Source organism: Staphylococcus lloydii (genome assembly GCF_015775975.1).
Taxonomy (GTDB): domain Bacteria; phylum Bacillota; class Bacilli; order Staphylococcales; family Staphylococcaceae; genus Staphylococcus; species Staphylococcus lloydii.
Genome location: NZ_CP064056.1, coordinates 2018500 through 2076170, shown reverse-complemented (window position 1 = coordinate 2076170; position 57671 = coordinate 2018500). Strand labels below are relative to the sequence as shown.

The window sequence follows — 57671 nt, the reverse complement described above, 5'->3', positions numbered from 1 at the left end:
ATAGTCAAGGGGATCAAGCTATAGTAGTGTCTATAGAGAAAAAGGTCTCAAAGGATTTAACTGAAGACTTATTAGCATTAAAGTCCTATCTTTTAGAACGCAATTTCCCATTTATAACAGAAATTGTGCCAACTGAATCAGATATGATGATTTGTTATGATGCGCGTAGTATGATTAAGCATCACCATATTCAATCACCTTTTCAATATATGAAAGATTTAGTTTATTCAATTAGGTTAGAAATTGTTCACGATGATACACCTGAAGGAATAACTAACATTCCAGTTGTTTATGGTGGTGAATATGGGCCTGATTTAGAACCACTATTGCAATACTATGGTATTGATTTAGAAACTTTTATTAGCCGACATACAAATTGTACATATTTTGTATCTACGATGGGATATTCTCCAGGGTTCCCTTATTTAACAGGCATGGATGAACGCTTATTTGTTAATCATACGGGGAAACAGAAATCCTTTATTCCAGCAGGCGCTGTTATTATTGAAGGGAAAAAGACTGGCATCAATACGACTGATACATATGGAGACTGGCTTGTTATTGGTTATACTCCAGAAACTTTATTTAATCCAGAGAAAGATGATTTTACTAAGCTTGCACTTGGCGATAATGTAAGATTTATACCTTGTAAGGAAGATGACATAGATTTAGGAGGCTTCAAACCATGTCAATCATAATAGAGGACGAAGGATTATTTTCAAGCTTTCAAGACTTTGGTAGACAAGGTTATGAAGACCGAGGTGTTATTCCGGGCGGTGCGCTAGACACATTGTCCCACGAAATTGCTAATCGACTTGTAGCAAATGATAAACATGAAGCAACGCTTGAAATGACTAATAGAATGGCACGCATACGTTTTACTGAACCTACACTTATAGCATTAAGCGGTGGGACATTTAAAGCGACGACTGATGATTTAACCGTGTTGCCAAATAAATTATACTTAATGTTAAAAGGCGATGTTTTACGTTTTGTTGAGACGCAACGTACATCGAGAGTTTATTTAGCTGTAGGTGGCGGATTTGAATTAGATGAATGGTTAGGTTCAACTGCCACAGATTTCAAAGCCAAAATTGGTGGATTCCACGGACGAAGCTTGAAAAAAGGTGACGAGATTAATATGAAACGTAATTATTCTAAACGTCATCACAAGTTGTTTGAGAATTTAGAACAAACGAGACAAACAAATTGGGGCATAGACGGTTATGCATTGTCATTTAATTATATGTCTGATGTTTTTCACGTTATAAAAAATAAAGGCACTGAAGATTTTGACCAAGATGCATTACATCGTTTCACGTTGAGTGAATACAAAGTTACAAGTAAAGCCAATAGGGTTGGCATGTTAGTTGAAGGACAATCTGTTAAAGCGTATTACGAAGATATGCCTTTGCATCAATCTGTTAAACGTGGCACGATACAAGTCAAAAGAGATGGCACACCCATCATTTTATTAAATGACCATTACACGTTAGGCAGCTATCCTCAAATAGGAACGATAGCAACTTATCATCTAACTAAATTAGGTCAAAAACATCAAAGCGAAAAATTAAAATTCCAATTTATCGATGTGGAAACGGCAGAAGAAAATTTAATTAAGTTTAATAATTGGTTGAATCAATTATTCCACGGTATAGAATATAGAATGCAACTTGAAATGCAAAAATAATCAGAGGTGGGGTTCTACAATAGAACTTCATCTCATTTTTTGTGCTGCAAAATATTGTCGTTTTGATTGCCCTATAATTTTGAGAAATTGTCATTTTATATGAACTAAGGGTGCGACAATGTTAAATCAAAAGGCATGATAAAAAATTTCTTATATACTTTGTAAATTTGAAACAATTAATTTTTCTTCTAAGTCTATGGTCTGATTAATTAGTGTAAAAAATTAAGTATAATGTACTGATAAATTTAATTTTGAACGCTTAGACCATGAACAAAGGTGATACGTATTTCATGTTTAATTCACCTTTACACTTGATATTTGTCGGTAATTACTATATATTTATTAATTGAACTATATGCGTTTTTTACAAAAACGTTACAAAACGCTATAATTGTAAAAGCGTTTTTACAATCACGATAATAAATTTATATCAATGAATAACTATTATAAAAATTTAGAAATTTAAATCAAATTATGAGTTTGAATTAAGCTTTGTTGCGATGTGTATTGTGCAACATTAAGTGTAATGTTAAACTCGACGAATGTAACTTTAGCCAACGGTAATACATAACTTTGCGATGAGTTAGCAGTTTTGCTTAATATTTATTAGAGCAATAGTTAAATGTATTAATATGGATAGGAAATTTTTATCTCCGTCCTGTAAATTGATAATATCGGGGGAAACGATCATGAGTTTACACAAGAAGAAATTAACGCTATTTGCGTTTTTTATTCTAACAGTGTTAACTGTAACTTTAAAAACGTATTTTTCTTATTATGTTGATTTTTCTTTAGGTGTTAAAGGATTAGTTCAAAACTTAATTCTTTTAATGAATCCATATAGTTTGATAGCACTAATATTAAGTGTGTTCTTATTCTTTAAAGGTAAAAAAGCATTTTGGTTTATCTTTATAGGTGGATTTGTACTTAGTTTCTTACTTTATGCGAATGTTGTTTATTTCAGATTCTTCTCTGACTTTTTAACATTTAGTACTTTAAACCAAGTAGGAAACGTTGATTCAATGGGTGGCGCAGTAACTGCATCATTCAAATGGTATGACTTTGTATACTTTATTGATACGATTATTTATTTATTTGTATTGATATTTAGACAAAAATGGTTAGATAAACGAGTATTTAGTAAAAAGTTTGTTCCGGTAGTAATGGCAGCATCAGTAGCACTATTTTTCTTAAATTTAGCATTTGCTGAATCTGATCGCCCTCAATTATTATCACGTACTTTTGACCACAAATACTTAGTTAAATATTTAGGACCTTACAACTTTACTGTTTATGACGGTGTTAAAACAATTCAAAACAGTCAACAAAAAGCATTGGCAAATGAAGATGATTTAACTAAAGTTTTAAACTATACGAAACAAAGACGTACAACACCAAATAAAGAATATTATGGCGTAGCTAAGAAGAAAAACATCATTAAAATTCACTTAGAAAGCTTCCAAACATTCTTAATTAATAAGAAAGTAAATGGACAAGAAGTGACACCATTCTTAAATAAACTATCGTCTGGTAAACAAGATTTTAGATACTATCCAAACTTCTTCCATCAAACTGGTCAAGGTAAAACGTCTGACTCAGAGTTTATGATGGATAACAGTTTATATGGTTTACCACAAGGTTCTGCTTATTCACTAAAAGGTAACAATACGTTCCAATCATTACCAGCTATTTTAGACCAACAACAAGGTTATACATCTAGCGTAATGCATGGTGACTACAAAACGTTCTGGAACCGTGACCAAATATATAGACACTTTGGTATAGATAAATTCTATGATGCAACTTACTATGATATGTCACAAAAGAATATCCAAAACTTAGGTCTTAAAGATAAAGAGTTCTTTAAAGAATCAGCTGATTACTTAGCGAAAGAAAAACAACCGTTCTATAATCACTTGATTACATTAACGAACCATTATCCATTCACTTTATCACCTCAAGATGCTTCAATTGAAAAACCACATACTGGTGATTCAACTGTAGATGGATATATCCAAACAGCAAATTATTTAGACCGCTCATTAGAAGAATTTATCGGCGAGCTTAAGAAAAAAGGTCTATACAAAGACTCTGTAATTATGATTTATGGTGACCATTATGGTATTTCTGAAAATCATAACAAAGCAATGGAAAAACTATTAGGCGAAAACATTGACGCAGCTAAATTTACAGACTTAAACCGTACTGGTTTCTGGCTGAAAATACCTGGCAAAAAAGGTACAATTGATAAAACTTACGCTGGTCAACAAGACGTTATGCCTACAGTATTACACTTATTAGGTATCGATTCTAAAAACTACTTAATGATGGGTACTGACTTATTATCTAAAGATCACAACGATACAGTACCATTCAGAAATGGTGACTTTGTGACTAAAGATTATAAATATGTAAATGGTAGAATCTACTCAAACAAAGATAACAAACCGATGACTACGAAACCGAAAGACTTTGAAAAACGTAAACAACAAACAGATAAAGACTTAGAAATGAGTGACGATGTCTTAAACGGTGATTTATTCAGATTCTACAAAAACCCAGACTTCAAAAAAGTAAATCCAGCAAAATACGAATATAAATCTGGTCCTAAAGGGCAAGAGAAAAAATAAAAAAAGTTTTTAACCAAGGCGACAATAGTTGTCTTGGTTTTTTTATATCCCAAAATAAATGATAGGGTTTTCAATAATTATGAACATAAAGATAGTAATGTAACCGGAAAATCTAATAGATATCATCGCAAGAGTATCATTTAGCTATCAAAAGGTGTATAATATATAGAACTGAAAATTAATTTAATAGAGATAATCAGAATATTCGATGTTAAAAGGATGTTGCATGTTGGAAGCATATAAAATTGAACATTTACATAAATCTTATGCCGACAAAATAATTTTTGATGACTTACAATTATCAATCTCTAGTGGTGAAAAGATTGGATTAGTTGGTATAAATGGTACAGGAAAGAGTACTTTATTGAAGGTAATGGCTGGGATGGATGAAGATTTTGAAGCAGATATCAATCATCCTAACGATTATCGCATTCGTTATTCCTCTCAGAAACAGTCGTTTGATGAAGATGTGACTGTTTTTGAAGCAGTCTTAAACTCCGACACTACAACATTAAAAGTAATTCAACGCTATGAATTGGCAGTAAAACAATATAGTGAAACCCAAAGCGATACGGATTTTCAACGTATGATGCAAGCACAAGAAGCTATGGATGCAAACGATGCCTGGGATTACAATGCTGAAATTAAAACGATTTTATCAAAATTAGGTATTGTAGATACGACCAAAAAAGTAAAAGAGTTATCTGGTGGCCAACAAAAGCGCGTAGGCTTAGCTAAGACATTAATAGAACAACCTGATTTGTTATTACTAGATGAACCGACGAACCATTTAGACTTTGAATCAATTAATTGGTTAATCAATTATGTAAAACAGTATCCGCATACTGTATTGTTTGTAACCCATGATCGTTATTTTTTAAATGAGGTTTCAACGCGAATTATTGAATTAGATCGTGGCCGACTCGCGTCATATCCAGGCAATTATGAAAGTTATATTGCGATGAGGGCTGAGAACGAACTTATAGAACAAAAGCAACAACAAAAGCAAAAGGCTTTATATAAGCAAGAATTAGCTTGGATGCGTGCAGGTGCAAAAGCAAGATCAACGAAACAACAAGCGCGCATTAATCGATTTAATGATTTAGAACAAGACGTAAAAGATCAACATCAACAAGAGAAAGGGTCTCTGAATTTAGCTTATTCTAGGTTAGGTAAACAAGTGTTTGAATTAGAACATGTGACTAAACAAATTAATCAACGTACATTATTTGCTGACGTTACAGAAATTATTCAAAATGGCCAACGAATAGGTATCGTAGGCGCTAACGGTGTAGGGAAAACAACACTGCTTAATATTTTAAATAATGAGGATCAACAATATGAAGGTACGTTGAAAATTGGTCAGACAGTTAAAGTGGCTTACTTCAAACAGACCGATGAGAGATTAGATAGAGACATCAGAATGATTGATTATTTACGAGAAGAAAGTGAAATGGCTCGTGAACAAGATGGTACAACAGTGTCAGTTACACAACTTTTAGAACGCTTTTTATTTCCAAGTGCTACGCATGGCAAAAAATTATTTAAACTTTCTGGTGGCGAACAGAAACGTTTGTATTTATTAAAATTACTCGTACATCAACCTAATGTCTTATTACTAGATGAACCGACAAACGATTTAGACACTGAAACATTAACAATTTTAGAGGATTACATTAGTTCCTTTGGGGGTACAGTAATCACTGTTAGTCATGATCGTTACTTTTTAAATAAGGTTGCACAAGAGTATTGGTATATTCATGACGGTGAGATAGAACGAATCATTGGTAGTTTTGAAGATTATGAAGCACATAAAAAGGCGCAAGATAAATCGACTGCCAATAATAACAAAGTGCAGCATAAACAAAAGTCACCACAACCTACGAAACGTAAAAAGGGTTTATCTTATAAAGAACAAAAAGAATTCGAAATGATTATCGGTAGAATAGAGCAAACAGAAGAACGATTAAATAATATTGAACAAGAAATGATAGATGCCAGTTCTGATTATGGTAAAATCAAAGAATTAAACGAGGAACAACAACAACTTCAGCAGCTATATGATGAAGATATTACTAGATGGGCCGAGCTTGAAGAATTAAAAGAACAATGAGGGATTTTATAACATGGAAGCAACTTTATCACATTATTTTGGTTACGACACCTTCCGTCCTGGCCAAAAAGAAATCATAAGTAAAATTATATCTCATCGTAATGTGTTAGGTGTATTACCTACAGGTGGGGGAAAATCAATTTGTTATCAAGTACCAGGTTTAATGCTGGGGGGGACGACGATTGTTATCAGTCCATTAATTTCATTAATGAAAGACCAAGTAGATCAATTAAAAGCGTCAGGCATTAGCGCTGCGTTTTTAAATAGTAGTTTGACTCAAAAACAACAAAAAGCTATTGAACAACAATTATTAAATGGTGAAATACAGTTTTTATATGTAGCACCAGAACGTTTTGATAATGATTACTTTATTAGCTTATTACATCAACTTCCAATTCGACTAGTCGCGTTTGATGAAGCACACTGTATATCAAAATGGGGACATGACTTTAGACCTAGTTATCAAGATGTCATCTACAAAGTCTTTGACTTACCGCAAGACTTTGCCATTGTAGCTTTAACGGCAACAGCGACGGCAGAAGTTCAAAAAGATATTATGTCACGCTTAAATATTAATAAGGCTGATGAAGTGAAGACAAGTACTAAACGAAGAAATTTAGTATTTAAAGTAAACCCTACCTATCAACGACAAAAGTTTGTGATTGATTACGTAAATCAGCATAAACAAGAGGCGGGTATTATTTATTGTTCGACGCGTAAACAAGTAGAAGAATTACATGAAGCGCTGGAGGATAATAATGTTAATAGCACGATTTATCATGCAGGTTTAACTAACAAAGAACGAGAACGAGCGCAAAATGATTTTGTCTATGACCGTGTGAGGGTCGTAGTAGCTACGAATGCCTTTGGTATGGGTATAGATAAATCTAACGTACGTTTCGTTATTCACTACAACATGCCGGGAGATATGGAGTCATATTATCAAGAAGCGGGCCGTGCAGGCCGTGACGGTTTGAAAAGTGATTGTATTTTACTCTTTAGTGAACGTGATATCGGATTACATCAATATTTTATTTCATCATCCAAAGCCGACGATGATTATAAAGACAAGATGGGCGAAAAATTAACTAAGATGATTCAATATACGAAGACTAAAAAATGTTTAGAAGCGACGTTAGTACATTATTTTGAACCAAACGAAAAGTTAGAAGAATGCCAACAATGTAGTAATTGTGTTCGTGAAAATAAAACATATGATATGACACATGAAGCGAAGATGATTATTAGCTGTATTGCGCGTATGAAGCAGCAAGAAAGCTATGGCGTGATTATTCAAGTGTTACGTGGCGAACTAACGGATTATATTCGTTATTGCGAATATGATAAGTTATCGACACATGGCATTATGAAAGATTATACGACGTCTGATTTAAGTCATCTTATCGACGAATTACGTTTTAAAGGTTATTTAAATGAAAACGATGAGATTCTTACTTGTGATAGTAACGTTAAGTCGTTATTAAATGCTGAAAAAGTCGTATTTACTACACCATTTAAACGTAAGTCGAAAGAGAAAGTAAGCATCAATACAGTTGAAGGTGTAGATAAAGCATTATTCGATGAATTAAAAGGTGTACGCCAAAAACTAAGTGAACAATTAGATATCGCGCCAGTTAGCGTATTTTCTGACTATACATTAGAAGAATTTGCTAAACGTAAACCAGAATCAAAGCAAGATATGATTTCTATTGATGGCGTAGGTAGTTATAAATTAAAGCATTATTGTCCGAAGTTTTTAGAAACCATTCAATCATATAAAGCTCAAATTTAATTTGACTTTACTTACTTTTGAAAAGTTAATATTAACGAATAAGCGTTTGCGTAGTTAGACAGAAAAGTATAGCTATGCAAACGTTTTTTATAAAAATAAATATGAAATTGTAAGTTTTTATATTTAATAATTTTTTATACGGGTATATGTAGAACGATATAATTAAAAATAATGTGGGATTGTACTTTAGGAAATAAAAATTGAAGGTGAAGATATGATTAAATTTAATAACGTGTCAAAACGTTATGGAGATAAATTAGCAGTTGAAGATGTAAGTTTTAATATAGAACAAGGGGAATTTTTTGTTTTAATAGGGCCTTCAGGCTGTGGGAAAACGACGACTTTAAAAATGATTAACCGCTTAATTGCCTTGACTGGTGGATATATATATTTTAATGACAAGCCAATTAGTGATTATCCAGTCTACGAGATGCGTTGGGATATAGGTTATGTATTGCAACAAATTGCGTTGTTTCCACATATGACAATAAAAGAAAACATAGCACAAGTGCCACAAATGAAAAAATGGAAACAACAAGATATCGATAAACGTGTAGATGAATTGTTGAATATGGTGAACATGGAACCTGAACAATTTAAAAACCGTAAACCTGATGAATTGTCAGGAGGACAGCGCCAAAGAATTGGCGTTATTCGTGCTTTAGCAGCAGATCCGCCTGTAATTTTAATGGACGAACCATTTAGTGCATTGGATCCGATTAGTCGTGAGAAATTGCAGGATGACTTGATAGAGTTACAACAAAAAATTAAGAAAACTATTGTGTTCGTTACACATGACATTGAGGAAGCGATGAAATTAGGGGATAGAATTTGTTTAATGAATGAAGGGAAAGTTGAACAAATAGATACGCCTGAAGGATTTATGTCAAATCCACAAAGTGATTTTGTTAAACAATTTATGGGTGACCATTTAAAACGCGATACACGCAATATAAAATTACGTGATGTTATTAACCATGACGCCGCACAAATAGATGAGTTGCAGCATGAATATCCAAAACTTGATGGAGAAGCTACGATAAAAGATGCCTATCCATATCTAGCACAACATGCTGCAGTCATTGTCACTGATAAACAAGATAATAAACAACATATTTTAAAACGAGAAGATATGTTTATTTACTTATCAGAAACTAAAGGAGGGAGCAACTAATGCATGAGTTTATTCAAACGCTCTCTGACCGTAAAGGGGAACTTGTAACGACAATATTTGAACATATACAACTGTCATTTATTGCATTACTCATTGCTGCCTTAATAGGTGTACCATTGGGTATATTATTAACAAAAACTAAAAAAATATCAGAAATTGTCATGAATATCGCTGCTGTGTTACAGACTATACCATCATTAGCATTATTAGGTTTGATGATTCCGTTATTTGGTATAGGCAAAGTACCTGCAGTCATTGCACTTGTCGTATATGCTTTATTACCAATATTACGTAATACATATACAGGTATAGAAGAGGTAGATCCTTCTTTAGTCGAAGCGGCAAAAGGTATAGGTATGAAGCCTGGACGTAGACTCGCTAAAGTTGAATTGCCAATCGCAATGCCTGTCATTATGGCAGGTATTAGAACTGCGATGGTGCTAATTATCGGTACAGCAACATTAGCAGCGCTAATTGGTGCAGGTGGTCTTGGTGACCTTATTTTACTAGGCATTGACCGTAACAATTCATCGTTAATATTAATTGGTGCAATTCCTGCAGCGTTACTTGCTATACTATTTGATTTAGTACTGCGTTACATGCAAAAGCTGTCATACAAAAAATTAATTATTTCGTTAGTTTCTATAGCGGTAATCTTATTACTTGTCATTATAGGTCCTATGTTAGCTAATAAAGGCGATAAAATAACTATTGCTGGTAAATTAGGTTCTGAGCCATCAGTAATTACAAATATGTATAAGATTCTTATAGAAGAAAATACGAATGATACTGTTGATGTAAAGGATGGTATGGGTAAAACATCATTCTTATTCAATGCTTTAAAATCAGATGATATAGATGGTTATTTAGAATTTACAGGTACGGTATTGGGTGAATTAACAAAAGAAAAATTAACATCTAAAGAAGAACCAAAAGTTTATAATCAGGCTAAAACGAGCTTAGAACATAAATACAACATGACGATGTTAAAACCAATGAAATATAATAATACTTATACATTGGCTGTGAAGGAAGACTTCGCGAAGAAAAATAATATTAAAACGATTGGTGATTTAAACAAAGTTAAAGATAAAATTAAACCTGGTTTTACTTTAGAATTTAATGACCGTGAAGATGGTTATCCAGCAGTCAAAAAAGCCTATGGTTTAAACCTAGGTAAAGTTAGAACGATGGAACCTAAATTGAGATATCAAGCCGTCCAAAAAGGGGACATTAATCTGATTGATGCATACTCTACCGATGCTGAATTAAAACAGTATCATATGGTTGCATTAAAGGATGATAAACATGTTTTCCCACCTTATCAAGGCGCGCCGATGTTTAAACAGTCATACTTGAAAAAGCATCCTGAAATAAAAGCACCATTGAATAAATTAGCTGGTAAAATTTCTGATGAAGACATGCAAGAAATGAATTATCAAGTGACTGTTAAAAACAAAGATCCATATACTGTGGCAAAAAATTATTTGAAAAAACATCATTTAATTAAATAACTAAAGATGAGTTGAACGATTTAAAAATGATCGTTCAGCTCATTTTTTATGTTTAGTAGCTGATGTTATTGCTTTTCATTCTGGTAAAGCGTTATAATAACGGATAAGTTTTTATTATCAAAAATCAATAGGGGGACCGACAAGAAGATGAAAAAACAAATAGAACAACTATCAGCTTATCAACCAGGTTTGTCGCCACGTGCGCTTAAAGAGGCTTATGGCATTGAAGGAGAATTGTATAAATTAGCTTCAAATGAAAACCTGCATGGACCTTCACCAAAAGTGAAAGAAGCGATTACTGCACACCTAGATGAATTATATTACTATCCTGAAACAGGGTCTCCGTTATTAAGAGAAGCAATAAGTAATGAATTAAATATCGATGAAAGCCGTATTTTATTTGGAGCAGGCTTAGATGAAGTTATTTTAATGATTTCAAGAGCTGTACTGACTCCTGGAGATAATATTGTAACGAGTGAAATGACATTCGGCCAATATACGCATAATGCAGTTGTCGAAGCGGCAGAAGTCAAACAAGTCCCTTTAAATAATGGTCATTTTGATTTAGAAGGTATTTTAAATGCAGTAGATGAACATACGAAATTAATATGGTTGTGTAATCCTAACAATCCCACAGGTACATATTTTACGCATGAAGAGTTGAAACATTTCTTGAATGAAGCACCTAGCAATATACCGGTACTCATTGATGAAGCATACGCAGAATTTGTAACCGCTGATGATTTCCCAAATTCATTAGCATTACAGCAAGAACATGCTAATGCCTTTTTACTTAGAACATTTTCAAAAGCTTACGGTTTAGCTGGCTTACGCGTAGGCTATGTCATTGCAGCTAAAGAAGCTATAGAAAAATGGAACATTATAAGACCACCATTTAATGTAGGTCGTTTATCAGAGTATGCAGCATTAGCCGCGTTTGAAGATCAAGCATATCTTAAATCTATAACTGACTATAATGCTAAAGAGAGAGAAAAGTTCTATGCTATTCCTCAGAGCGAGCATTTCTATCCAAGTCAAACGAATTTTGTATTTGTAAATACTAATCGTCCGGACGCTTTATATGAGGAACTTCTTAAAGTAGGATGTATCACAAGACCATTCCCAAATGGAGTTAGAATAACGATTGGTTTTCCTGAACAAAATGATAAAATGATAGAAGTATTAACATCTTTCGATTACTAAGTGTGATTGATACTAGTAATAATAACGGCACATAGAGAATAGCTTATAAAAGGGAGTAGAATGATCAATGACTAGAGAATCAATTGCAATTGATATGGATGAAGTATTAGCAGATACTGTAGGGTCACTTATTGAACATGTGAATGACCGTATGGATTTAAGTATCACTTATGATATGTTGGAAGGTAAGAAATTACGTCATGCTATGCCTGAACACGATGGATTATTAACTGAAATATTAAGAGAGCCAGGCTTTTTCAGACAGCTTGAAGTGATGTCTAACGCACAAGAAGTAGTTAAAAAGCTAACTGTCCATTATGATGTATATATTGCTACAGCAGCGATGGATGTACCAACGTCATTCCATGACAAGTATGAGTGGTTAAGACAATATTTTCCGTTTTTAGACCCACAACATTTTGTATTTTGTGGACGTAAAGACATAGTCAAAGCAGACTATTTAATTGACGATAATCCTAGACAATTAAGTATTTTTACAGGTAAACCTATTATGTACACAGCTTCTCATAATGTAGATGATAATAGATTTGCACGAGTTAATAGTTGGGAAGATGTAGAAGATTATTTCTTGGGAAATAAATAATAAAAGACTGAAGCGGTGTATAAACATCGCTTCAGTCTTTTTAATTATTGGCTGATTCCTCAATAAGTGTCAATATCTTAATGGCTTGTGGCAAGATTTGAATATTTAATGGTGTCGTTAATGCTATTTCACCATCGATATCTACTTTATGTGTCTTGTCAGTTTCTATAGTAATTTCTTTTGCAGGTAAATGCGTGATACCTTTTGTCATATTGTTCCAATTTAAACTATCACGTTGTTTAAATACGTCAGTAAAGATATTAAATTTTTGGTCATCAAAAATAAAAGTATTTAAATAGCCATCGTCTGGTGCTAAATCAGTTAGTGGAATACGATTACCGCCAATAAATGGTCCGTTTGCTACTAATATCATTGAAGATTCATCACTTAGTTCTTTACCATCTACTTTAAGTTTGTACTTAAATTTCACAGGATCCACGAGCGTTTTCATTGTCGAACTTACATAACTTAATTTGCCGAATAAGTCTTTGTTGCCATCTTGGACATTTAACGCGTTCTGTACGATTAAACCCAGACCTACGAAATTTAAGGCGTAACGGTCATTAACTTTCATAACATCATATGATTTTAATTCAGTTTTTGTTATTTGTTGACTAGCAATTCTAAAGTCATTATTTAAATTCAATGTTTTAGTAAAATCATTGAACGTGCCACCTGGGATAATGCCAATAGGGATGTTTAAGTCATGCTGCATCACACCGTTGATTAATTCATTAACGCTACCATCACCACCAAGAATGAAAATAATATCTACATCATCACTATATTGTTGTGATTTGATTGATTTACAAAATGTTATGATATTGCCTTCTTCTTCACTTAGCTGTATAGATAAGTGTTTACAAATAGTAGTTAAAGATTTAGCAACTTCTCCTAAGCCTTCGTATATATTTTTAATACCGGAATGTTCATGGTAAAATAATACGCCATGATTATATTTTTGAGTCATTGTCGTTCCTCCTAGGTAGTGCGTTACATTATTATACTATATATTAAAGTATATAAGAAAACACCACGGTTATTTAAAATAACCGTGGTGTTATGCCCAATTATTGTTAAGTGATATGTTGTTATTTAATGCCACGCATACCTTTAACAATTTTAGGTATAAAGGCAGTGATGATAATACTGATTACTACCGTGATAATCCCTAAGAATAAGAAGTAATTTGTATCGCCTAATGGTGCTCTTAATTTCACTAAAGTACCATTGATGGCTTGTGCAGTGGCATTAGTTAATAACCATAAACTCATCATTTGTGAGTTAAATGCTTTTGGTGCCAATTTAACTGCAGCACTGCTACCTGTTGGTGATAGGAATAATTCCCCAACTACACAAATTACATAAGATAAGATAACCCAGTTTACACTAAAGTGTGTTGCGCCTGAAGCGTGACCAATAGCGGCGACAAGTAAATAAGAAACACCCGCTAGTATTGCACCTAAAACGAATTTAGTAGGAAGGCTTGGTTGTTTAGTACCAAGTTTTTTCCATAAAATTGAAACAACAGGTGCCAACAGAATGATAAATAATGGGTTAATTGATTGGAAAATAGTTTTACCGAATGGTGTATGCCATCCAAAAATATTTAGTGACATATCAGACTGTTTGATTGCGTATAAATTTAACACGTTTGAACCTTGTTCTTGGATTGACCAAAATAGTACACCCAATATAAATAAAGGAATAAATGCGTAAACTCTTGAACGTTCGTCGTCGGTTACTTCTTTACTACGAATCATAATAACAAAATAAGCGATAGGTAAAGCGATACCTAATACGAGCACTGTATAACTTACTAAATTAAATGATAATGTATGTGTCAAAGCAGCAATTACAACTACGATAATAATAAGTGCGATTATTCCAGAGAATAGGCTTATGTATTTTTTTCGTTCATCTTGAGTCAATGGGTTTGTTGGTGACATGCCCACATGTCCTAAATTTTTACGGTTAAATAACATATACCAAATTAATCCTAAAAACATACCGAAAGCTGCGATTGAGAAACCAATATGGAAATTACCACCATGGATAAATTGGTTAAGAATGAATGGGGCAACTAAGGCACCACTATTTACAGCCATATAGAAAATTACAAATCCTGCATCCATTCTTTTATCATCTTCTGGGTATAGACGACCCACAATATTTGAAATATTTGGTTTCATAAGTCCAGAACCAACGATAATAAAGAACATAGATATGAATAAGCCAGTAAGTCCAATTGGTAAACTTAAACAAATATGACCGACGATGATGAGTACACCACCGAGGATGGTTGCCTGTCGAGTTCCGGTAATACGGTCGGCTACCCAACCACCCAGAACAGAAGTCATAAATATTAATGAACCATAGACAGCCATGATCGATTGAGCAGTTGTTTCATCGATACCTAGCCCACCATCTTTAAGACTATAGTACATATAAAAGATTAGTAACGCACGCATGCCGTAATAACTAAAGCGCTCCCAAAATTCGACGAAAAATAGTACGCCTAATCCTCTTGGATGTCCAAAGAAACCTTTCTGTGGAATCCCGTCAAGCTGTTGTTTGTATGTGCTATCGCTCTGCATAAACACTCAACCTTTCTTCTACAATTATGTATAAAAGGGATTTTACTCTTAAATAAAATTAATTGCAATAATATTCTAATAATAATAATATTCTAAAAATTCAGTTTATTTTAATAATAAGTTTTTTAACAATGAAAATAAAAATAGTTAATTATTGCACAATAAAAAACGGTTAACCCAAATGGTTAACCGCTTTTTTGTATTTTAGTATACGCCTTTCATAGCACGTTTCACGATTGGTGAAAGAATTAAAAGGATGACACCGATCGCTACTGCAAATGCACCTGAGTACATGAAGTAATCACTTTGATGCATCTTAGTATAAACGACAACAAGTTGTGCATTGATACCTTGAGCTGTCGCATTACTCAACAACCATAAACTCATCATACGCGCCGTAAAGCTTAATGGCGCTAGTTTTGTAGAAGTTGATAAGCCGACTGGTGAGATACAAAGTTCACCAATTGTAATAAGTAAGAAGCTTAATACTAACCATAATGGGTTAATTAATTCTACACCCGCTGCTAATGGTATGATCATTACTAAGTAAGATAAACCAGCGATAATCGTACCGTAAGCAAATTTATGTACTGTAGGCGGGTTACGTTTACCTAATTTTACCCAAAGCGTAGCGAATACAGGTGCTAACACTACGATAAATATAGGATTAAGCGATTGTGCCCAAGCTGCCGGTATAGAGAAATCAATCAAGCCGTTTGTCAGTGCTGACATTTCTAACTGTGTCTTTTTATCTGCAAAGCTAGCTAAAACAGTAGAACCTTGTTCTTGAATCATCCAAAATGCTACAGACGCAATATATAATGGTATGTAACTATATACACGAGATTTTTCTTCTTTAGTAACATCTTTACTTGCTATCATATTTATAAAAATAGCAATTGGTAATACGATACCAATAATAGTTACGAGTAAACTAAAGTTTTCTAATGTTAAAGCATTGTTTAATTTTAATACAAGTAAATAACCTAAAAATAGAATAATAACTAAACCACATAACATGCTGAAACGTTTGATTTCAGGTTTTGTTAATGGGTTAGGGACATTTAATCCGGCTAAGCCTAACGTGTTTTTACGTCGAAGTGCAAAGACAACTAAACCACAAAACATACCAATAGCTGCAATTAAAAATCCAGCATGGAAACCGATTCTTGATTGTAAATAACCAGTAATTAATGGTGCAAGTAAACCACCTAAGTTAATACCCATATAGAATATAGTAAATGCTGAATCTGTACGTACGTCGTTACGGTCATATAGTTCACCTACAGTAGTAGAAATATTAGGTTTTAATAAGCCGGTACCTAAAATGATAAAGAGTAGGGCGACCATTACGAACGTCAAATTGTTCGGTAACGACAAAATAATATGACCAATCATAATCAATATTCCGCCGTAGAAGAGGGCATGTTGGGTACCTGTGATACGGTCGGCAATCCATCCACCAATTACTCCCGACATATAAATCAAGGCGCCATAGATGGCAACAATTTGCAGTGCTACACCTTCATCTAGGCCAAATCCGCCTTTTGCAACGCTGTAGTATAAATAATAAACAAGTATTGCTTTCATTCCATAGTAACTGAATCTCTCCCAAAACTCAGTAAAGAATAAAGTACTTAGTCCTTTCGGATGTCCGAAAAATCCTGTTCTTGGCGTACTTTTCATTATTTCCTCATGTGAATAACTAATTTTCCTCATTTGTTCACTCCCCTTAAATATTTGAACTAATTTTATACTGTTTTTATATAAAAAACAAGTGTATTTTTTGTAGATACATATTAATGTTTAATTTTATTAAATTTGGCGAAAGTAAAAATCCGTAATAAACAAAGTTTATTACGGATTTTTTATATTAACGATTATCTATTTTTTCTGGATATAAGTCATGGTTCATTAAGCGATGCTCTGCCATTTGTTCATATTTACTATTAGGTCTGCCATAATTTGTGTAAGGATCAATTGAAATGCCTCCACGAGGAGTGAATTTCCCCCAAACTTCTATATAATGAGGGTCCATCAAATCAATTAAATCATTCATGATAATGTTCATACAATCTTCATGGAAATCACCGTGATTTCTAAAGCTAAACAAGTAAAGCTTTAAAGATTTAGACTCTACCATTTTAATATTAGGTATATATGAGATATAAATGGTAGCAAAATCAGGTTGTCCTGTGATAGGGCATAAAGACGTGAATTCAGGACAGTTAAATTTTACAAAATAATCTCGTCCTTGATGTTTGTTATCAAATGATTCTAATACTTCAGGGCTATAATCAAAGTCATATTTGTTATTTTGATTACCTAAAAGTGTTATATCTTGTAATTCTTCATTATTTCGGCCTTGTGCCATTTTGATTACCTCCTTTAAAATTATTTACTTACCTTGATTTTCTTTAGCGGCAGCACTGTTTTGTCGTCGTGCTTTTTCGAACATATAGTAACTTGCACCAATAATGATGATATAACCTAGCACCGCATATAAATCTGGAGATTCCCCAAAGATAATTAAACCGAAAAAGGCAGTAAAGATGATTGACGCATAAGTGAAGATTGAAATATCTTTTGCTGGTGCGTAACTATATGCCAATGTAATACCTATTTGACCTACAGCAGCAGATAAACCAGCGCCTACTAGATAAAGTACTTGTAACCAAGTCATAGGTTCATATGTGAAAATTGTAAATGGAATAAGTACTACTACTGAGAACAATGAAAAGTAGAATACAATCGTATATGGTGCTTCGCGCGTACTTAAAGCACGAACACATGTATAAGCACTTGCGGCAAAAATACCAGATAATAGGCCGCCGACTCCCGGAATCATAGCGGATGAGAATTCAGGTTTGACTACGAAAAGCATACCACCAATCGCAATAATCATCGCAATGATTTGATAATTTCGGACCTTTTCATTTAAGAAAATTAAACTAAGTAAAATCGTCCAGAATGGATTTAACTTCATTAATGTGTCGGCATCACTTAGTACCATATGGTCAATTGCAAAAATATTTAAAAGTACACCAATTAGACCAAGTGTCGAACGAGAAATTAACAACGGCTGACTACTTAATTTACCAAATAGAGGTTGCTTGTATTTAATTATGAAATATAAAGGTATAAATAATGATACTAAATTTCTGGCAAGTGATTTCTGGAAAACAGGAAGATCTCCGGCTAATCTAAAAAATACAGACATAAAACTGAAGCCAATTGCAGAAATTAATATAGCAATGATACCTTTTACTTTTGGATTCATTGTATATCGCCTCATTCTTAAATTTTTAACGTATTTATATTAGCACATATATTCTTGAAATGTATACATGAGCTTGCAATAAATATAAAAGTATACTATTATATTTATACGAACAAATGTTCTGTTTAACGTAAATGATTTTTAAAATTATTTAGTAATAAATTTATTTAATAAAATCGAAAAAATAAAGAGAAGCCTTAAAACCTTTGTGCACCAACGAGTTGCAAATATTTAAGAAAAATCAACTAAAATCACTTAAAATTTCAGAAAAAAATTTTTTTCGTTTTGTAACGTTGAAATGATGCCATTTCTGCTGTTTATTTAGAAATTAGTCATTTCTTGAGCCTTTAAAAGTAATTGTTTGTTATGTATAATTAAACACATAATATAGTGCTGATTAAAAAACAGTAATACTATATGTTGTGTTTTGAAACGGCACTAATAATTGTAAAAATACAAAATTACAAACTATTTATTATGAAAATTTAATGGAAACATGACAAATTAAGGTTTTTAATCGCCTTAATTGTTCCATATATAGACAGTTTTTAGTTAACAACACTATATATTGTGTTTACCACATAAATTTTGTGTTTGAAAAAGCGTTAGTGTGAATTAACGTTTTATTTTTAAATGTTCAATGTTGATTTAGAAAGAAGGTGTGCCAATGAAAGTCGTATTCTTTTCATTTTCGGGTAATGTCAAAAGATTTATCAACAAAGCAGAAATAACAAACACTATGGAGATTACACAAACGAATTGTTCAGAACGTATTGATGAACCTTTCATTTTGGTCACTGGGACAATAGGATTTGGCGAGGTTCCTCAACCAGTACAGTCATTTTTAGATATGAACGGCGACTTATTAAAAGCCGTAGCCGCAAGCGGAAATCGCAATTGGGGTCAAAATTTTGCCAAGGCCGGACGTAGTATAGCTGAAAGCTATCAAGTACCGTTATTAATAAAGTTTGAAGTACAAGGTACATCCAATGATGTAGAACAATTTAAGGATAAGGTGGGGCAATTCTATGAAGACTATAGACGAGAAGAAATACAATCATATTGAATTAAATAATGAAGTTACGAAACGTAAAGAGAATGGCTTTTTTAATTTAGAGAAAGATCAAGAAGCCTTAGCGGTATATTTAGAAGAAATACATGACAAAACAATTTACTTTGATACTGAAATTGAACGTCTTCATTATTTAGTAGATAATGATTTTTATTTTGATGTATTTGAAAAATATTCAGAAGCAGATCTAGAAGAAGTAACAGCATATGCACGTAGCTTCGATTTCAAATTTGCTAGTTACATGTCTGCAAGTAAATTTTTCAAAGACTATGCATTGAAAACAAACGACAAACAACAATATTTAGAAGACTACAACCAACACGTAGCCATTGTATCTTTATATTTAGCAAATGGTGACAAAAAGACTGCTAAACAATTCATCTCAGCAATGATTGAACAACGTTATCAACCTGCAACACCTACATTTTTAAATGCTGGTCGTGCGCGCCGTGGTGAACTTGTTTCTTGTTTCCTACTTGAAGTAGACGACAGTTTGAATTCTATTAATTTTATCGATGCTACAGCTAAACAGTTAAGTAAAATTGGCGGTGGCGTTGCAATTAACTTATCTAAATTACGTGCACGTGGAGAAGCGATTAAAGGCATCAAGGGTGTAGCTAAAGGTGTATTACCAGTCGCTAAGTCACTTGAAGGTGGTTTTAGTTATGCAGATCAGCTTGGACAACGTCCTGGTGCGGGTGCAGTATACTTAAATATTTTCCATTATGATGTGGAAGAATTTTTAGATACTAAAAAAGTAAATGCTGACGAAGACTTAAGATTATCTACAATTTCAACTGGCTTAATCGTACCTGCTAAATTCTTTGAATTAGCTAAAGAAGGTAAAGACTTCCATATGTTTGCACCACATACTATATATAATGAATACGGTGTAACTTTAGATGACATCGATTTAGATGCTTATTACGATGAACTTGTAGCTAACCCTAATGTAGACAAAAAGAAAAAAGACGCACGTGAAATGTTAAATACAATTGCTCAAACACAATTGCAATCAGGTTATCCTTATTTAATGTTTAAAGACAATGCGAATAAGGTCCACGCTAACTCTAATATTGGCCAAATTAAAATGAGTAACTTATGTACCGAAATTTTCCAATTACAAGAAACTTCTATAATTAATGATTATGGTACAGAAGACGAAATTAAACGTGACATTTCATGTAATTTAGGTTCATTAAACATTGTTAATGTGATGGAATCTGGTAAATTTAGAGATTCAGTACACACTGGTATGGACGCATTAACGGTTGTAAGTGACGAAGCAAATATAAAAAATGCGCCAGGCGTAAGAAAGGCTAATAGTGAATTACATTCAGTTGGTCTTGGTGTCATGAACTTACATGGTTATTTAGCGAAAAATAAAATTAATTACGAATCAGAAGAAGCAAAAGATTTTGCTAATACATTCTTTATGATTATGAACTATTATTCTCTTGAACGTTCAATGGAAATAGCAAAAGAACGTGGCGAGGTCTATAAAGATTTTGATCAATCAGATTACGCTAATGGAAAATATTTTGACTTTTATACATCTCAATCATTTGAACCAAAATATGACAAAGTTAGTAGATTATTTGATGGTTTAGAAATACCAACGCCTGAAGATTGGAAAGCTTTACAACAAAAAGTCGAAGCACATGGTTTATTCCATGCTTATCGTCTAGCTATTGCACCAACGCAAAGTATTTCTTATGTACAAAATGCGACAAGTTCTGTAATGCCAATCGTTGATCAAATTGAACGTCGTACTTACGGCAATGCCGAAACATTTTACCCTATGCCTTTCTTATCACCAGAAACAATGTGGTATTACAAATCAGCGTTCAATACTGATCAAATGAAGCTTATTGATTTAGTTTCTACTATACAAACTCACGTAGACCAAGGCATTTCTACAATTTTATATGTAAATTCTGAGATTTCTACACGTGAGCTGTCTAGATTATATGTGTATGCACACCATAAAGGTCTTAAATCGCTATATTATACGCGTAATAAATTATTAAGCGTTGAAGAGTGTACAAGCTGTGCAATTTAACTAAGCATTAAGAAAAGATAAAAAGCAATGTTGCAGGGATTAGACAGTATGCTAATCTCTGCATATCATTGTTTATTTTAAAAATAGATTGGAGCATTAAACTTATGAAAGCAGTCAATTGGAATACGCAAGAAGATATGACGAATATGTTTTGGCGCCAAAACATCTCACAAATGTGGGTTGAAACTGAATTTAAAGTATCAAAAGATATCGCAAGTTGGAAAACATTAACAGATGCCGAAAAAGACGCTTTTAAAAAAGCATTAGCTGGTTTGACGGGATTGGATACACATCAAGCTGATGATGGTATGCCTTTAATTATGTTACATACGACTGATTTACGAAAGAAAGCCGTTTATTCATTTATGGCGATGATGGAACAAATCCATGCTAAAAGTTATTCACATATATTTACGACATTACTACCGTCTAGCGAAACGAACTATTTATTAGATAAGTGGGTTATTGAAGAGCCACATTTAAAATTTAAATCAGATAAAATTATTGAGAACTATCACAAGTTATGGGGGAAAGAAGCCTCTATTTTCGATCAATATATGGCACGTGTTTCAAGTGTCTTTTTAGAAACATTTTTATTCTATTCAGGTTTCTATTATCCACTATATTTAGCTGGACAAGGACGTATGACAACATCTGGAGAAATCATTCGTAAAATTTTATTAGACGAATCTATTCATGGTGTGTTTACTGGTATGGATGCTCAAAGTTTACGCAATGAGTTGTCAGAAAGTGAAAAACAACAAGCAGATCAAGAAATGTATAAATTGCTTGATGAATTATATAAAAATGAAGTTTCATATACACATGACCTTTACGATGAAATCGGAATTGCAGAAGATGTATTAAATTATGTAAGATATAACGGTAATAAAGCATTATCAAATCTAGGTTTCGAACCATACTTTGAAGAACGTGAATTCAACCCAATTATTGAAAACGCGTTAGATACTTCAACGAAAAATCATGACTTCTTCTCAGTTAAAGGCGATGGCTATACTTTAGCGTTAAACGTTGAAGCTTTAAAAGATGAAGATTTTATCTTTGAAGACTAACTAAAATTATGAATAACTGTCAGAGACATCAAGACAACACGTTTGATGTCTCTTTTTTTTTAGTTAAGAAAAAAGGTTAGGTCATCCGTTTAAGGAAGCCTAACCTTTTTATATTTAGATGACAAAATAAACATGATAATGAAACTTACAACGGCTGTTAAAATGAGCGTTACAAGTGGGACATGTTTCAGTCATCATATACTCATTTATTGTAAGTTCGTGTTTACAAACACCACAGAGTATCGCACGCTGATCGAACTCATTTGCTCCCCAACGTACTATTTGATGTGATTCATGTTCATTATGACATTTATAGCAAGGGTAATATTTATCGCAACATTTAAATTTAATAGCAATAACATCTAATGGTGTTTGATAATGCGTACATCTTGTTTCATCGTCTACTGTGGAACCATATACTTTAACCATACAATGTCTCCTATTAATCTATTGGATGTTCACCAATTATTCTAACTTCAGGGTTGAGTTCAATATCGAAGTTAGCTTTGACGGTTTGTTGAACATAATGAATGAGATTTTCATAATCTGTTGCAGTTCCGTTATCAACATTAACCATGAAACCTGCATGCTTTGTAGAAACTTCAACACCACCGATGCGATGACCTTGTAAATCGGAATCTTGAATTAATTTTCCTGCAAAGTGACCGGGTGGTCTTTGGAAAACACTACCACAAGAAGGGTACTCTAATGGTTGTTTAGATTCACGACGTTCCGTTAAATCATCCATCTTACTTTGGATTTCTGTTTTGTCACCAGGTGTAAGCGAGAATGAAGCCTCAAGTACGACTAAATTTTGTTTCTGTACAATACTATTACGATAGTCTAATTCTAATTCATTAGTTGTTAACTTAATAAGATCGCCTTGTTCATTAACGCATAGCGCGTAATCAATACAATCTTTTACTTCGCCACCATAAGCGCCAGCATTCATAAATACAGCGCCTCCGATTGAACCAGGTATACCACATGCAAATTCTAAACCTGTAAGTGAATTATCTCTTGCTTTACGTGAAACATCAATGATAGCTGCACCACTACCAGTTATAATGACATTATCTGAAACTTCAATATGATCCAATGACAATAAACTAATAACGATGCCTCTAATTCCGCCTTCTCGAATAATAATATTAGAACCATTACCTAAATATGTAACAGGTATGTCATTTTTATATGCAAAACGTAATATTGCCTGTACATGTTCGTTAGAAGTTGGAGTTAAATAATAATCTGCATTACCTCCAGTTTCTGTATAGGTGTAGCGTTTAAGCGGTTCATCAACTTTTATAATATTGTCAGGAACAAGCGCTTGTAGTTCTTTTAAGATAGAATCCTTATGCACTACTAGAACATCCTTTCTGAATGAATTCATTTATTTATTATAGCAACTATTAACTAAATATGCTAAGTTGTAAGGCATTAATTTATAGTAATAATTAAATAGCCAGACTTAATTCTTTAAGTTAAAATTATTTTGTAGTTATTTGTTTATATAGCTTGGAGAAGACTTGTTGTTTTTGGTTTTCGTATGAACGTATTGTGTCTACATTATTTAGTATTTCTTGTTTACGTTGGGAAAATGACATCGCTACATTCGGGTCATTAGACAAGTAATCATTTACCGTCAAATATTGTTCAAACATATCACTATCTTGTTGTAGTATATGTAAACGAACAATTTGTTTTAAATCAATTAAATTATTAAATTTTGCCATCACGACTTTCTTTTTATAGGAGTGATGTAATCTGTAAAATCCTTCATAATTTAAACGCTTTTCATCTAAAGCAGTAATATCATGTAAGTTATTTACACCAACTAAAATATCTAAAACAGGTTCAGTTGCATAATTAAAATGACTCGTACCACCTATATGATATGTAGATTTAACGGGTGAATCTAGTAAATTAAATAACACAGCTTGAATCTCTTTATATTGTTGTTTAAAATCTGGATTGTTAGATGAAGTTATAAGTGGTTGAACAGTGCTATACATATGTAATCATAGCTCCTTTGTATACAGTTAAGGAATTAGTAAATTCTGCAATAATATATCACATATCATTTTCAAGTTAAATATGTTTATGTATAATACGAGTAATAAGGAGTGCGAAGATGAAAAAAATCATAAGTTTAATCTTATTTGCCTGTCTGATTTTTATACTAAGTGCCTGTGGGAATAAGCATGATGCTGAGTTTAAAGACTTTCAATCGTCACTGAGTGATTCAAAAAGTAAAGAACATGAAGTGAAAAAAACACTTAATAAAATACATATCGAAAAATTAGACTCATTAAGAAAGACTGATACTACAGATAAAAATAAAAAAGAAATAAATGATATACAAAATGAAATTAATAGTGATTTAGTACCAAAAATAAAAGCGTACGAAAAATCAACTAAAAATCTTAAAGCACAGACAAGTGAGTTAAAGGGATTAAAGCAAACGTATAAAAAAGATGTACAGAAACAAATAGATGCGTTGAATGAACTTAAAAGATTTGTTGATTTATGTAATCAATCAATTAAAGCTAACGAAGACATATTAGATTACACCAAACTATTTGAAAAAAATAGATCAATCGTTGAAAACAATATGAAAACTGCTGAAAAATCGGGTAATAGTAAAGATGTAGCAACGATTACCCAAAAAATTGAAGACAATAATAAAGAATTAAAACAGACAGCAGAAAAGAGTATACAAAGTTCAAATCCAAAAGAAATAAAGGCGTCAATTAATAATGACATCATGCCACTTATCAATAAACAAATTAAAGATTTGAATCAAACGAATATTAATGATGAGCACGTTAACGCAGCACGTAAACACACGATAGAAATGTATTATAGTTTACAAAATTACTATGAAACTAGAGAAGAGACTTTAGATATTGGTCAAAAATTATCGACTATTGAATACAAGCAATTACCTAAAGAAGGTAAAGACTTAGATAAATATCAAGATGATTTCGATAAAGAATTCCAAAAAATAAAGTCTAAATACAATTAAATAACTTTTAAATAGGTGGTTAACAATAAAAAGTTATTTGTGTATAATGGAAAGCACTGATATGAAAATATCTTATAACTTACACACTGTTATTGAGTAACAGTGCGTTAAATCATTTTAGAGGTGAATAGAATGGCTATAAAGCTGAGTTCGATTGACCAGTTTGAACAAGTCGTCAATGAAAATAAATATGTTTTTGTGTTTAAGCATAGTGAAACATGCCCAATATCAGCGAATGCATATGACCAATTTAATAAATTTTTATATGAAAGAGACATGGATGGATACTATTTAGTAGTCCAACAAGAGCGTAAATTATCTGATTATATTGAAGAACAAACACAAGTGAAACATGAATCGCCACAAGCGTTTTATTTCGTAAATGGAAAAGCAATATGGAATGCTAGTCATGAACAAATTAATGTTTCATCATTAGCTAAAGCAGAAGAATAAAAATCACATAATAATAAAACTTTGCTTGTTATGCCTTACTAAATAATTTAGTGGCTAACAAGCTTTTTCTTTTGATGTGAAATATTTTGAGACTACATGTATAATAAAACAATGAACTTATCAATATAGATAGCTGTTAACTTAATGCAAATAATAACCAATAATTGATAAATTAGTGGGTCAATAGATGGATAAGAAGTTAGAACAAATTAAAGCGTAACTATGTTAAATATGAGGTGACAAAATGAAAGTATTAGTAGCTATGGATGAATTTAATGGAATAATTTCAAGTTATCAAGCCAATAGATATGTGGAAGAAGCAATTGCTAATAAAATACCTAAAGCTGATATCGTTCAAGTACCATTGTTTAATGGACGACATGAGTTAATGGATTCAGTATTTTTATGGCAATCAGGGACGAAATATAGAGTGACGGCACACGATGCAGACATGAATAAAGTAGAAGCTGTTTATGGTATTACAGATAATAATATGACGGTTATAGAAGGGAATTTATTCCTGAAGGGTCATAAACCTACACGTGAACGTTCTAGTTATGGCATGGGAGAAGTGATTGCTGATGCTTTAGATAACCAATCAGAACATATCGTTATCTCTTTAGGTGGTATTGATAGTTTTGATGGCGGTGCTGGTATGTTACAAGCATTGGGCGTTAAATTTTATGATGATGAAGCAGTAGAAGTAGATACGCGTCAGGGTACACACATTTTAAAACAAATACGTAGTGTTGATTTTTCCAATATTCATCCGCGCTTAAAAGACGTAAATTTCCAATTAATGTCAGATTTTGAAAGTAAATTATATGGCAAGAAAAGTGAAATTATGCAGATATATGAAGCGAAAAACATGAGTCGCGAAGAAGCGGTTGAGATTGATAATTTAATTTGGTATTTTAGTGAAATTTTAAAAGGGGAGTTACATAGTGCTATTGGTTTAGTCGAACGTGGTGGCGCTGGTGGCGGTATCGCTTCTCTTTTAAGTCATTTGTATCAGGCAGAAATATTAACGAGTCATGAGTTAGTAGATCAACTGACACATTTAGAATCACTAATTGAACAAGCTGACTTAATTATTTTTGGTGAAGGTGTTAATGAAGACGATCAGTTGTTAGAAACAACAACAATTCGTATTGCTGAGTTAGCTACGAAACATCACAAACCGGCTATTGCCGTTTGTGCGACGAGCGATAAATTTGATCAGTTTGAAACGATGGGCGTTACGGCAATGTTTAATACATTCATCGAAATGCCAGAAAGTTACACTGATTTTAAAATGGGCATTCAAATTAGACATTATACTGTACAAGCTTTGAAATTATTGCAAACACCATTTAATGTTGAATAATAAAAATAAAACCTTTAAATGATTTCACACATGAGATTATTTAAAGGTTTTTTAGTACGCAATATAGATAACCATAGTAAAATCAGAAAAAAAGGTTTTGTCATAGTTATTTAGCTAAATTAAGGACATATAAAAAAGAAACGTCAAATGCTATATAAATGGGATAGCGATTGACGTTTCTTTTTGTATTAAAGTGCTTTACGGGACTGATTTTTATGATTGCTGCTCATCGTAATAATGAACTACTTCTTCAGCAATATTAACTATTACGGATACTGCTTGTTCCATAACATCGATAGAAGCATATTCAAAAGGACCGTGGAAGTTAGCACAACCTGTGAAAATATTTGGCGTAGGTAGTCCTTTATAAGATAATTGTGAACCATCTGTACCACCACGAATTGGCTCGGTGTTAGGCTCGATATTTAATTTTGCGAACACTCTTTTTGGAATGTCGATAACGTGTGGGTTTGGTTCGATTTTTTCGCCCATATTATAATATTGATCATTGATTGAAACTTGTATTGGATCATCTTCGTAATGCGCATTAATATTATCCGCAATTTCAAGCATTTGCTTTTTACGTATCTCAAATTGTTGGCGATCGTGATCACGGATAATGTATTGTAGGGTAGCTTGTTCAACATCCCCATTAAATTGCATTAAATGGTAAAATCCTTCATATCCTTCAGTTCTTTCTGGAACTTCATTTTGTGGTAACAAAGCATTAAATTGATTGCCGAGTAAGATGGCATTAATCATAGCGCCTTTAGCTGAACCAGGATGTACATTTACGCCGTGTGTTGTCACAACTGCCGAAGCAGCATTGAAACTTTCGTATTGTAATTCACCTAATTCGCTACCGTCCATTGTATAAGCAAAATTTGCATTGAATTTTTCGACATCGAATTTATGAGGACCACGACCAATTTCTTCATCAGGTGTAAATCCAACGCGTATACGACCATGTTTTACTTCAGGGTGTGTAATTAAATATTTTAATGCTTCCATAATTTCTACAACGCCTGCTTTATCATCAGCGCCTAATAGTGATGTGCCATCAGTAACCATTAATGTATGTCCTTCAACTTTGCGCATAGCAGGGAAGGTCTCTTGACTCAGCACTCTATTTGTATGACCTAGTTTAATCGGCTGGCCGTCATAATCTTCAATAATCTGAGGATTTACGTTCGTTGCGTTAAAGTCAGGTGACGTATCAACATGCGCTAAAAAACCAACTGTAGGTAAGTCATACGCAACGTTACTCTCTAACGTTGCAAATAGATAACCGTTAGCGTCTAATTCTGTAGTAAGACCGAAATCTTTTAATTCCTGTTCTAATAACTGTAATAAATCCCATTGTTTGTTAGTTGATGGCGTATTTTCTGATTCTGGATTGGATTGAGTGTCAATTTGGACGTATCGTTTTAATCTTTCAATTATTTCTGATTTCATTTTTTGCACCCCTTAAGCTCTGTTATTTATATCATAAGATTTTTTATATGTTTTGCCCTTAATTTTACCATAAGATTGCTTGATTCGCGTATATATGTAATACAATATTTCTGCACACAATATACCGAATGCAATGGCACCAGAAATGAGGGTTACTTCTAGAAAAGTATTTACAGCATGTGTATAGTCATTTGAAACAAGTAATCTTGTTGCCTCATAGGCTAAACCACCAGGCACAAGTGGAATAAGTCCGGGAACGATAAATATAATTACCGGTCGTTTATAGTGACGGCTCATCGTATGACTCATCACACCTAATATTAAACTTCCCATAAAAGCTGCCATAACTTTACCGAGGTCCGCATCAAGTGTAAATTTATAAATAATCCAACCCATGGCGCCAACAAATCCACATGCCAATAATAGGCGACGTGGCGCATTAAAGATAATGGAGAAGAGCGTCGTGGCTATGAAACTAACAACAAATTGACTTAAATAATATAACAAAACCATGATTTATTCCTCCTTAAAATAGCAATAATACGATTGCAACGCCAGCGCCAATAGCAAATGCTGTAAGTGCCGCTTCAACGCCACGTGACATACCGGCTAACAATTCACCAGCTAATAAATCACGAATTGCATTGGTAATTAAAATACCGGGAACTAACGGCATAACACCAGCAATGGTTATAGTATCTTGATTTAAAGCTAATCCCAATTTTGTACATACTGCACCAAATGTAATGACGACTGCGGCACTAATAAATTCAGAGAAGAATTTAATTTGAATAAATTTTTGTACGAAGCCAAAAGTTAAAAAGGCTAGTGCACCGGCTATAGCTGCAAAAATAAAATCATGTGCAACGCCACCAAACATAAATAAGAAAAAGCCACAAGCTATCATCGCTGCAAAAAATTGTGTGTAAAATGAATATTGTAAAGATGAACGATGTAATTCAGTAAGTTCATTTTTAGCTTCATCAATTGTTATTTCATTTTTTGAAATTTTACGAGAGAGACTGTTAGTAAGTGCAATTTTTTCCAAATCCGTAGTACGTTCTCTTATACGAATTAATCTTGTATTTGTACGATTATTTAACGAAAAAATAATTGCAGTGGAAGTTACAAAGCTATATGTATCTTCAAGGCCATAACTTGCGGCCATACGGTTCATTGTATCTTCGACGCGATAAGTTTCAGCGCCACTTTCAAGTAGTATTCTACCTGCAATAAGCACTACGTCAATCACTTTATTTTCATCAATAATGGTGATTGATTCGGACATTGATGCCACCTCCAAATTGGATAATAGAACAATTGAAAGTTTACAACCTCTTTCATCAACTTTCAATAGTCAACAACAAGGTTATAACCTTAATTAGTAGTTAAAAAACTCAATGCTTATATTGTACCCTAAAAAAACAGCAATCCATATCATAAATAATGAATTGCTGCTTCCTTAATTATAATTTAACGATAGGATTAAACATTACTTGGTTACGTCCTTCGTTTTTCGCTACATGTAACATATCATCTGCATCTTTAAATACTTTGCGCTGAGATTTATAATCGTCTTTTGTTAAAAATCCAACACCGATAGAAACGGATAATTTAATAACTGCTTTATCCGGTAAATGGAATGACGATTGTTCCACGCCAGTACGAATTGATTCACTTAATTTAACGCACTGATCTAAAGTATAATCCCTAAGGACAATTGAAAATTCTTCACCGCCATTACGGTAAATTTTAAAATGCTGCGGGACGTAGTTAATGAGCAATTGCGCCATTTGTCTGAGCACTGCGTCCCCGGCCATATGAGAGTATTGATCATTTACATCTTTGAAACCGTCTATATCGATAAGTAATAAACCTAAACTTTCGTTGTTTTGTTCTGCTATGCTTGAGACCTCATTTAAATGTCTATCAAACTCTTTAACGTTACCTAATCCAGTTAGATAGTCGATACTGTCTTCATGCTCATATCTGTTAACCAATGAGAAGAAGTGCCAAATATCAACAAAAGTAATAGACGAAGTTAACGTTAATACGAATGAAATCGGTATTAAGAACAATACTTCCATTAATTCAACATAAGGACTTATTAAAGCTAATATTAAATAGATAATTAAACTAATACCATTTAAAATTTGTACTGCCATGATGTCGCTTTGTTTTAAAAATGGACCTACAGTACTTACGATAATCGCGATTACCGTTAAAATGATGCCACTTATGATTGAATGGTCGAAAATGAAAATGTTCACTAATGACACGATAACCGCTGCGGCAACTGTATAGACAGCATTCGTATACCTTCCTATAAATAACAATGGCACGAAAGTTAATTCGAGATAATAGGTATTAAATAAAGGAATAGGATAAGCTGATAGTAATAACGCTAAAATGGTCATTAATACAGATACATATTCTTTTGAAAAAACCATGATTTTGTTTTCCGAGTATTGTAGCCGGTGGAATAAATAAATACCAGCCACTGTAACTGCAATATTATAAACAATAGCTTCAAACATTAATTTTTTACGCTCCTTTAAAAAGACACTTTGTTATTGTAAGTGAAAACTTACAATTTGTCATTAATATTCCTGTAATTTCATAACTTGAGCAATATTTTCGTGTTAAATGAACTTTGTGAATGATATAATATATTAAACTAAAAATAATTTGATAATAGACATTAAGAATATTTTTATTTTTCTAGTTACATAAGTATTTGTGTTCGTAAATACTTATAAGTTATATTAGTTAAGTGAGTATTAAGATACTACACGTACATATGACAATATTCAAACAGTATTAGTGACTTAAATATAAAATACTTAATAGGAAAGTATCTTAATAAATAAATCGGTAATAAGATTTGAAAATATTCAGAATTAAAATAATGAAGGTGAACTGATGTATACATTATTATTAATCATTTTCTCAATGATCGTCAGTTTAATACTTACACCAATAATTATAAAAATATCGCAAAAAATGGATATTGTAGATAAACCCAATTATAGAAAAGTACACACCAAACCAATATCTGTGCTAGGCGGTACTGTTATTTTGTTTTCTTTTCTATTGGGAATATGGTTAGGACATCCGATTGAAACGGAGGTTAAACCGCTAGTTATTGGCTCTGTATTAATCTATCTTGTCGGTTTAATTGATGATATATATGATTTGAAACCAATAATTAAATTGATTGGTCAGATTGTTGCAGCACTCATTGTTGTTTATTATGGTGTAACAATTGATTTTATTTCATTACCTATTGGTCCGACAATTCATTTTGGCATTTTAGGCGTACCAATTACAGTTATATGGATTGTAGCTATTACGAATGCCATTAATTTAATAGACGGCCTCGATGGTCTTGCTTCTGGCGTTTCGGCTATCGCATTAGCAACGATAGGTTTTATCGCCATTTTACAAGCTAACATTTTTATCATTATGATTTGTAGCGTATTAATTGGCGCATTGTTAGGATTTTTATGTTTCAACTTTCACCCCGCTAAAATTTTCTTAGGCGATAGTGGGGCATTACTTATCGGCTTTATAGTAGGCTTTTTATCATTACTTGGTTTTAAAAATATTACGTTTGTGTCACTGTTTTTCCCAATCGTTATCTTAGCAGTACCTTTTATAGATACACTTTTCGCTATGATAAGACGTGTGAAAAAAGGACAACATATTATGCAAGCTGATAAATCGCATTTACATCATAAATTATTAGAATTAGGCTACTCACATAGACAAACAGTTGTACTTATTTATTCAATAGCGATATTATTTAGTCTTTCAAGTATTATATTGTATTTGTCTCAATCATGGGGCGTAATTATGATGTTAATTTTAATTATCATCACTATCGAATTAATAGTAGAATTTACGGGTCTAATTGATGATGAATATCGCCCGTTATTAAAATTAATAGAGAAAAAAGAACACCAAGATTAACGAAAAATAAATTTTGAGATTAATTTGTGTAATAATAATCCCATTTACAGTGGGCAGTCTTACATATTAATCTCAAAATTTTTTTATGGCGTTTCGATGTCGAACGGCAGGCGTTTAACATCTTCCTCGATGATTTCGAAGTTACTCGCAGTCGTACGGTTTAAAAAGGCAATGAAATCATCATACTCTGTAGCTAAAACATCTATCAAATAGCTTACTTTATCTGTATATTCTGTGTCACGATGAATAAAAGTTGTAGAAGCAAGTTCATGTTCAAACTTACCAGTTAAATCGTAAGCGATTGTTACTTTAGTAGGTATCGCCGGTAATAACTGGACGCGTCCAAGATCATGAATGACATCTCTGACTGCACCACTGTAAGCGCGAATGAGGCCGCCACCACCTAATTTAATTCCACCAAAGTATCTCGTAACAACGACACATGCGTTATGTACATCTAACTTTTTCAATATTTCAAGCATAGGGACGCCAGCTGTACCACTAGGTTCACCGTCATCATTTGCCTTTTGTATATTCATATTATCTCCAACAGTATATGCTGAACAATTGTGAGTCGCTTCTTTGTGATGTTGTTTAACTTCTGCAATGAATTGCTTTGCCTCTTCTTCTGATTCGACAGGCTTAATTTGAGCAATAAAGCGTGATTTACTAATATCATTTTCTATGGTGTGTGCTTTTTTAATAGTAATAATTGATTGTTGTTCCATTGGTCGACCACCCGTAATTTATTTAAATTTAATATAATTATGTAGAGAAATATATAATGCTATATGACTTACAATAGGTGTAAGTGATAAACAATGCAAAGCATAGCTTTGCAAAGAAGTTTTTGTGTAATTATTATACACTGTTTGCAATATCAAAATAAATGTAAAATCGATTTTAAAATAAAAGAAAGTAAGGTATGATTGTGATAAGTATAATTCCATTGGGAGGTTTGACATGAAGATAGCTGTAATAACAGACTCTACAAGCTACTTGAGTGAGTCTATTTTAAAGAAACATAATATACCTATAGCTCCTCTAAGTGTTACATTTGATAACGGTGATAACTATATAGAAAATGAAACAATCTTTGCGCCAGAATTCCAAGAGCGCATGAAGAAATCTAAGACGATACCGACAACAAGTCAGCCTGCAATCGGTGAGTTTATAAAGAAATATGAACAATTGCGAGATCAAGGATATACAGATATTATCGGTGTTTTTCTGTCTTCAGGGATTAGCGGTAGTTATCAGACGGCGACACAAGCGGCCGAATTAGTTGAAGGCGTTAATGTACATACATTTGACTCAAAATTAGCCGCTATGGTGGAAGGTTCGTATGTACTAAGAGCAATCGAGCTTATTAACAAAGGTTTACAACCTAAAGAAATCATCGATGACTTAACTGATATGCGTGAAAACACAGGCGCCTTTTTAATGGTAGACGATTTGAAAAACCTACAAAAGAGTGGGCGAATCACTGGTGCACAGGCTTGGATTGGTACAATGTTAAAAATGAAACCCGTACTCAAATTTGATGACGGTAAAATTGTCCCAGAAGAAAAAGTACGAACAAAGAAAAAAGCATTGCTTGCACTTGAAAATAAAGTGATTGAGAAGGTTAAAGCGTTAGATACTTTCACTATTTATGTTATAGGCGGAGATAAGAAAGAGGACTCCGAATGGTTATATAATGATTTGAAACAAAAATATCCAGAATATAAAATCGTATATTCTGAGTTTGGACCTGTCATTCTTGCACATTTAGGTTCAGGTGGCATAGGTTTAGGTTATGTAAGTAGAGATATTATAGAAGAATAGAATCTAAGTTGATGACTGGCACAAAAGCTGATGAGTAATTTAATACTCATATAGTAAATACGTGCTAGTCTTTTTTTATAGGAGTGATAACTATAAAATTATACGGAAAATTAATTACTGACAGTCAGCAACTTACAACTGAAAATATCATTAAGAAATATAAGGGTGTTTATAAAAAAGAAGGTTTCTGGAAATGTGTGCAATGTGGTACTAATGATGCAGATGATTTTTATTCGTACCATTCAAAGTGTATTAACGAAACGATAACGTATTGTAGACGTTGTTTATTGTTAGGGCGCATGGATAATGTGAATTCAGTCATAATCACCGCAAGTACCAAACAAAAATCTACCGCGCAGTATCAATTGCAATTTCCTTTAACTGAACAACAGTTATACGCTTCAACTAAAATAGTGGAAGCAATTAAGGCACAAGATGATTTATTGCTTGATGCTGTTACTGGAGCGGGCAAAACAGAAATGATATTTAATGGTATTCAATATGCCAGACAGCACGGTTTGAATGTAGCAGTCGTGTCGCCCCGTGTAGATGTTGTGATTGAAGTAAGTCTGAGATTAATAGATGCATTTAAAAATGAAGATATCGATGTGATATATGAAGGGCATTCACAACAATTTAACGGTCATTTTGTAGTAGCGACAATACAACAGTTATTACGTTTCAAAAGGCATTTCGACGTGATATTTATCGATGAAGTTGATGCCTTTCCATTAGCGATGGACCCCATACTCATGAAAGCAATCGACCTAGCCTCTTGTCAAAAATATAGTCATATTTATATGACTGCCACACCTCCAAAACAACTGCTCAAAACAATCCCAATTCATAAGCAAATTAAATTACCTGCACGTTATCACCGACAGTTATTGCCAGTACCCACTTTTAAATATTTACAGATGCCTTCCCATAAAATACAACCAACGTTATTACAAATACTTAAACAACAAATCAAAGCAGATCGTATAACGCTTGTATTCGTTCATAACATTACAGATATGAAGAAAATGTACTCAATATATCGACGCTATATAGAGGGGATAACTTGTGTTTATAGTAATGATGGTGAACGTTTTGAAAAAATTGCTGACTTAAGGGCAGGAAGGTATAAGGTGATATTTACAACAACAATTTTAGAAAGAGGCTTTACGATGGCATGTCTAGACGTCATCGTATTGCGAAGTCAGTTGTTCCATACTTCTGCTTTAATACAAATTGCTGGTAGAGTAGGCAGAAAATTGCATTCATGTAATGGGCTAGTCTTATTTTGTCATCAAGGAGTTTCTTGGTCTATGATATGTGCGCGCAGAAAAATAAAACATATGAATCATTTGGCAATTAAAAAGGGGTGGGTCGATGCCTAAATGTTTGCAGTGTCGAGCACCTTTTATAGAGCAATTAGATATTACTAACTTATTTTGTAGCGGCAAGAATATTTGCGACAGTTGTAGAACTCAATGGACAGAAGTACAAATTAACGAAGCAAAGCATTGTAAAAGATGTTTGAAGCGTAAGAATAATAATGACTCAACATGTAAAGATTGCTCGTATCTAAGGCAACACTATAAGATGATGGAACAACTATATTGCCAATATAACTATAAAGGCATAGTTAAAAAAATATTACGTCAATATAAATTTATGAAGGATTATGCGTTAAAAGAAGTCATTGCACAAAACATAGCATTACCGCAAAACAACTATGATTATATTATTCCGATACCATCTCCTAGAGCAAGGGAGGAAGAACGAACTTTTAATGTTGTGACGACTGTGCTTGATGAGATGGATGTAAAATACTTACCATGTGTCAAAACTAAACATAAACTAACACAGTCATCGTTGACTAAAAAACAAAGAGAGGAACAAGTTAATTCATTCGAAATTATATCAACGCATGATTATACTGATAGATACATTTTACTCGTTGATGATATTTATACAACTGGAATTACAGTTCACCAAGTCGCGTGTAAATTTTTTGTAAGAAAAATCAGAAAATTCGATGTGTTTACGTTTGCACGGTAGGGTAAACGTGGTATTATAAAGTTAAGCAACATTACCAATATAGGGGTTTTAAAGGAGTCGATTACTATGATCAGATTTGAAATTCACGGAGAGAACCTCACTATTACTGATGCTATTCGTAACTATATTGAGGATAAGATTGGTAAATTAGAACGTTATTTTAACGATGTGCCAGATGCAACTGCACACGTCAAAGTGAAGACGTATACTAATTCAACTACTAAAATTGAAGTTACTATACCACTTAAAAATGTGACGTTAAGAGCAGAAGAACGAAATGATGATTTATACGCAGGTATCGATTTGATTAACAGTAAATTGGAACGACAAGTTAGAAAATATAAAACACGTGTTAATCGTAAGCATAGAGATCGCGGTGAACCTGACGTATTTGCTGAAATTACAGAACCAAATAATAATGACGTTAAAGAAGACAACGCTGAAGATACAGATTTTGAAATTATACGTTCTAAACAATTCAGCTTAAAACCAATGGATTCTGAAGAAGCCGTATTACAGATGGATTTATTAGGACATGATTTCTTTATTTTTACAGATCGCGAAACAGATGGTACAAGTATTGTTTACAAACGTAAAGATGGTAAGTATGGATTAATCGAAACATCTGAATAACAGTTTAAATTTATAGTTCTAGCTAGCGTCCAAGATGTGTTAAATCTTGGACGCTTAATTTTTGTTATGTTAATATATAATAATTTGAAAGTGCAAATAGCTTTCATAGAGATTAATGATAATAACTTTGAAAAGCAATTTTAGAAATATAAAAATAAGAAAAAACTATTTTTAACTAACGGTGATATAAGTGTAAATTTATGCTTATAAGTGGTAATATAAATTGTTGTAAGGGAAAGAGTTAATAAGCTAAAGGAGCGAACATAATGGGTTTTTTATCAAAGATTGCTGATGGCAATAATAAAGAAATAAAACGCCTTGGTAAATTAGCAGACAAAGTGCTCTCATTAGAAGAGGATATTGCAATACTAACTGATGAAGAGATTCGAAATAAAACTGCAGAATTTCAAGAGAAACTGCAAGCAGAAGAGGATATTAAAAAACAAGAAAAAATATTGGAAGATATTTTACCGGAAGCCTTTGCTTTAGTGCGCGAAGGGTCTAAACGTGTGTTCAACATGATTCCTTATCGTGTCCAAGTAATGGGTGGTATAGCTATCCATAAAGGTGACATTGCAGAAATGCGTACTGGTGAAGGTAAGACGTTAACGGCTACTATGCCGACTTATTTAAATGCCTTAGGTGGACGAGGCGTCCACGTCATTACGGTCAACGAATATTTAGCTAGTTCACAAAGTGAAGAGATGGCTGAACTATACAACTTTTTAGGTTTATCTGTAGGCCTAAATTTAAACAGTAAATCAACTGAAGAGAAACGCGCAGCATATGCTGATGATATAACATACAGCACGAACAACGAATTAGGTTTCGATTACTTGCGCGATAACATGGTGAACTATGCCGAAGAACGCGTAATGCGCCCGTTGAACTTTGCAATTATTGACGAAGTTGACTCAATTTTAATTGATGAGGCCCGCACGCCATTGATTATTTCAGGAGAAGCTGAAAAATCTACTTCTTTATATACTCAAGCAAATGTTTTTGCCAAAATGTTAAAAAATGAAGATGACTATAACTATGATGAAAAAACGAAAGCTGTTCAGTTAACTGAACAAGGTATTGATAAAGCAGAACGTATGTTTAAAATCGATAATTTATATGACGTAAAAAACGTTGAAATCATTAGTCATATCAACACAGCACTACGTGCACACGTAACTTTACAACGTGACGTAGACTATATGATTAATGATGGCGAAATTTTAATTGTAGACCAATTTACGGGTCGTACAATGCCAGGCCGTCGTTTCTCTGAAGGTTTACACCAAGCAATTGAAGCTAAAGAGGGCGTAAAAATTCAAAACGAATCTAAAACAATGGCTTCTATAACATTCCAAAACTTCTTTAGAATGTACAACAAACTGTCTGGTATGACTGGTACAGCTAAAACTGAAGAAGAAGAATTTAGAAACATTTATAATATGACGGTTACACAAATACCTACAAACAAACCGGTACAACGTAAAGATAAGCCAGACTTAATTTACATTAGTCAAAAAGGCAAATTTGATGCGGTAGTCGAAGATGTTATTGAAAAACATAAAGAAGGTCAACCTGTCCTTTTAGGTACAGTAGCTGTTGAAACAAGTGAATATATTTCAAATTTACTTAAAAAACGTGGTATCCGTCACGATGTATTAAATGCTAAAAACCATGAACGCGAAGCGGACATCGTTGCAAACGCTGGTCAACGTGGTGCGGTTACAATCGCGACAAACATGGCCGGCCGTGGTACAGACATCAAACTTGGCGATGGCGTAGAAGAATTAGGTGGCTTAGCAGTTATTGGTACTGAACGTCACGAATCGAGACGTATTGATGACCAACTAAGAGGACGTTCAGGTCGTCAAGGTGACCGCGGGGACAGCCGTTTTTACTTATCATTACAAGACGAATTAATGGTACGCTTTGGTTCTGAAAGATTACAAAAAATGATGGACCGTCTAGGTATGGACGATTCAACACCGATAGAATCTAAAATGGTATCTCGTGCTGTCGAATCTGCACAGAAACGTGTTGAAGGTAATAACTTTGATGCACGTAAACGTATTCTTGAATATGATGATGTATTACGTAAACAACGTGAAATCATATACAGTGAACGTAACAGTATTATCGATAGCGAAAATAGTAGTGAACTTGTAAATTCAATGCTTCAATCGACATTAGAACGTAGCGTTGCACACTATATAAATGATGACGAAGAAGAACCAGACTACGAACCGTTCGTAAATTACGTCGACGATGTATTTTTAAATGAAAATGAATTAAACGTATCTGAAATAAAAGGTAAAGATAGCGAAGACATCTATCAACTTGTATGGGAAAAAATCGAAAAGGCGTTGGCTCAACAAAAAGAAGAAATTGGTGAGCAATTTGATGAATTTGAACGTATGATTTTATTACGTTCTATCGATACACATTGGACTGACCATATTGATACAATGGATCAACTTAGAGAAGGTATTCACTTACGTTCTTATGGTCAACAAAATCCATTACGTGACTATCAAAACGAAGGTCATCAACTATTTGATACAATGATGCAACAAATTGAAGAAGATGTTAGTAAATATATCTTGAAATCTGTCGTTACGGTAGAAGATGACATAGAAAGAGATAAATCTACTGATTTTGGTAAAGCCGAACATGTCTCAGCAGAAGATGGCAAAGAAAAAGCCAAAGCACAACCTTACGTTAAAGACGAACATATTGGCAGAAATGATCCATGCCCTTGCGGTAGCGGTAAAAAATACAAAAACTGTCATGGCGCATAAAATGACTCGACTGGAGTATGTTAATGTTTTTAACATACTCCAGTCTTTTTCAATACTCAGCCAACGTTTTGAAAATTTATATATAATGATATACTTTTAAAGAGCAAGTTTATTAAATAGTGAACGTTAATTAAACGCTAATAGGAGCGATGTACAATGGAATTATCAGAAATGAAAAGAAACTTAGATAGTTACGAAGCTAAATTAGAACAACTTAGGGGGTCTCTTTGACTTAGAGGAAAAAGAGACAAATATTCAAGAATACGAAGAAATGATGGCAGACCCTACATTTTGGGATGATCAAAATAAAGCGCAAGATATTATCGATAAAAATAATGCGTTAAAATCTGTTGTTAATGATTTTACTGCTTTAACTGATGAATTAGATGATATGTCAGCTACTCATGAGTTATTATTAGATGAAAACGATGAAGATATGAAAGAAGCTTTAGAAAGCCAAATAAATGAATTTAACGGTAAAATTGAACGCTTTGAATTACAACTATTACTAGATGGACCATATGATGCAAATAATGCGATATTAGAGTTACATCCTGGAGCAGGCGGTACAGAGTCTCAAGATTGGACGAGCATGCTTTTAAGAATGTACCAGCGTTATTGTGAACAACAAGGCTATAAAGTAGAAACTGCTGATTATCAACCGGGTGATGAAGCAGGTGTGAAGAGTGTGACAATCATCGTTAAAGGCCACAATGCCTATGGTTATTTGAAAGCTGAAAAAGGTGTTCATAGATTAGTGCGTATCTCACCATTTGATTCTTCTGGTAGACGTCACACTTCATTTGCTTCTTGTGACGTTATCCCTGAATTTAATAACAACGAGATAGAAATTGAAATCAATCCAGACGACATTACAGTGGATACGTTCAGAGCTTCAGGTGCAGGTGGTCAGCACATAAACAAAACGGAATCTGCAATTCGTATAACCCACCATCCAACTGGTATCGTTGTGAATAACCAAAACGAACGCTCACAAATTAAAAACCGTGAAGCAGCTATGAAAATGTTAAAAGCCAAATTGTATCAATTAGAATTAGAAGAACAAGAAAAACAAATGGCTGAAATTCGCGGTGAACAAAAAGAGATTGGCTGGGGTAGCCAAATTAGATCATATGTTTTCCATCCATATTCAATGGTCAAAGATCATAGAACTAATGAAGAAACCGGTAAGGTTGATGCAGTGATGGACGGAGATATCGGTCCATTCATGGAAGCATATTTACGTAATCAAATGGCAAATGCTGAAAAATAATAAATAAATTGCTACAAAGTATAAAGTCGTAACCACATTGCTATCATTAGGCTATTAAACATGGCACTAAGGCGATAAGTAATTGAGGTGCGACTTTTTTATCGATTTGCTTCGTAATGAAATGTATGAATTATATCTTTTTTAGTTTGAAAACTTTGTGGTTTCATATGTAATTTTCCATTAGATTTATTAACCAATTGACATAATAGATTTCTAAAAACGTTGATTTAAAGCATGGTTGCATCATTTATTATTTATAAAATTAACGCTTTTATTACAGCTTGATAACAGTGCCATGCGGTTAAAAAAAGTATGCTATATTAAAATCACAAAATCGGTTAAAAAGGATTGAATAACACCATGAAAAAAACGATCACGAGTTCTGTTTTTTCTTTATCATTAATTGGTTTAATAGATCATACAGCTTCGGCCAGTCAGAATCACCAAGTTGCTGAAGGAGAAACACAACTGAGTACATTAGCAGAAAAATACGCTTCAACAACGTCAGACATTATTAAATTGAATGGTCTCGCAGAAAGTACATCACATGTTGCAATAGGTACTACTATCTTATTACCTGACCAAGATATTGTAGAGGTGAAAACGGGGGACACCTTATATAAAATCAGTGAAAAATATAACGTTTCCTTAGCAGAAATTTATAAGTTAAACCCTAACGTATCTGAAGTGCTGCAAGTAGGACAACTTATTGCAATTACGGAAAAAGGTTCCGCACACTTATCGCCATATAATTTGCCATATAATCGTAATTTAAGTACTTCCGCGCCATCATCTCCACCTACTATGACTTTGTCTCCAATTAACACGACTGATTCTAGTGAGCAATATGTAAATTCATATCAAACACAATATACAAAAAACGACCATGTAAATACACATCCTTATCAATATGAGGTAAGTCAATCTAACGAATATCAACAGCCATCGTACAATAAGGAAAATAATGATTTGGCAGGAGATAATAATTATTACGATTGGGGCCAATGTACATATTATGCATTTGACCGTCGTCAACAATTAGGTAAATCAATTAGTTCGTTATGGGGTAATGCTAATAATTGGGCTTCAGCAGCGCAAAATCAAGGATTTAAAGTAAATAATAAACCTGAGGTAGGTGCAGTTTTTCAAACAACTGCTGGACCGCTTGGTCATGTAGGTGTAGTTGAAAAAACGAATAAAGATGGTTCTATTGTCGTTTCTGAAATGAATTGGCAAGGTTTCGGACAAAAATCATACCGTACAATTAAAAATACTGCAGCTTATCAATATATTCATTAATACAAAATGATGACTATAACTATGATATGTCCACATTTATTCTTATTGCTTGATAATTATGTTTTGTAATAAGAAGGCGCGTGAATATTTTAGTTATAGTCATTTTATTTTTGAAAATTACACCTAAACACTGCATAATTTAAGTTAAGCAAACCCGATAATGTTGTATTGGGATATTAATCACATTTGCTTCAATTAATAGAAACAAGTATAATCTTTATTTAAATATACGAGGAGGCATGTGTCATGGGTGTACATCAATATTTTAAACGTTTATCCGACTTAGAGACGTTAATTAGACTGCCAGGGAAGTTTAAATACTTTGAACATAATGTAGCGGCGCACTCGTTTAAAGTTACGAAAATTGCGCAATATTTAGGTACTGTTGAAGAGTACCAAGGTAATACAGTAAATTGGAAGAGTTTATATGAAAAAGCACTAAACCATGACTTTGCTGAAATATTTACCGGGGATATCAAAACACCTGTGAAATATGCGAGTGGTGAATTAAAAAAATTATTCTCGCAAGTTGAAGAAGAAATGGTCGAAACGTTTATTAGTGAAGAAATACCAGACCATTTTCAAAATATTTATCGTGAAAGACTACAAGAAGGTAAAGATGACTCGTTAGAGGGTCAAATCCTATCAGTAGCAGATAAGATTGATTTATTATATGAAACATTAGGTGAAATACAGAAACGAAATCCAGAGCCGTTGTTTTATGAAATTTATGAAATGTCTCTAGAAACGATTACACAATTTGACCACCTTTATTCAGTTCAAGATTTTATAGACAATATCGTTCCAGAAATGTTGCAAGAAAAATATATTCCAAAGTCAGAATTATATGATACAACGATGAGTATTATCAATAAAAGAAATGAGTGAATAATATGATATGGTACATACTCGCTGCATTTTTCCCTTGTGTATTAGTCATTTTATTTAGCGTATTGACTAGAAGTAAATGGGTCGGAACAATTTTAACGTTAGTGTTAATAGGTGTATCCGTTCAAAAGGGATTCTTTCACGATGAATGGATCATTTTTATCGATGTAGTATCCATTTTGGCAGGGTATATCATTATAGATAATTTACAGTTTCATAAAAAAGATGACGATTATGATTAATCGATACAACAAACAGTAAAATTGATTGTTATGTCCAAATACCTTTATAATATATACATTCGCAAACAAACATAGTGCACAACCTATGTTTGTTTTTTATTTGAGCAAAAGTAAGTTCACAACAACGAACAAATGTTTGTATTAAAAGTAGCAAATCTGTTAAAATAGTGTATAACTAATGTAGAATTATGGAAAATAACATGTTAAATACGAACAAGTTTAAATAAATAAAGACAGTAATGCGATAATAAATAGGAGGCATGTGTCACATATGGAACATTACCCATTTAAATTAGCTTCTGATTTTAAACCTGAAGGCGATCAACCTCAAGCTATACAAAAAATTGTCGATGGCATCAATGAAGGCAAAAGACATCAAACATTGCTAGGTGCTACAGGTACTGGTAAAACGTTTACGATGAGTAACGTTATTAAAGAGGTTGGTAAACCAACACTCATTATCGCTCACAACAAAACATTGGCTGGTCAATTGTACAGTGAGTTTAAAGAATTTTTCCCTGAAAACAGAGTGGAATACTTTGTTAGTTATTATGATTATTATCAACCTGAAGCTTATGTGCCTTCTACAGATACTTTTATTGAAAAGGATGCATCTATTAACGATGAAATAGATCAATTACGACACTCAGCAACAAGTGCTCTGTTTGAACGCGATGACGTTATCATTATTGCTAGTGTAAGTTGTATTTATGGTTTAGGTAATCCAGATGAATATCGAGATTTAGTCGTTAGTGTAAGAGTTGGTATGGAAATGGATAGAAGTGAATTGTTACGTCAATTAGTAGATGTGCAATATACGCGTAATGATATTGATTTCCGCCGTGGTACATTTAGAGTACGTGGCGATGTCGTTGAAATTTTCCCGGCGTCTCGTGAAGAAATGTGTATCCGAGTTGAATTTTTCGGTGATGAAATAGATAGAATTAGAGAAGTGAATTACTTAACTGGAGAAGTCATACGCGAACGCGAACACTTTGCTATTTTCCCAGCATCTCACTTCGTAACCCGTGAAGAAAAAATGAAATCAGCTATCCAACGTATAGAAGATGAATTGGCTGAACGCTTAGAAGAATTAAGATCTGAAAATAAATTATTAGAAGCTCAAAGACTTGAACAACGTACAAACTATGATTTAGAGATGATGCGTGAGATGGGCTTCTGTTCTGGTATTGAAAACTATTCAGTCCATCTAACTTTAAGACCATTAGGTTCAACACCATATACATTATTAGATTACTTTGGTGATGATTGGCTTATCATGGTCGATGAATCACATGTTACATTGCCACAGGTACGAGGGATGTATAACGGAGATAGAGCACGTAAACAAGTGCTCGTCGATCATGGCTTTAGACTACCTAGTGCCTTAGACAATAGACCGTTAAAATTTGAAGAGTTTGAAGAAAAAACAAATCAACTGGTATATGTGTCTGCAACGCCTGGTCCTTATGAATTAGAACATACAGACGAAATGGTAGAACAAATTATTCGTCCAACTGGATTGCTAGACCCTAAAATTGAAGTACGTCCTACTGAAAATCAAATCGATGACTTATTGGGTGAAATTCAGGAACGTATCGACAAAAATGAACGTGTCCTCGTTACCACTTTAACGAAAAAAATGAGTGAAGATTTGACAACTTATATGAAAGAAGCAGGTATTAAAGTCAATTATCTTCATTCCGAAATTAAAACATTAGAGCGTATTGAAATTATAAGAGATTTACGTATGGGAACTTATGATGTCGTTGTCGGAATTAACTTGTTAAGAGAGGGTATAGATATTCCAGAAGTTTCATTAGTGGTTATTTTAGATGCTGATAAAGAAGGCTTTTTACGTTCAGAACGCTCATTAGTACAAACTATTGGTCGTGCAGCACGTAATAGTGAAGGTGAAGTAATTATGTACGGCGATAAAATAACTGACTCTATGCGTTTTGCTATTGATGAGACAGAACGTCGTCGTGAAATACAAACAGCATATAACGAAAAATATGGTATTACACCAACTACAATTAACAAGAAAATTCACGATGTTATTAGTGCCACTGTTGAAAGTGATGATACTAATGAACAACAGCAAAAAGAACTTCCTAAGAAAATGACTAAGAAAGAACGCGAAAAAACAATTCAAAATATAGAAAAAGAAATGAAACAGGCAGCAAAAGACTTAGACTTTGAAAAAGCTACTGAACTCAGAGATATGTTATTTGAATTAAAAGCAGAAGGGTGACATTAATATATGAAAGAACCATCTATTGTAGTTAAAGGGGCGCGTGCCCATAATTTAAAAAGTGTAGATATTGAGATTCCTAAAAATAAATTGATTGTCATGACTGGTCTTTCTGGGTCAGGTAAATCCTCACTTGCCTTTGATACGATTTATGCAGAAGGTCAACGACGTTATGTTGAATCTTTAAGTGCGTACGCACGTCAATTTTTAGGCCAAATGGATAAACCAGATGTAGATACGATTGAAGGTTTGTCACCTGCAATATCAATCGATCAAAAGACTACAAGTAAAAACCCTAGATCTATCGTAGCAACAGTAACGGAGATATATGATTATATTCGTTTGTTATACGCACGTGTTGGAAAGGCATATTGCCCTAATCATCATATTGAAATTGAATCACAAACCGTGCAACAAATGACAGATAGAATACTGAATTTAGAAGAACGTACTAAAATTCAATTACTTGCGCCTGTAGTATCACATCGAAAGGGATCACACGAAAAATTAATCGACGATATTATCAAAAAGGGCTATGTTCGTGTTCGTGTCGATGGTGAAATTACAGATGTTAATGAAGTACCTGAGCTCGATAAAAACAAAAATCATACAATTGAAGTCGTTGTTGATAGACTGGTTGTTAAAGAAGGTATTGAAACTCGTTTAGCGGACTCTATAGAAACTGCTTTACGTTTAGCAGAAGGGAATCTCGTTGTCGATGTTATCGGTGACGAAGAATTAAAATTCTCGGAAAACCATGCATGTCCAATTTGTGGTTTTTCAATTGGTGAGTTAGAACCAAGAATGTTTAGTTTTAATAGTCCATTCGGTGCGTGTCCAACGTGTGATGGTCTAGGTCAAAAACTGACTGTTGATATGGATTTAGTTGTGCCTGATAAGAATTTAACGCTTAATGAAGGTGCTATCGTCCCATGGGAACCAACAAGTTCAGATTTTTATCCAACGCTATTAAAACGTGTATGTGAAGTATATAAAATAAATATGGATAAACCATACAAAAAATTAACTGACAGACAAAAAGATATTATAATGCATGGCTCACAAGGCAAAGAAATAGAATTTACTTTTAAACAGCGTAACGGTCAAACTAGAACACGTACGATGGAATTTGAAGGTGTCATTAATAATATCAATCGACGTTATCATGATTCTCCTTCTGAATATGTTCGTGAAATGATGAGTAAATATATGACAGAATTACCTTGTGAAACTTGTCATGGACAACGTTTAAGTAGAGAGGCATTATCTGTTTATGTATCAGGCCTTAATATTGGAGAAGTCATTAATAAATCTATTAAAGAAGCACTTGATTACTATGAAAACATTGAGTTATCTAATCAAGATAGAACGATCGCAAATCAAATATTAAAAGAAATTATTTCACGTTTGAAATTTTTATTTAATGTAGGTTTAGAATATCTAACGTTAAATCGTTCATCTGGCACACTATCAGGTGGGGAAGCGCAGCGTATTAGATTAGCCACACAAATAGGATCAAGATTATCTGGTGTACTTTATGTTTTAGATGAGCCTTCTATCGGCTTACATCAACGCGATAATGATCGTCTAATCGAAACGTTAAAAGAAATGAGAGATTTAGGTAATACACTAATAGTAGTTGAACATGATGACGACACGATGCGTGCTGCGGACTATTTAGTCGATGTTGGTCCTGGCGCTGGCGACCACGGTGGCGAAATAGTTGCTAGTGGTACGCCAAAACAAGTTATGAAGAGTAAAGATTCGTTGACAGGCCAATATTTAAGTGGCAAAAAGCGTATTGATGTACCTGAACACAGACGAGAAATTACAGATAGAAAAATAAGCGTTAAAGGCGCTCGTAGCAATAACTTGAAAAATGTCGATGTTGATTTTCCATTATCAACGATGACCGTTGTAACAGGCGTTTCTGGTTCTGGTAAAAGTTCTCTTGTAAACCAAGTGTTATATAAATCCTTAGCAAAAGAAATAAATAAATCTAAAGTGAAGCCCGGAGATTGTGATGCGGTCGAAGGTATTGACCAATTGGAACGTATCATCGATATTGATCAATCACCAATAGGGCGTACACCACGTTCAAACCCTGCCACTTATACAGGTGTTTTTGACGATATTCGAGACATATTCGCGCAAACTAATGAAGCGAAAGTACGTGGTTATTCCAAAGGTAGATTTAGTTTCAATGTGAAAGGTGGACGTTGTGAAGCATGTAAAGGTGATGGCATTATTAAAATTGAAATGCACTTCTTACCCGATGTCTATGTGCCTTGTGAAGTATGTGATGGTTCACGTTACAATCGTGAGACGCTTGAAGTGACGTATAAAGGTAAAAATATTGCAGATGTGCTTAGAATGACTGCTGAAGAAGCAACATACTTTTTCGAAAACGTGCCGAAAATACATCGCAAATTAAAAACGTTAGTCGATGTTGGGCTAGGTTACGTGACATTAGGCCAACCTGCCACTACTTTATCTGGCGGGGAAGCGCAACGTGTTAAATTAGCATCCGAATTACACAAACGTTCAACTGGTAAATCTATTTATATTTTAGATGAACCAACAACGGGACTACATGTTGATGATATTGGTCGATTGTTAAGCGTCCTAAATACTTTGGTTGAAAATGGAGATACGGTCGTTATTATCGAACATAATTTAGATGTTATTAAAACGGCAGATCACATTATTGATTTAGGTCCTGAAGGTGGCGACGGTGGTGGTACGATTATTGCTACTGGTACGCCTGAAGAAATTGCACAAGTTGATTCTAGTTATACGGGACAATATTTAAAACACGTCTTAGAACGTGATAGTGTTCATAATTAATAGAATAGGTTATAGCAAAATGGCTGACACATATTATCGTGTTTCAGCCATTTTTTATTTATATTTGTGTTTATTGCGTATTATTAAAATGACTAAAAAATTATAGTATAAAAGTTCAATATATTTAGACGTAAATGTGACTAATCGTATATAATTAATAAATAGATGATTTAAATACGTATGCAGTCATACAAAATACACATATTTAAATTATGTTTAATAGTAACTTTTTGATATGATATGAACATAATACGTATAGGAAAAATATTATTGAGGTGAACCTATGTTAACTACTAAAGATCTAGTGGAACGGTTTGAACTTGAACTGATAGCTGGCGAGGCCGGTTTAAATAAACAAATTAAAAATACAGATATTTCTAGACCAGGATTAGAAATGGCAGGTTACTTTTCTCACTATGCATCTGACCGTATTCAATTATTAGGTACTACTGAATTATCTTTTTATAATTTACTTCCAGATGAAGAACGCCAAGGTAGAATGAGAAAGTTATGTCGCCCCGAAACACCGGCTATAATTGTGACGAGAGATTTAGAACCCCCTGAAGAATTAATAGAGGCTGCAAAAGAATTAGAGACGCCACTCATTATGTCTACGGTTGCTACCACACAATTGATGAGTCGTTTAACAACATTTTTAGAACATGAACTTGCGCGCACAACTTCATTACATGGGGTACTTGTAGACGTATATGGTGTGGGCGTTATGATTACAGGCGATTCAGGTATTGGTAAAAGTGAAACAGCTTTAGAACTCGTTAAAAGAGGACATAGACTTGTAGCTGATGATAATGTTGAGATTCGAGAAGTGAGTAAAGACGAATTAATTGGTAAGCCTCCTAAATTAATCGAGCACCTTTTAGAAATTCGTGGATTAGGTATTATCAATGTTATGACATTATTTGGTGCAGGTTCAATCCTGACTGAAAAAAGAATTCGCTTAAATATACATTTAGAAAATTGGCATAAAGATAAACTTTATGATCGTGTAGGGCTAAATGAAGAAACATTACGTATTTTAGATAATGAAATTACGAAAAAAACAATTCCAGTAAGACCAGGTCGTAACGTTGCAGTTATTTTAGAAGTGGCGGCAATGAACTATCGACTTAATATTATGGGCATTAATACTGCAGAAGAGTTTAACGATAGACTAAACGCTGAAATATTGCGCAATAGTAATAAAAACAACGAAGGAGATTTACCTCAATGATGTTAAGTTATATTGATCCAGTCGCCATAGAATTAGGCCCGCTTTCAATAAGATGGTATGGCATTATTATTGCGGCAGGTATTTTACTTGGGTATTTTATTGCACAGGCTGGTGTCAAACGCATCGGCTATGATAAAGATACACTTGTGGATATTATTTTTTGGAGTGCGATTTTTGGCTTTATCGTAGCACGTATTTATTTTGTCATCTTTCAATTACCTTACTACATACAAAATCCGATTGAGATTCCGATGATTTGGCACGGCGGTATTGCTATTCATGGTGGACTGATTGGTGGTTTTGCTACAGGCGTTATCCTTTGTAAAATGAAAAACTATAACCCGTTTCAAATTGGAGACGTTATCGCACCGAGTATTATTTTAGGTCAAGGTATTGGTAGATGGGGAAACTTTATGAACCATGAGGCCCATGGTGGTCCTGTGTCTCGCGCTGCGTTAGAACATTTACATATTCCAGAATTTATAATAAAAAATATGTATATTGATGGACAATATTATCAACCTACTTTCTTATATGAGTCTGTTTGGGATATTTTAGGTTTCATTATTTTGATTACTGTACGTAAACATTTGAAAATTGGAGAAACATTCTGTTTATATTTAATTTGGTATTCTATTGGCAGATTTTTTGTCGAGGGTATGCGTACAGACAGCCTAATGCTGACTGAGCATATTAGAGTAGCACAAGTGATGTCTGTCATACTCGTTATAATTGGTATAGCGATTATAATTTATAGAAGAGTAAAATATAACCCATTGCAATATAAAGAAGCAGGTCCATTGACTTGGCCGAAAACAAAAGTGAAGTGATTGTAGTGAGAAATATTAACAAACAACGTGTCGCAAATATCAACCCGCTATGGTCTATGTATCGGCACGTAAATAGATTTAAAGTTTTAAAGCAGACAATTGTCATAGAGATTTGTCGTTATTTACCTAGTTTAAAGTTAAAAAGATGGATGTATCGGCATCTTTTAAAGATGACTGTTGGTGAGCATACTGCTTTTGCATATAAAGTCGTGCCTGATATTATGTATCCTGAGTACATTTATATAGGTCATAACAGTATTGTTGGCTATAATACAGTATTGTTAACGCATGAGTTTTTAGTTGATGAATTTCGCACTGGAAAGATTTGCATTGGTAATAATACGATGATAGGTGCGAATGTAACGATTTTACCGGGTGTTACTATAGGTTCCAACGTTAAAGTCGGCGCAGGTTGTATCGTCACTAAAGATATACCCAATAATGCATTAGCATATGGTAATCCATTACAAATTGTTAGGCAAAGAGATAAATAAAAAGGAGGTGTACATGGATGGCACAAAATGACAACATAATCCCAATGAACTTTGATGAGGATTTTTATAAAAAAATGGGAAATCAAAAATTACAGCAGCAAGAATATAAAAAAGCTGCTGAATACTTCGGTAAAGTGCTAGAAATGTCACCTCAAGATTTTGAAGTAACAGTCAGTTATGCATTATGTTTATCAGAAATGGGTGCTGGTCAACGAGCCGAAACGCTTTTTTATGAATACATCATCAAAGACGAGTTTGTTGCGCAAAGTTTCTTTCAATTAAGTCAGTTAAACATCGAACTGAATGAACCAAACAAGGCTTTCTTGTTTGGTATTAATTATGTATTAATATCCGAAGATGAAGCTTACCATGAAGAGTTAGAGAACATGTTTGAAGTATCTTATGATTCTGGTCATGACATAAATTTAGAAAGTCAATTATTTGCAGTGCAATTAATCTTTCAGTATTTATTCTCGCAAGGTAGATTACCAGAAGCGAAAGATTATATTAAGCGCCAACAGGACGAAGTTCAACAACATAGAATCGTACGTAACTTGTTAGCAATGTGTTATTTATATTTAAGTGAATATGATATTGCTAAAGAGATGTTTGAAACGTTGCTTGCTGAAGATAAATCAGATATGCATGCTTTATGTCATTATACTTTATTGCTATATAATATTAATGAAACAGAAAAGTATCAGAAGTACATTCAGTTGTTAAGTAAAGTGATGCCAATGAATGAAGACGAAACGTTTAAACTTGGTATCGTATTAAGTTATTTAAAAGAATACAACGCATCACAAAGATTACTCGTGCCACTATACAAAAAAGGTAAATTTTTATCTTTGCAAATGTATAATGCATTAAGTTTTAATTATTACTATTTGGGTCAGAGAGAAGAAAGTGAATTCTTCTGGTCAAAACTACAAGAAATTTCAAAAGTTGATGTAGGTTATGCGCCATGGAAGATTGAAGAAAGCAAAAACTTTTTTAATCAACATATCTTACCTTTGCTATTGAATGATGATAGTCATCGTCGTATTTACGGTATATTTTTACTCAATCAATTAAAAGGAAGAGAAGTGCTATTAACCGAAGAAATTTGGTCGATTTTAGAAGGTATGAATGATTACGAAAAACTTTATTTAACTTATCTTATTCAAGATCTAAAATTAAATAAGTTAGATTTCGTGCATAGAGGCTTAGTGCAACTTTATAATATCGAAAGCTTGAAAGATGACGAAGAAATGTTTATTGTATGGATTGATCAAGCAGAAGCAATTATCGCAGAAAATGTAGATTTAACTGCTGTGAATCATTACGTTGCAGCTTTTGTTTATAACTATTATCAAAATAGCAATAACAAAGTTTCGAAACAACAAGTAATGGATTGGTTTGATGTTTCACGTTATCGATTAAATCAAGCGATAGATTATCTGTTAAGCATATAGTTTTGAGGAATATAATAATTACTATATAATTCGTATAATGAATTAATAACTAGGAGGCTATGAAATGACTGAACAAGTGGATTATGACGTTGCGATTATAGGTGCTGGACCTGCAGGTATGACGGCTGCTGTTTACGCATCTAGAGCAAATTTAAGCACTGTTATGATTGAGAGAGGTATGCCAGGCGGACAAATGGCAAATACTGAAGAAGTAGAAAATTTCCCAGGATTTGAAATGGTAACAGGTCCGGATTTATCTACAAAAATGTTTGAGCACGCGAAAAAATTTGGTGCAAAATATCAGTATGGTGATATTAAATCAGTCGAAGACAAAGGCGATTATAAAATTGTTGATTTAGGCAATAGTCAAATTACTGCACGTGCAGTGATTATTACAACAGGCGCAGAATATAAAAAAATCGGCGTACCAGGTGAACAAGAGCTAGGCGGTAGAGGCGTTAGTTATTGTGCGGTATGTGACGGTGCATTCTTTAAAGGTAAAAAATTATTCGTCATAGGTGGCGGTGATTCAGCGGTTGAAGAAGGTACTTTCTTAACTAAATTTGCCGACAGCGTAACAGTAGTTCACAGAAGAGATGAGCTACGTGCTCAAAAAATATTACAAGATCGTGCTTTCAAAAATGATAAAATTGATTTTATCTGGAATCATACACTTAAAACAATCAACGACAAAGACGGTAAAGTTGGTTCAATTACTTTAGCTTCTACTATTGATGGTACGGAACAAACTTTAGATGCTGATGGTGTATTCATCTATATTGGTATGAAACCATTAACTGCACCATTTGAAAATCTTGGAATCACTAATGAAGTAGGTTACATTTTAACTGATGATGATATGAAAACTTCAGTTCCAGGTATTTATGCAGCTGGCGATGTAAGAGAAAAAGGATTACGCCAAATTGTTACAGCAACTGGCGATGGTAGTATCGCAGCACAAAGTGTACAGGCTTATATCGAAGAATTAGAAGATAAAATGGAAGTTTAATCTAATATCAATAAAATAACAGCTAGGATAATTGACCTATAAGTTGGTAGGTTAATTTGTCTTAGCTGTTTTTGTAATTATAAGACTATGACGAAACCGGTATTTAATGTAAAATGTTTCATGATAGAGCATATTAATTTTTATCTTGTAATATACAAAAAATAAAACTTAAGTGGATGGTGTAGTAGAAGATGCAAAAAAGCGAAAAAGAAAGTGTTAAAAGTGAATTATTATTAATTACTGGGATGTCAGGTGCCGGGAAATCACTTGTTATTCAAAGTTTAGAAGACATTGATTACTTTTGTGTTGATAACCTACCACCTATCTTATTACCAAAATTTGTCGAGTTAATGGAACAAGGTAATCCTTCGTTAAAAAAAGTGGCAATTGCTATTGATTTGCGAGGTAAAGAGTTATTTAAATCTTTCGTTAAAGAAGTAGATGAGATAAAAAGTAAAAATGACGTGATAGTAGATCTTATCTTTTTAGAAGCAAGTGAAGAACGTCTAATTTCAAGGTATAAAGAAACGCGTCGAGCACACCCATTAAATGAAAATGGACAACGTTCTTTAATAGAATCAATTGAAGAAGAACGACATTTATTAACAGAAATTAGAAGTTGCGCAAATTATATTATCGATACGTCTTATTTCACATCTAAAGAATTAAAAAAGCGCATCAATGATTACTTTAATAGTAGAAATTATGAACCGTTTAGCGTCAATGTGACGAGCTTTGGTTTTAAATATGGTATTCAAATGGACGCAGATTTAGTGTTTGATGTTAGATTTTTACCTAACCCATACTATGTAGAAGAATTACGACCATTAACCGGTGAAGATAAGCCAGTTTACGATTACGTAATGAAATGGCAAGAGACCGAAACGTTTTACGAAAAATTAATCGATTTATTAAAATACATGATACCCGGTTACAAAAAAGAAGGTAAAACGCAGCTGGTTATTGCTATGGGTTGTACAGGAGGCCAACATCGTTCTGTAGCTTTGGCTAAAAGAATTGGTGAAGAATTAAGAGAAAGCTTTGACTATAATGTATATGTACATCACCGTGATGCACATATTGAAAGTGGCGAGAAAAATGGAAAAAATTAAACTTGTACTCATCGGCGGCGGCACTGGCTTATCAGTTTTAGCACGTGGATTAAGAGACTATAATATTGACATAACTACAATCGTTACTGTTGCGGATGATGGTGGTAGTACTGGAAAGATACGTAACGAAATGAATATTCCGGCTCCCGGAGATATTCGTAATGTAATATCAGCTTTAAGTGAAGCAGAACCTATGTTGGAAGAGTTATTTAAATATCGATTTCAAGAGAACCAAATTGAAGGGCATTCATTAGGGAATTTACTTATTGCCGCGTTGACTAATATTACAGATGATTTTGGACATGCGGTGAAAGAGTTAAGTAAAATATTAAATATTAAAGGTAGGGTTATACCATCTACCAATGCGAGTGTACAATTAAACGCTGTTATGGAAGACGGTGAAATTGTATATGGAGAATCAAATATACCTAAACAAAACAAAAAGATTAAACATGTCTTTTTAGAACCCAAACATGTAAAGCCAATGGCAGAAGCATTAGAAGCTTTATCAGAAGCTGATTTAATTGTACTAGGTCCAGGTTCTCTATATACTAGTGTAATATCAAATTTATGCGTAGAAGGTATCGCCGAAGCGGTTATTAATAGTGCGGCACCTAAACTATATGTAACGAACGTTATGACCCAACCAGGAGAAACAAATAATTATACGGCACATGATCATATTAAAGCTATTCATGACCATGTAGGTAAAAAATTTATTGATTATGCGATATGTAATGAGGAAACATTTAATCAAGATGTGTTAGACAGATATGAAAAAGAAAACGCTAGCCCAGTTCAAAATGATAAAGAAGAATTAGATAAAGCCGGTATTAGAGTGTTTTCACATGATAATTTAGTAGAAATTTCATCTGAACATTACGTGCGGCATAATAACAAAGTGTTATCAAAAATGATTTATGAAATTGCATTAGATACTACGGAAACAATTAAGTTTAAACGTAAATGATGCGTAGCATAAGAAATAATTTGTAGTAAAGAAAAGGAATGAGTACATATGAGCTTTGCATCAGACATGAAAAATGAATTAACGAGAATTGAAGTTGATATAGACAACGCAAAAGCAGAGCTCAGTGCCTTGATAAGAATGAATGGTGCACTTAGTTTGGCTAATCAACAATTTGTAATTAATGTACAAACAGAGAATGCCACAACAGCTAGAAGAATCTATTCATTAATCAAAAAGATATTTAATGTTGAAGTTGAAATTTTAGTGCGTAAAAAAATGAAATTAAAGAAAAATAATATCTATATATGTAGAGTTAAGATGAAATCTAAAGAAATTTTAGATGACTTAGGCATTTTAAAAAATGGTATTTTTACGCATGAAATTGACGAAGCTATCATTGAAGATGATGAAATGCGTCGTAGCTACTTAAGAGGTGCATTCCTAGCTGGAGGTTCAGTCAATAATCCAGAAACTTCATCCTATCATTTAGAAATTTTTTCATTATATGAAAGTCATTCAGAAGGTCTAACAAAATTAATGAATGGCTATGAATTAAATGCTAAACATTTAGAGCGTAAAAAAGGAAGCATTGTCTATTTGAAAGAGGCTGAAAAAATATCTGATTTTTTAAGTTTAATCGGAGGTTATCAAGCACTTCTTAAATTTGAAGACGTCAGAATTGTCCGCGATATGAGAAATTCAGTTAACAGACTTGTTAACTGTGAGACTGCGAACTTAAATAAAACTGTAAGTGCAGCAATGAAACAAGTTGAAAGCATCCGATTGATAGATCAAGAGATAGGCCTAGATAACTTGCCAGACCGCTTAAGAGAAATTGCGAAATTACGTGTAGAACATCAAGAAATTTCTTTGAAAGAATTAGGGGAAATGGTATCAACAGGCACAATATCGAAATCTGGTGTTAATCATCGTCTTCGAAAGTTAAATGAAATGGCTGACAAAATAAGAAATGGCGAAGATATAGATTCATTGTAGAATAATACTGATGATAGGATATCTGGCTATAAAGCAATTGTGCCTAACTCATTTTTTACTTAATATTAAAAGAAAATAAGTTGCATAAAATTGTAAAACTTTATATTGCGATATTTAATTTTGCGGAGCATAATAAGTTATGCTTTAAATTAATTAATCGAACGAAGGAAGTAAGAATATGGGTACTTTATTTATGTATTTAGCATTTATGCTATTCATTGTTATGCTATTTTTACTAATATTAAGTGGTGCAATGAATTTTGGAAATAAGAAAAACGTGTTGTTTTTAGTCACTATAGTAGTATTAATTATTGGAGTCGTAACGCTCTATGAAAAAGGATCAAATATGCGTAAACATGAAATAGATGCATTAGAATATAAAGGTTAATA

Annotated in this window: 49 protein-coding genes (1 of these 49 running past the window's edge); 36 read left to right on the top strand and 13 right to left on the bottom strand. The window is 33.3% G+C overall.

All coding sequences use genetic code 11. The features are described from left to right. The 9 genes from ISP08_RS10180 to ISP08_RS10140 all read left to right on the top strand — a co-directional run. On the top strand, positions 1-698 hold the 3' portion of the coding sequence (locus tag ISP08_RS10180) for a 5-oxoprolinase subunit B family protein (protein WP_048792551.1). 10 nt of this gene lie to the left of the window's left edge; 698 of the gene's 708 nt are visible here — the last part of the coding sequence; its start codon lies beyond the left edge, outside the window; the stop codon is at positions 696-698. Next, on the top strand, positions 686-1690 hold the full coding sequence (locus ISP08_RS10175) for a 5-oxoprolinase subunit C family protein (protein ID WP_048792552.1): 1005 nt from the start codon (positions 686-688) through the stop codon (positions 1688-1690). The genes ISP08_RS10180 and ISP08_RS10175 overlap by 13 nt, the downstream gene beginning before the upstream one ends. A gap of 689 nt (positions 1691-2379) precedes the next feature. Beyond that, positions 2380-4320 (top strand): polyglycerol-phosphate lipoteichoic acid synthase LtaS, encoded by a 1941-nt coding sequence (gene ltaS, locus ISP08_RS10170; protein WP_195718556.1) that lies wholly within the window; start codon positions 2380-2382, stop codon positions 4318-4320. A gap of 226 nt (positions 4321-4546) precedes the next feature. Beyond that, complete coding sequence (locus tag ISP08_RS10165; RefSeq protein WP_195718555.1) at positions 4547-6433, top strand: ABC-F family ATP-binding cassette domain-containing protein; 1887 nt, start codon at positions 4547-4549, stop codon at positions 6431-6433. A 13-nt stretch (positions 6434-6446) separates the two neighbouring features. Continuing rightward, positions 6447-8225 (top strand): DNA helicase RecQ, encoded by a 1779-nt coding sequence (gene recQ, locus ISP08_RS10160; RefSeq protein WP_195718554.1) that lies wholly within the window; start codon positions 6447-6449, stop codon positions 8223-8225. Positions 8226-8439: 214 nt separating this feature from the next. After that, complete coding sequence (locus tag ISP08_RS10155) at positions 8440-9399, top strand: ABC transporter ATP-binding protein (RefSeq protein ID WP_048792556.1); 960 nt, start codon at positions 8440-8442, stop codon at positions 9397-9399. Beyond that, on the top strand, positions 9399-10913 hold the full coding sequence (locus ISP08_RS10150) for an ABC transporter permease/substrate-binding protein (protein ID WP_195718553.1): 1515 nt from the start codon (positions 9399-9401) through the stop codon (positions 10911-10913). The genes ISP08_RS10155 and ISP08_RS10150 overlap by 1 nt, the downstream gene beginning before the upstream one ends. Before the next feature lie 147 nt (positions 10914-11060). Further along, complete coding sequence (gene hisC, locus ISP08_RS10145) at positions 11061-12116, top strand: histidinol-phosphate transaminase (protein WP_195718552.1); 1056 nt, start codon at positions 11061-11063, stop codon at positions 12114-12116. Positions 12117-12183: 67 nt separating this feature from the next. After that, on the top strand, positions 12184-12720 hold the full coding sequence (locus tag ISP08_RS10140) for a 5' nucleotidase, NT5C type (protein ID WP_048792559.1): 537 nt from the start codon (positions 12184-12186) through the stop codon (positions 12718-12720). 40 nt (positions 12721-12760) lie between these two features. Here ISP08_RS10140 and ISP08_RS10135 read toward each other — a convergent pair whose 3' ends face one another. The 5 genes from ISP08_RS10135 to ISP08_RS10115 form a co-directional block, all read right to left on the bottom strand. Further along, positions 12761-13690, bottom strand: coding sequence for a diacylglycerol/lipid kinase family protein (locus ISP08_RS10135; RefSeq protein WP_195718551.1), 930 nt, complete (start codon positions 13688-13690; stop codon positions 12761-12763). A gap of 121 nt (positions 13691-13811) precedes the next feature. Then, positions 13812-15317 (bottom strand): peptide MFS transporter, encoded by a 1506-nt coding sequence (locus ISP08_RS10130; protein ID WP_195718550.1) that lies wholly within the window; start codon positions 15315-15317, stop codon positions 13812-13814. Positions 15318-15521: 204 nt separating this feature from the next. Then, entirely contained in the window at positions 15522-17036 is a 1515-nt protein-coding gene (locus ISP08_RS10125) for a peptide MFS transporter (RefSeq protein WP_048792562.1), read from the bottom strand. A gap of 154 nt (positions 17037-17190) precedes the next feature. Then, entirely contained in the window at positions 17191-17691 is a 501-nt protein-coding gene (queF, locus tag ISP08_RS10120) for a preQ(1) synthase (protein ID WP_195718549.1), read from the bottom strand. 24 nt (positions 17692-17715) lie between these two features. Beyond that, positions 17716-18597: a DMT family transporter gene (locus tag ISP08_RS10115; protein ID WP_048792564.1), complete on the bottom strand. Its 882-nt coding sequence runs from the start codon at positions 18595-18597 to the stop codon at positions 17716-17718. Between the two features lie 667 nt (positions 18598-19264). On the opposite strand from ISP08_RS10115, the gene nrdI reads away from it, so the two are divergent. From nrdI to nrdF, 3 genes are all read left to right on the top strand, one after another. Continuing rightward, a complete protein-coding gene (gene nrdI, locus ISP08_RS10110) occupies positions 19265-19663 on the top strand; it encodes a class Ib ribonucleoside-diphosphate reductase assembly flavoprotein NrdI (protein ID WP_048792565.1) in 399 nt (132 codons plus the stop codon). Next, the gene (gene nrdE / locus ISP08_RS10105; protein ID WP_195718548.1) at positions 19626-21731 is read left to right on the top strand and encodes a class 1b ribonucleoside-diphosphate reductase subunit alpha; all 2106 of its coding nucleotides are present in this window, start codon (positions 19626-19628) and stop codon (positions 21729-21731) included. The genes nrdI and nrdE overlap by 38 nt, the downstream gene beginning before the upstream one ends. A gap of 104 nt (positions 21732-21835) precedes the next feature. Beyond that, entirely contained in the window at positions 21836-22804 is a 969-nt protein-coding gene (gene nrdF / locus ISP08_RS10100; protein WP_048792567.1) for a class 1b ribonucleoside-diphosphate reductase subunit beta, read from the top strand. A gap of 114 nt (positions 22805-22918) precedes the next feature. Here the strand turns inward: nrdF and ISP08_RS10095 are convergent, their stop codons facing one another. From ISP08_RS10095 to ISP08_RS10085, 3 genes are all read right to left on the bottom strand, one after another. Further along, positions 22919-23233, bottom strand: coding sequence for a CHY zinc finger protein (locus tag ISP08_RS10095; protein ID WP_195718547.1), 315 nt, complete (start codon positions 23231-23233; stop codon positions 22919-22921). Between the two features lie 13 nt (positions 23234-23246). Then, positions 23247-24197 (bottom strand): UDP-N-acetylmuramate dehydrogenase, encoded by a 951-nt coding sequence (murB, locus tag ISP08_RS10090; protein ID WP_048792569.1) that lies wholly within the window; start codon positions 24195-24197, stop codon positions 23247-23249. A gap of 97 nt (positions 24198-24294) precedes the next feature. Continuing rightward, positions 24295-24819, bottom strand: a complete 525-nt coding sequence (locus ISP08_RS10085; RefSeq protein WP_195718546.1) for a GrpB family protein — start codon at positions 24817-24819, stop codon at positions 24295-24297. Between the two features lie 119 nt (positions 24820-24938). Here ISP08_RS10085 and ISP08_RS10080 point away from each other — a divergent pair, with 119 nt between their 5' ends. The 3 genes from ISP08_RS10080 (at position 24939) to ISP08_RS10070 (ending at position 27651) form a co-directional block, all read left to right on the top strand. Further along, positions 24939-25832 (top strand): EMYY motif lipoprotein, encoded by an 894-nt coding sequence (locus ISP08_RS10080; protein WP_048792571.1) that lies wholly within the window; start codon positions 24939-24941, stop codon positions 25830-25832. 132 nt (positions 25833-25964) lie between these two features. Continuing rightward, entirely contained in the window at positions 25965-26285 is a 321-nt protein-coding gene (ytxJ, locus tag ISP08_RS10075; RefSeq protein ID WP_048792572.1) for a bacillithiol system redox-active protein YtxJ, read from the top strand. 244 nt (positions 26286-26529) lie between these two features. Then, positions 26530-27651 carry a glycerate kinase gene (locus ISP08_RS10070; protein ID WP_195718545.1) on the top strand — a complete coding sequence of 374 codons (1122 nt, stop codon included), beginning with the start codon at positions 26530-26532 and terminating at the stop codon, positions 27649-27651. A gap of 213 nt (positions 27652-27864) precedes the next feature. Here ISP08_RS10070 and pepT read toward each other — a convergent pair whose 3' ends face one another. The 4 genes from pepT to gdpS all read right to left on the bottom strand — a co-directional run bounded on the left by pepT (position 27865) and on the right by gdpS (position 31643). Beyond that, on the bottom strand, positions 27865-29106 hold the full coding sequence (pepT, locus tag ISP08_RS10065) for a peptidase T (protein WP_195718544.1): 1242 nt from the start codon (positions 29104-29106) through the stop codon (positions 27865-27867). A gap of 12 nt (positions 29107-29118) precedes the next feature. Then, positions 29119-29613 carry a threonine/serine exporter family protein gene (locus ISP08_RS10060; protein ID WP_195718704.1) on the bottom strand — a complete coding sequence of 165 codons (495 nt, stop codon included), beginning with the start codon at positions 29611-29613 and terminating at the stop codon, positions 29119-29121. Between the two features lie 19 nt (positions 29614-29632). Next, the gene (locus ISP08_RS10055; protein WP_195718543.1) at positions 29633-30394 is read right to left on the bottom strand and encodes a threonine/serine exporter family protein; all 762 of its coding nucleotides are present in this window, start codon (positions 30392-30394) and stop codon (positions 29633-29635) included. 178 nt (positions 30395-30572) lie between these two features. Then, complete coding sequence (gene gdpS / locus ISP08_RS10050) at positions 30573-31643, bottom strand: GGDEF domain-containing protein GdpS (protein WP_048792576.1); 1071 nt, start codon at positions 31641-31643, stop codon at positions 30573-30575. Positions 31644-32028: 385 nt separating this feature from the next. Between gdpS and ISP08_RS10045 the strand changes: the two genes are divergently transcribed. After that, positions 32029-33078 carry a glycosyltransferase family 4 protein gene (locus tag ISP08_RS10045; RefSeq protein ID WP_195718542.1) on the top strand — a complete coding sequence of 350 codons (1050 nt, stop codon included), beginning with the start codon at positions 32029-32031 and terminating at the stop codon, positions 33076-33078. Positions 33079-33161: 83 nt separating this feature from the next. Here ISP08_RS10045 and ISP08_RS10040 read toward each other — a convergent pair whose 3' ends face one another. Further along, a complete protein-coding gene (locus ISP08_RS10040; RefSeq protein ID WP_195718541.1) occupies positions 33162-33806 on the bottom strand; it encodes a YigZ family protein in 645 nt (214 codons plus the stop codon). A 235-nt stretch (positions 33807-34041) separates the two neighbouring features. On the opposite strand from ISP08_RS10040, the gene fakB1 reads away from it, so the two are divergent. From fakB1 to ISP08_RS09940, 20 genes are all read left to right on the top strand, one after another. Then, positions 34042-34905: a fatty acid kinase binding subunit FakB1 gene (gene fakB1 / locus ISP08_RS10035; protein ID WP_195718540.1), complete on the top strand. Its 864-nt coding sequence runs from the start codon at positions 34042-34044 to the stop codon at positions 34903-34905. 83 nt (positions 34906-34988) lie between these two features. Next, positions 34989-36287 (top strand): DEAD/DEAH box helicase family protein, encoded by a 1299-nt coding sequence (locus ISP08_RS10030; RefSeq protein ID WP_195718539.1) that lies wholly within the window; start codon positions 34989-34991, stop codon positions 36285-36287. Positions 36288-36492: 205 nt separating this feature from the next. Further along, entirely contained in the window at positions 36493-36951 is a 459-nt protein-coding gene (locus tag ISP08_RS10025) for a ComF family protein (RefSeq protein WP_208456866.1), read from the top strand. A gap of 66 nt (positions 36952-37017) precedes the next feature. Next, positions 37018-37584, top strand: coding sequence for a ribosome hibernation-promoting factor, HPF/YfiA family (gene hpf / locus ISP08_RS10020; RefSeq protein WP_048792582.1), 567 nt, complete (start codon positions 37018-37020; stop codon positions 37582-37584). 266 nt (positions 37585-37850) lie between these two features. Continuing rightward, complete coding sequence (gene secA, locus ISP08_RS10015; protein ID WP_195718537.1) at positions 37851-40382, top strand: preprotein translocase subunit SecA; 2532 nt, start codon at positions 37851-37853, stop codon at positions 40380-40382. 156 nt (positions 40383-40538) lie between these two features. Further along, positions 40539-41655 (top strand): peptide chain release factor 2 gene (gene prfB, locus ISP08_RS10010; RefSeq protein ID WP_195718536.1). Its coding sequence is split into 2 segments (ribosomal slippage): positions 40539-40610 and positions 40612-41655, totalling 1116 coding nucleotides; the frame shifts between segments, so codons are not numbered across the junction. 360 nt (positions 41656-42015) lie between these two features. Beyond that, positions 42016-42954, top strand: a complete 939-nt coding sequence (locus tag ISP08_RS10005) for a CHAP domain-containing protein (RefSeq protein ID WP_195718535.1) — start codon at positions 42016-42018, stop codon at positions 42952-42954. A 246-nt stretch (positions 42955-43200) separates the two neighbouring features. After that, positions 43201-43842 (top strand): YfbR-like 5'-deoxynucleotidase, encoded by a 642-nt coding sequence (locus ISP08_RS10000; RefSeq protein ID WP_048792586.1) that lies wholly within the window; start codon positions 43201-43203, stop codon positions 43840-43842. Positions 43843-43847: 5 nt separating this feature from the next. Further along, positions 43848-44084 carry a CsbA family protein gene (locus tag ISP08_RS09995; protein ID WP_195718534.1) on the top strand — a complete coding sequence of 79 codons (237 nt, stop codon included), beginning with the start codon at positions 43848-43850 and terminating at the stop codon, positions 44082-44084. 271 nt (positions 44085-44355) lie between these two features. Beyond that, entirely contained in the window at positions 44356-46338 is a 1983-nt protein-coding gene (gene uvrB / locus ISP08_RS09990; RefSeq protein WP_048792588.1) for an excinuclease ABC subunit UvrB, read from the top strand. 9 nt (positions 46339-46347) lie between these two features. Beyond that, complete coding sequence (uvrA, locus tag ISP08_RS09985) at positions 46348-49185, top strand: excinuclease ABC subunit UvrA (RefSeq protein ID WP_195718533.1); 2838 nt, start codon at positions 46348-46350, stop codon at positions 49183-49185. 283 nt (positions 49186-49468) lie between these two features. Then, entirely contained in the window at positions 49469-50416 is a 948-nt protein-coding gene (gene hprK / locus ISP08_RS09980; RefSeq protein WP_048792590.1) for an HPr(Ser) kinase/phosphatase, read from the top strand. Continuing rightward, entirely contained in the window at positions 50413-51246 is an 834-nt protein-coding gene (gene lgt, locus ISP08_RS09975) for a prolipoprotein diacylglyceryl transferase (RefSeq protein WP_195718532.1), read from the top strand. The genes hprK and lgt overlap by 4 nt, the downstream gene beginning before the upstream one ends. 56 nt (positions 51247-51302) lie before the next feature. Further along, positions 51303-51740 (top strand): acyltransferase, encoded by a 438-nt coding sequence (locus tag ISP08_RS09970; protein ID WP_229294119.1) that lies wholly within the window; start codon positions 51303-51305, stop codon positions 51738-51740. Between the two features lie 17 nt (positions 51741-51757). Next, positions 51758-53194, top strand: coding sequence for a tetratricopeptide repeat protein (locus tag ISP08_RS09965; protein ID WP_195718531.1), 1437 nt, complete (start codon positions 51758-51760; stop codon positions 53192-53194). 64 nt (positions 53195-53258) lie between these two features. Then, positions 53259-54203, top strand: a complete 945-nt coding sequence (gene trxB, locus ISP08_RS09960) for a thioredoxin-disulfide reductase (protein WP_048792593.1) — start codon at positions 53259-53261, stop codon at positions 54201-54203. Between the two features lie 191 nt (positions 54204-54394). Next, positions 54395-55315, top strand: a complete 921-nt coding sequence (rapZ, locus tag ISP08_RS09955) for an RNase adapter RapZ (protein WP_048792594.1) — start codon at positions 54395-54397, stop codon at positions 55313-55315. Continuing rightward, complete coding sequence (locus ISP08_RS09950; RefSeq protein WP_048792595.1) at positions 55302-56285, top strand: gluconeogenesis factor YvcK family protein; 984 nt, start codon at positions 55302-55304, stop codon at positions 56283-56285. Before rapZ ends, ISP08_RS09950 begins: the two co-directional genes overlap by 14 nt. Positions 56286-56333: 48 nt before the next feature. Next, positions 56334-57281 (top strand): DNA-binding protein WhiA, encoded by a 948-nt coding sequence (whiA, locus tag ISP08_RS09945; RefSeq protein ID WP_048792596.1) that lies wholly within the window; start codon positions 56334-56336, stop codon positions 57279-57281. A 178-nt stretch (positions 57282-57459) separates the two neighbouring features. Next, the gene (locus tag ISP08_RS09940; RefSeq protein WP_048792597.1) at positions 57460-57669 is read left to right on the top strand and encodes a hypothetical protein; all 210 of its coding nucleotides are present in this window, start codon (positions 57460-57462) and stop codon (positions 57667-57669) included. The last annotated feature ends 2 nt before the right edge of the window (positions 57670-57671 follow it).

Excerpts from the sequence above, each read along its gene's own strand:
- ISP08_RS10175 (WP_048792552.1), top strand. The coding sequence starts at position 686 with ATGTCAATCATAATAGAGGACGAAGGATTATTTTCAAGCTTTCAAGAC.
- ltaS (WP_195718556.1), top strand. The coding sequence starts at position 2,380 with ATGAGTTTACACAAGAAGAAATTAACGCTATTTGCGTTTTTTATTCTA.
- ISP08_RS10165 (WP_195718555.1), top strand. The coding sequence starts at position 4,547 with ATGTTGGAAGCATATAAAATTGAACATTTACATAAATCTTATGCCGAC.
- recQ (WP_195718554.1), top strand. The coding sequence starts at position 6,447 with ATGGAAGCAACTTTATCACATTATTTTGGTTACGACACCTTCCGTCCT.
- ISP08_RS10155 (WP_048792556.1), top strand. The coding sequence starts at position 8,440 with ATGATTAAATTTAATAACGTGTCAAAACGTTATGGAGATAAATTAGCA.
- ISP08_RS10150 (WP_195718553.1), top strand. The coding sequence starts at position 9,399 with ATGCATGAGTTTATTCAAACGCTCTCTGACCGTAAAGGGGAACTTGTA.
- hisC (WP_195718552.1), top strand. The coding sequence starts at position 11,061 with ATGAAAAAACAAATAGAACAACTATCAGCTTATCAACCAGGTTTGTCG.
- ISP08_RS10140 (WP_048792559.1), top strand. The coding sequence starts at position 12,184 with ATGACTAGAGAATCAATTGCAATTGATATGGATGAAGTATTAGCAGAT.
- ISP08_RS10135 (WP_195718551.1), bottom strand. The coding sequence starts at position 13,690 with ATGACTCAAAAATATAATCATGGCGTATTATTTTACCATGAACATTCC.
- ISP08_RS10130 (WP_195718550.1), bottom strand. The coding sequence starts at position 15,317 with ATGCAGAGCGATAGCACATACAAACAACAGCTTGACGGGATTCCACAG.
- ISP08_RS10125 (WP_048792562.1), bottom strand. The coding sequence starts at position 17,036 with ATGAGGAAAATTAGTTATTCACATGAGGAAATAATGAAAAGTACGCCA.
- queF (WP_195718549.1), bottom strand. The coding sequence starts at position 17,691 with ATGGCACAAGGCCGAAATAATGAAGAATTACAAGATATAACACTTTTA.
- ISP08_RS10115 (WP_048792564.1), bottom strand. The coding sequence starts at position 18,597 with ATGAATCCAAAAGTAAAAGGTATCATTGCTATATTAATTTCTGCAATT.
- nrdI (WP_048792565.1), top strand. The coding sequence starts at position 19,265 with ATGAAAGTCGTATTCTTTTCATTTTCGGGTAATGTCAAAAGATTTATC.
- nrdE (WP_195718548.1), top strand. The coding sequence starts at position 19,626 with ATGAAGACTATAGACGAGAAGAAATACAATCATATTGAATTAAATAAT.
- nrdF (WP_048792567.1), top strand. The coding sequence starts at position 21,836 with ATGAAAGCAGTCAATTGGAATACGCAAGAAGATATGACGAATATGTTT.
- ISP08_RS10095 (WP_195718547.1), bottom strand. The coding sequence starts at position 23,233 with ATGGTTAAAGTATATGGTTCCACAGTAGACGATGAAACAAGATGTACG.
- murB (WP_048792569.1), bottom strand. The coding sequence starts at position 24,197 with ATGAATTCATTCAGAAAGGATGTTCTAGTAGTGCATAAGGATTCTATC.
- ISP08_RS10085 (WP_195718546.1), bottom strand. The coding sequence starts at position 24,819 with ATGTATAGCACTGTTCAACCACTTATAACTTCATCTAACAATCCAGAT.
- ISP08_RS10080 (WP_048792571.1), top strand. The coding sequence starts at position 24,939 with ATGAAAAAAATCATAAGTTTAATCTTATTTGCCTGTCTGATTTTTATA.
- ytxJ (WP_048792572.1), top strand. The coding sequence starts at position 25,965 with ATGGCTATAAAGCTGAGTTCGATTGACCAGTTTGAACAAGTCGTCAAT.
- ISP08_RS10070 (WP_195718545.1), top strand. The coding sequence starts at position 26,530 with ATGAAAGTATTAGTAGCTATGGATGAATTTAATGGAATAATTTCAAGT.
- pepT (WP_195718544.1), bottom strand. The coding sequence starts at position 29,106 with ATGAAATCAGAAATAATTGAAAGATTAAAACGATACGTCCAAATTGAC.
- ISP08_RS10055 (WP_195718543.1), bottom strand. The coding sequence starts at position 30,394 with ATGTCCGAATCAATCACCATTATTGATGAAAATAAAGTGATTGACGTA.
- gdpS (WP_048792576.1), bottom strand. The coding sequence starts at position 31,643 with ATGTTTGAAGCTATTGTTTATAATATTGCAGTTACAGTGGCTGGTATT.
- ISP08_RS10045 (WP_195718542.1), top strand. The coding sequence starts at position 32,029 with ATGTATACATTATTATTAATCATTTTCTCAATGATCGTCAGTTTAATA.
- ISP08_RS10040 (WP_195718541.1), bottom strand. The coding sequence starts at position 33,806 with ATGGAACAACAATCAATTATTACTATTAAAAAAGCACACACCATAGAA.
- fakB1 (WP_195718540.1), top strand. The coding sequence starts at position 34,042 with ATGAAGATAGCTGTAATAACAGACTCTACAAGCTACTTGAGTGAGTCT.
- ISP08_RS10025 (WP_208456866.1), top strand. The coding sequence starts at position 36,493 with ATGATGGAACAACTATATTGCCAATATAACTATAAAGGCATAGTTAAA.
- hpf (WP_048792582.1), top strand. The coding sequence starts at position 37,018 with ATGATCAGATTTGAAATTCACGGAGAGAACCTCACTATTACTGATGCT.
- secA (WP_195718537.1), top strand. The coding sequence starts at position 37,851 with ATGGGTTTTTTATCAAAGATTGCTGATGGCAATAATAAAGAAATAAAA.
- ISP08_RS10005 (WP_195718535.1), top strand. The coding sequence starts at position 42,016 with ATGAAAAAAACGATCACGAGTTCTGTTTTTTCTTTATCATTAATTGGT.
- ISP08_RS10000 (WP_048792586.1), top strand. The coding sequence starts at position 43,201 with ATGGGTGTACATCAATATTTTAAACGTTTATCCGACTTAGAGACGTTA.
- ISP08_RS09995 (WP_195718534.1), top strand. The coding sequence starts at position 43,848 with ATGATATGGTACATACTCGCTGCATTTTTCCCTTGTGTATTAGTCATT.
- uvrB (WP_048792588.1), top strand. The coding sequence starts at position 44,356 with ATGGAACATTACCCATTTAAATTAGCTTCTGATTTTAAACCTGAAGGC.
- uvrA (WP_195718533.1), top strand. The coding sequence starts at position 46,348 with ATGAAAGAACCATCTATTGTAGTTAAAGGGGCGCGTGCCCATAATTTA.
- hprK (WP_048792590.1), top strand. The coding sequence starts at position 49,469 with ATGTTAACTACTAAAGATCTAGTGGAACGGTTTGAACTTGAACTGATA.
- lgt (WP_195718532.1), top strand. The coding sequence starts at position 50,413 with ATGATGTTAAGTTATATTGATCCAGTCGCCATAGAATTAGGCCCGCTT.
- ISP08_RS09970 (WP_229294119.1), top strand. The coding sequence starts at position 51,303 with ATGTATCGGCACGTAAATAGATTTAAAGTTTTAAAGCAGACAATTGTC.
- ISP08_RS09965 (WP_195718531.1), top strand. The coding sequence starts at position 51,758 with ATGGCACAAAATGACAACATAATCCCAATGAACTTTGATGAGGATTTT.
- trxB (WP_048792593.1), top strand. The coding sequence starts at position 53,259 with ATGACTGAACAAGTGGATTATGACGTTGCGATTATAGGTGCTGGACCT.
- rapZ (WP_048792594.1), top strand. The coding sequence starts at position 54,395 with ATGCAAAAAAGCGAAAAAGAAAGTGTTAAAAGTGAATTATTATTAATT.
- ISP08_RS09950 (WP_048792595.1), top strand. The coding sequence starts at position 55,302 with ATGGAAAAAATTAAACTTGTACTCATCGGCGGCGGCACTGGCTTATCA.
- whiA (WP_048792596.1), top strand. The coding sequence starts at position 56,334 with ATGAGCTTTGCATCAGACATGAAAAATGAATTAACGAGAATTGAAGTT.
- ISP08_RS09940 (WP_048792597.1), top strand. The coding sequence starts at position 57,460 with ATGGGTACTTTATTTATGTATTTAGCATTTATGCTATTCATTGTTATG.